At 71.0% G+C, this 57,671-nt stretch carries 47 protein-coding genes (1 of these 47 running past the window's edge); 27 read left to right on the top strand and 20 right to left on the bottom strand.

Annotated features, from left to right (window positions below; all coding sequences use genetic code 11):
- Positions 1–629: the 5' portion of a Gfo/Idh/MocA family protein gene (locus ACWED2_RS29250; RefSeq protein WP_449693706.1), read on the bottom strand. It extends 355 nt beyond the left edge of the window; 629 of the gene's 984 nt are visible here — the first part of the coding sequence; it begins with the start codon at positions 627–629; the stop codon falls past the left edge of the window.
- 98 nt (positions 630–727) lie between these two features.
- On the opposite strand from ACWED2_RS29250, the gene ACWED2_RS29245 reads away from it, so the two are divergent.
- The 6 genes from ACWED2_RS29245 to ACWED2_RS29220 are packed head-to-tail and all read left to right on the top strand — an operon-like array spanning position 728 to position 6,881.
- Positions 728–1,675 carry an ABC transporter substrate-binding protein gene (locus ACWED2_RS29245; RefSeq protein WP_449693705.1) on the top strand — a complete coding sequence of 316 codons (948 nt, stop codon included), beginning with the start codon at positions 728–730 and terminating at the stop codon, positions 1,673–1,675.
- A 1-nt stretch (position 1,676) separates the two neighbouring features.
- A complete protein-coding gene (locus ACWED2_RS29240; RefSeq protein ID WP_449693778.1) occupies positions 1,677–2,555 on the top strand; it encodes an amino acid ABC transporter permease in 879 nt (292 codons plus the stop codon).
- Positions 2,548–3,315 (top strand): amino acid ABC transporter ATP-binding protein, encoded by a 768-nt coding sequence (locus tag ACWED2_RS29235; RefSeq protein WP_449693704.1) that lies wholly within the window; start codon positions 2,548–2,550, stop codon positions 3,313–3,315. The genes ACWED2_RS29240 and ACWED2_RS29235 overlap by 8 nt, the downstream gene beginning before the upstream one ends.
- Positions 3,312–5,030 carry an aminotransferase class V-fold PLP-dependent enzyme gene (locus tag ACWED2_RS29230; RefSeq protein WP_449693703.1) on the top strand — a complete coding sequence of 573 codons (1,719 nt, stop codon included), beginning with the start codon at positions 3,312–3,314 and terminating at the stop codon, positions 5,028–5,030. Before ACWED2_RS29235 ends, ACWED2_RS29230 begins: the two co-directional genes overlap by 4 nt.
- A gap of 53 nt (positions 5,031–5,083) precedes the next feature.
- Positions 5,084–5,461: an effector-associated constant component EACC1 gene (locus tag ACWED2_RS29225; protein WP_449693702.1), complete on the top strand. Its 378-nt coding sequence runs from the start codon at positions 5,084–5,086 to the stop codon at positions 5,459–5,461.
- The gene (locus tag ACWED2_RS29220; protein ID WP_449693701.1) at positions 5,454–6,881 is read left to right on the top strand and encodes a caspase, EACC1-associated type; all 1,428 of its coding nucleotides are present in this window, start codon (positions 5,454–5,456) and stop codon (positions 6,879–6,881) included. The genes ACWED2_RS29225 and ACWED2_RS29220 overlap by 8 nt, the downstream gene beginning before the upstream one ends.
- On the opposite strand, the gene ACWED2_RS29215 is transcribed toward ACWED2_RS29220, so the two are convergent.
- Positions 6,869–8,041: a macrolide family glycosyltransferase gene (locus tag ACWED2_RS29215; protein ID WP_449693700.1), complete on the bottom strand. Its 1,173-nt coding sequence runs from the start codon at positions 8,039–8,041 to the stop codon at positions 6,869–6,871. The two genes, ACWED2_RS29220 and ACWED2_RS29215, sit on opposite strands and share 13 nt — an antisense overlap.
- A 300-nt stretch (positions 8,042–8,341) precedes the next feature.
- On the opposite strand from ACWED2_RS29215, the gene ACWED2_RS29210 reads away from it, so the two are divergent.
- The 6 genes from ACWED2_RS29210 to ACWED2_RS29185 all read left to right on the top strand — a co-directional run bounded on the left by ACWED2_RS29210 (position 8,342) and on the right by ACWED2_RS29185 (position 13,969).
- Positions 8,342–9,889, top strand: coding sequence for an alpha/beta hydrolase (locus tag ACWED2_RS29210; protein ID WP_449693777.1), 1,548 nt, complete (start codon positions 8,342–8,344; stop codon positions 9,887–9,889).
- 163 nt (positions 9,890–10,052) lie between these two features.
- Positions 10,053–10,952: an ABC transporter ATP-binding protein gene (locus ACWED2_RS29205; RefSeq protein WP_449693699.1), complete on the top strand. Its 900-nt coding sequence runs from the start codon at positions 10,053–10,055 to the stop codon at positions 10,950–10,952.
- The gene (locus ACWED2_RS29200; protein ID WP_449693698.1) at positions 10,949–11,680 is read left to right on the top strand and encodes an ABC transporter permease; all 732 of its coding nucleotides are present in this window, start codon (positions 10,949–10,951) and stop codon (positions 11,678–11,680) included. Before ACWED2_RS29205 ends, ACWED2_RS29200 begins: the two co-directional genes overlap by 4 nt.
- A gap of 45 nt (positions 11,681–11,725) precedes the next feature.
- Entirely contained in the window at positions 11,726–12,349 is a 624-nt protein-coding gene (locus ACWED2_RS29195; RefSeq protein ID WP_449693697.1) for a hypothetical protein, read from the top strand.
- The gene (locus ACWED2_RS29190) at positions 12,346–12,657 is read left to right on the top strand and encodes a transcriptional regulator (protein ID WP_449693696.1); all 312 of its coding nucleotides are present in this window, start codon (positions 12,346–12,348) and stop codon (positions 12,655–12,657) included. The genes ACWED2_RS29195 and ACWED2_RS29190 overlap by 4 nt, the downstream gene beginning before the upstream one ends.
- 1 nt (position 12,658) lies before the next feature.
- Positions 12,659–13,969 carry a DNA polymerase IV gene (locus tag ACWED2_RS29185; RefSeq protein ID WP_449693695.1) on the top strand — a complete coding sequence of 437 codons (1,311 nt, stop codon included), beginning with the start codon at positions 12,659–12,661 and terminating at the stop codon, positions 13,967–13,969.
- Positions 13,970–14,014: 45 nt separating this feature from the next.
- On the opposite strand, the gene ACWED2_RS29180 is transcribed toward ACWED2_RS29185, so the two are convergent.
- From ACWED2_RS29180 to ACWED2_RS29160, 5 genes are all read right to left on the bottom strand, one after another.
- Complete coding sequence (locus tag ACWED2_RS29180) at positions 14,015–15,091, bottom strand: glycoside hydrolase family 88 protein (protein ID WP_449693694.1); 1,077 nt, start codon at positions 15,089–15,091, stop codon at positions 14,015–14,017.
- Between the two features lie 81 nt (positions 15,092–15,172).
- Positions 15,173–15,814, bottom strand: coding sequence for a FadR/GntR family transcriptional regulator (locus tag ACWED2_RS29175; protein WP_449693693.1), 642 nt, complete (start codon positions 15,812–15,814; stop codon positions 15,173–15,175).
- Positions 15,815–15,816: 2 nt separating this feature from the next.
- Complete coding sequence (locus ACWED2_RS29170; RefSeq protein WP_310976038.1) at positions 15,817–16,842, bottom strand: ABC transporter permease; 1,026 nt, start codon at positions 16,840–16,842, stop codon at positions 15,817–15,819.
- Between the two features lie 64 nt (positions 16,843–16,906).
- Positions 16,907–18,445 (bottom strand): sugar ABC transporter ATP-binding protein, encoded by a 1,539-nt coding sequence (locus ACWED2_RS29165; RefSeq protein ID WP_449693692.1) that lies wholly within the window; start codon positions 18,443–18,445, stop codon positions 16,907–16,909.
- A gap of 72 nt (positions 18,446–18,517) precedes the next feature.
- Positions 18,518–19,492, bottom strand: coding sequence for a substrate-binding domain-containing protein (locus ACWED2_RS29160; RefSeq protein ID WP_449693691.1), 975 nt, complete (start codon positions 19,490–19,492; stop codon positions 18,518–18,520).
- A gap of 368 nt (positions 19,493–19,860) precedes the next feature.
- On the opposite strand from ACWED2_RS29160, the gene ACWED2_RS29155 reads away from it, so the two are divergent.
- The gene (locus tag ACWED2_RS29155) at positions 19,861–20,991 is read left to right on the top strand and encodes a CapA family protein (protein WP_449693690.1); all 1,131 of its coding nucleotides are present in this window, start codon (positions 19,861–19,863) and stop codon (positions 20,989–20,991) included.
- Positions 20,992–21,089: 98 nt separating this feature from the next.
- On the opposite strand, the gene ACWED2_RS29150 is transcribed toward ACWED2_RS29155, so the two are convergent.
- The 3 genes from ACWED2_RS29150 to ACWED2_RS29140 are packed head-to-tail and all read right to left on the bottom strand — an operon-like array spanning position 21,090 to position 24,903.
- On the bottom strand, positions 21,090–22,109 hold the full coding sequence (locus ACWED2_RS29150; protein ID WP_449693689.1) for a family 2 encapsulin nanocompartment cargo protein polyprenyl transferase: 1,020 nt from the start codon (positions 22,107–22,109) through the stop codon (positions 21,090–21,092).
- Positions 22,109–23,497, bottom strand: a complete 1,389-nt coding sequence (locus ACWED2_RS29145) for a family 2B encapsulin nanocompartment shell protein (protein ID WP_449693688.1) — start codon at positions 23,495–23,497, stop codon at positions 22,109–22,111. Before ACWED2_RS29145 ends, ACWED2_RS29150 begins: the two co-directional genes overlap by 1 nt.
- Positions 23,494–24,903 (bottom strand): family 2B encapsulin nanocompartment shell protein, encoded by a 1,410-nt coding sequence (locus ACWED2_RS29140; protein WP_449693687.1) that lies wholly within the window; start codon positions 24,901–24,903, stop codon positions 23,494–23,496. The genes ACWED2_RS29145 and ACWED2_RS29140 overlap by 4 nt, the downstream gene beginning before the upstream one ends.
- Before the next feature lie 471 nt (positions 24,904–25,374).
- Here ACWED2_RS29140 and ACWED2_RS29135 point away from each other — a divergent pair, with 471 nt between their 5' ends.
- Positions 25,375–26,136 (top strand): bestrophin-like domain, encoded by a 762-nt coding sequence (locus ACWED2_RS29135; RefSeq protein ID WP_449693686.1) that lies wholly within the window; start codon positions 25,375–25,377, stop codon positions 26,134–26,136.
- Positions 26,133–27,398 (top strand): DUF6923 family protein, encoded by a 1,266-nt coding sequence (locus ACWED2_RS29130; RefSeq protein WP_449693685.1) that lies wholly within the window; start codon positions 26,133–26,135, stop codon positions 27,396–27,398. Before ACWED2_RS29135 ends, ACWED2_RS29130 begins: the two co-directional genes overlap by 4 nt.
- A gap of 7 nt (positions 27,399–27,405) precedes the next feature.
- On the opposite strand, the gene ACWED2_RS29125 is transcribed toward ACWED2_RS29130, so the two are convergent.
- The 5 genes from ACWED2_RS29125 to ACWED2_RS29105 all read right to left on the bottom strand — a co-directional run bounded on the left by ACWED2_RS29125 (position 27,406) and on the right by ACWED2_RS29105 (position 35,328).
- Positions 27,406–28,428: an autoinducer 2 ABC transporter substrate-binding protein gene (locus ACWED2_RS29125; RefSeq protein ID WP_449693776.1), complete on the bottom strand. Its 1,023-nt coding sequence runs from the start codon at positions 28,426–28,428 to the stop codon at positions 27,406–27,408.
- Between the two features lie 216 nt (positions 28,429–28,644).
- On the bottom strand, positions 28,645–29,880 hold the full coding sequence (locus tag ACWED2_RS29120; RefSeq protein WP_449693684.1) for a glycoside hydrolase family 88 protein: 1,236 nt from the start codon (positions 29,878–29,880) through the stop codon (positions 28,645–28,647).
- Between the two features lie 220 nt (positions 29,881–30,100).
- Positions 30,101–31,327 (bottom strand): hypothetical protein, encoded by a 1,227-nt coding sequence (locus tag ACWED2_RS29115; protein ID WP_449693683.1) that lies wholly within the window; start codon positions 31,325–31,327, stop codon positions 30,101–30,103.
- Between the two features lie 99 nt (positions 31,328–31,426).
- Entirely contained in the window at positions 31,427–32,374 is a 948-nt protein-coding gene (locus ACWED2_RS29110; RefSeq protein WP_449693682.1) for a pentapeptide repeat-containing protein, read from the bottom strand.
- Positions 32,375–32,391: 17 nt separating this feature from the next.
- Positions 32,392–35,328 carry an AfsR/SARP family transcriptional regulator gene (locus ACWED2_RS29105; RefSeq protein WP_449693681.1) on the bottom strand — a complete coding sequence of 979 codons (2,937 nt, stop codon included), beginning with the start codon at positions 35,326–35,328 and terminating at the stop codon, positions 32,392–32,394.
- Positions 35,329–35,440: 112 nt separating this feature from the next.
- On the opposite strand from ACWED2_RS29105, the gene ACWED2_RS29100 reads away from it, so the two are divergent.
- From ACWED2_RS29100 to ACWED2_RS29090, 3 genes are all read left to right on the top strand, one after another.
- Complete coding sequence (locus tag ACWED2_RS29100; protein WP_449693680.1) at positions 35,441–36,097, top strand: SH3 domain-containing protein; 657 nt, start codon at positions 35,441–35,443, stop codon at positions 36,095–36,097.
- A 27-nt stretch (positions 36,098–36,124) separates the two neighbouring features.
- A complete protein-coding gene (locus tag ACWED2_RS29095; RefSeq protein ID WP_449693679.1) occupies positions 36,125–37,696 on the top strand; it encodes an alkaline phosphatase D family protein in 1,572 nt (523 codons plus the stop codon).
- Positions 37,697–37,957: 261 nt separating this feature from the next.
- Positions 37,958–39,439 (top strand): glycoside hydrolase family 28 protein, encoded by a 1,482-nt coding sequence (locus tag ACWED2_RS29090; RefSeq protein ID WP_449693678.1) that lies wholly within the window; start codon positions 37,958–37,960, stop codon positions 39,437–39,439.
- Positions 39,440–39,642: 203 nt separating this feature from the next.
- Here the strand turns inward: ACWED2_RS29090 and ACWED2_RS29085 are convergent, their stop codons facing one another.
- Positions 39,643–40,830, bottom strand: coding sequence for a glycoside hydrolase family 88/105 protein (locus ACWED2_RS29085; RefSeq protein ID WP_449693677.1), 1,188 nt, complete (start codon positions 40,828–40,830; stop codon positions 39,643–39,645).
- A gap of 355 nt (positions 40,831–41,185) precedes the next feature.
- Between ACWED2_RS29085 and ACWED2_RS29080 the strand changes: the two genes are divergently transcribed.
- A complete protein-coding gene (locus ACWED2_RS29080; RefSeq protein WP_449693676.1) occupies positions 41,186–42,958 on the top strand; it encodes an alpha-L-fucosidase in 1,773 nt (590 codons plus the stop codon).
- Between the two features lie 49 nt (positions 42,959–43,007).
- Here the strand turns inward: ACWED2_RS29080 and ACWED2_RS29075 are convergent, their stop codons facing one another.
- Positions 43,008–44,243, bottom strand: a complete 1,236-nt coding sequence (locus tag ACWED2_RS29075) for an MGH1-like glycoside hydrolase domain-containing protein (RefSeq protein WP_449693675.1) — start codon at positions 44,241–44,243, stop codon at positions 43,008–43,010.
- 58 nt (positions 44,244–44,301) lie between these two features.
- Between ACWED2_RS29075 and ACWED2_RS29070 the strand changes: the two genes are divergently transcribed.
- Both ACWED2_RS29070 and ACWED2_RS29065 read left to right on the top strand, forming a co-directional pair.
- Positions 44,302–45,438: an ROK family protein gene (locus tag ACWED2_RS29070; protein WP_449693674.1), complete on the top strand. Its 1,137-nt coding sequence runs from the start codon at positions 44,302–44,304 to the stop codon at positions 45,436–45,438.
- A gap of 366 nt (positions 45,439–45,804) precedes the next feature.
- Positions 45,805–47,739 (top strand): S53 family peptidase, encoded by a 1,935-nt coding sequence (locus ACWED2_RS29065; RefSeq protein WP_449693673.1) that lies wholly within the window; start codon positions 45,805–45,807, stop codon positions 47,737–47,739.
- A gap of 46 nt (positions 47,740–47,785) precedes the next feature.
- Here ACWED2_RS29065 and ACWED2_RS29060 read toward each other — a convergent pair whose 3' ends face one another.
- Positions 47,786–49,330 (bottom strand): sensor histidine kinase, encoded by a 1,545-nt coding sequence (locus ACWED2_RS29060; protein WP_449693775.1) that lies wholly within the window; start codon positions 49,328–49,330, stop codon positions 47,786–47,788.
- Positions 49,331–49,488: 158 nt separating this feature from the next.
- On the opposite strand from ACWED2_RS29060, the gene ACWED2_RS29055 reads away from it, so the two are divergent.
- From ACWED2_RS29055 to ACWED2_RS29045, 3 genes are read left to right on the top strand one after another with little or no spacing between them, the layout of a single operon-like run.
- A complete protein-coding gene (locus ACWED2_RS29055) occupies positions 49,489–50,856 on the top strand; it encodes a purine-cytosine permease family protein (protein ID WP_449693672.1) in 1,368 nt (455 codons plus the stop codon).
- Between the two features lie 44 nt (positions 50,857–50,900).
- Positions 50,901–51,602, top strand: coding sequence for an SDR family NAD(P)-dependent oxidoreductase (locus ACWED2_RS29050; protein ID WP_449693671.1), 702 nt, complete (start codon positions 50,901–50,903; stop codon positions 51,600–51,602).
- 2 nt (positions 51,603–51,604) lie between these two features.
- Positions 51,605–52,612: an S-adenosylmethionine:tRNA ribosyltransferase-isomerase gene (locus ACWED2_RS29045; RefSeq protein ID WP_449693774.1), complete on the top strand. Its 1,008-nt coding sequence runs from the start codon at positions 51,605–51,607 to the stop codon at positions 52,610–52,612.
- Positions 52,613–53,750: 1,138 nt separating this feature from the next.
- Here the strand turns inward: ACWED2_RS29045 and ACWED2_RS29040 are convergent.
- The gene (locus ACWED2_RS29040) at positions 53,751–53,867 is read right to left on the bottom strand and encodes a helix-turn-helix domain-containing protein (RefSeq protein WP_449693670.1); all 117 of its coding nucleotides are present in this window, start codon (positions 53,865–53,867) and stop codon (positions 53,751–53,753) included.
- Between the two features lie 394 nt (positions 53,868–54,261).
- Positions 54,262–54,642 (bottom strand): hypothetical protein, encoded by a 381-nt coding sequence (locus ACWED2_RS29035; protein ID WP_449693669.1) that lies wholly within the window; start codon positions 54,640–54,642, stop codon positions 54,262–54,264.
- 209 nt (positions 54,643–54,851) lie between these two features.
- Between ACWED2_RS29035 and ACWED2_RS29030 the strand changes: the two genes are divergently transcribed.
- The 3 genes from ACWED2_RS29030 to ACWED2_RS29020 are packed head-to-tail and all read left to right on the top strand — an operon-like array spanning position 54,852 to position 57,580.
- Entirely contained in the window at positions 54,852–55,904 is a 1,053-nt protein-coding gene (locus ACWED2_RS29030) for an ABC transporter substrate-binding protein (protein WP_449693668.1), read from the top strand.
- Positions 55,905–55,917: 13 nt separating this feature from the next.
- A complete protein-coding gene (locus tag ACWED2_RS29025; RefSeq protein ID WP_449693667.1) occupies positions 55,918–56,709 on the top strand; it encodes an ABC transporter ATP-binding protein in 792 nt (263 codons plus the stop codon).
- On the top strand, positions 56,696–57,580 hold the full coding sequence (locus tag ACWED2_RS29020; RefSeq protein ID WP_449693666.1) for an ABC transporter permease: 885 nt from the start codon (positions 56,696–56,698) through the stop codon (positions 57,578–57,580). Before ACWED2_RS29025 ends, ACWED2_RS29020 begins: the two co-directional genes overlap by 14 nt.
- The last annotated feature ends 91 nt before the right edge of the window (positions 57,581–57,671 follow it).

Below are 57,671 nucleotides of genomic sequence, written 5' to 3'. Positions count from 1 at the left end.
GCGCGGTCCACCCGGGGCGATCGCAGCTTCGCCGAAGCCGACACCACCGAGGGCGTCTCGCCGCCGAAGATGCGGGCCATGTGGACCGCGTAGCAGCCCGCGTCCATCGTTGCGCCGCCCGCCAAGCCGTAGTCGTAGCGGATGTCCGAGAACTTCGGCAGCGGGAAGCACAACGCGGTTTCGACCCGCTGCACCGGGCCCAGCTCGCCCGACGCCACGATCTCCTCCACCCGCAGCGACAGGGGGTGGTAGCGGTAGTGGAACGCCTCCATCACCACGCGGTCCGACTCGGCGGCCAGCGCGGCGACCTCCCGGGCTTCCGCCGCGTTCGCCGTGAACGGCTTCTCGCACAGGACGTGCTTCCCCGCCGCCAGTGCCGCCCGCGTCCAGCGTCCGTGGAGGCCGTTCGGGAGCGGGTTGTACACCGCGTCGATGTCCGGATCCGCCAGGAGGCCCTCGTAAGAGGCGTGCACCGTGGGGATCCCGTGCCTGGTCGCAAACGCTTGCGCGCGCTCGGGTGAGCGGGCCGCGACGGCGGTGACCGAGACCGAGGCGTTCGAAGCGGCGGGCTTGACCAGGGCCGCCGGGGCGATGCGAGCCGCCCCCAGGATGCCGATCCGCAGGCTCATGTGCGCGAAGTTAGCAGCAAAGCCAGACTTCAACAGCCAGTTGACCTCTTCAACACGGAGTTGTAGCGTCTCGGCCAGCCGAACAATGGAGGTCCGTTATGTCCCGTTCTCGTGCCGTGCAGGCGGTGCTGCTCGCGAGCGTTGCCGTCTTGGTGACGGCCTGTGGTGGCGGTCCGGACGGCGCGGGCGGGACGTCGCAGGCCGCCGGGGCGCCCGCCTCCGGCATCCCGGACACCGCCGCCATCGTGCAAGGTGTGCAGAAGGACGCCCAGCTCAACGCCGCTTTGCCGGACACCGTCAAGCAGGCCGGCCTGCACCTGGCGTCGAACCTGCAGTCCGCGCCCAACAACTTCTACGCCGCGGACGGCAAGACCCCGATCGGCTACGAGGTCGATCTGGCCAAGGCCATCGCCGCCAAGCTCGGCGTGACCGTCACCCACCAGGACATGGCGTTCGGCTCGCTCATCACCAGCCTCCAGTCCGGCCGCATCGACCTCACCATGGCCGGCATGAACGACACCAAGGCCCGCCAGGCGCAGATCGACTTCGTCGACTACTTCACCTCGGGCATCACGATCATGATCCGCAAGGGCAACCCCGACGGCATCACCGGCCCGGACACCCTGTGCGGCAAGAAGGTCGCCGTCGTGCAGGGCACCAGCCACCAGAAGTTCGCCGCCGGGCAGAGCACGAAGTGCACGCAGGCCGGCCGGCCCGCGGTCGACGTCACCGCGACCGACAGCGACAACCAGAACCAGAACCAGCTGCGCACCGGCCGCGTCCAGGCGATCCTCAACGACCTGCCCAGCGCGGTCTACATCTCCCGGACGGCGGGCGACGGCAAGTTCTTCGAGGTCGTCCCCGGCGAGCCGATCGACGGCGGCCCGTACGGCATCGGCGTCAACAAGGCCAACACGGCGCTGCGCGACTCCGTGCAGAAGGCGCTGCAGGCCCTGATCGCCGACGGCACCTACGGCAAGATCCTGCAGGCCTGGGGCGTCGAGCAGGGCGCGATCAAGGAGGCCGCGGTCAATGGTGGATCGTGAGGTGGCGGCTGCTGAGCCCCTGCCGATCGTCCGGCTCCGCCACTGGGGCCGGTGGGTCGCCGCCGCGATCATCATCGCGCTGCTCGTGCTGCTGGGGATCGCCCTCGGCAACGCGCAGATCGAGTGGAACCAGGTCCCGGACTTCGTCTTCTACAAGGTGATGGCGACCGGCCTGCTCAACACCGTCGTCCTCGCCGTGCTGTCGCAGGCCGTCGCGATCGTGCTCGGCATCGTCATCGCCCTGCTGCGCCGCGGCGCCAACCCGGTCGCGCGGTGGTTCGCCGCCGGCTACATCTGGATCTTCCGCGGGCTTCCGGTGCTGCTGCAGATCCTGCTCTGGTACAACCTGGCGCTCGTCTTCCCGGTCATCGAAATCCCGTTCCTGGTCCACGAGCAGACGAATGTGCTGATCAGCGCGTTCACCGCCGCATTCCTCGGCTTGGCGCTCAACGAAAGCGCGTACATGGCCGAGATCGTCCGGGCCGGGCTGAACAGCGTCGACAGCGGGCAGACCGAGGCCGCGAAGTCGATCGGCATGACACCGGCGGCGACGCTGCGCCGGGTCGTGCTGCCCCAGGCCATGCGCGTGATCATCCCGCCGACCGGCAACGACTTCATCAACATGCTCAAGGGCACGTCGATGGCGTCGGTGATCGGCGTGACCGAGCTGATCCACGCGGCCAACAACATCTCGTCCAACAACCTGCTGGTGATGGAGACGCTGCTGGCCGCGGCCGTCTGGTACATGGTCGTGGTGACCGTCGCCGGGGTCGGCCAGCACTACCTGGAACGCGCGTTCGGGCAGGCCGACCGCGGGCCGCTCGCCCGCGCGGGCAAGGCCCTGCGTGGCGTGCCGCTGGTGAGGAGTGCCCGTGTCTGAGCCGTTGCTGCGTGCCGTCGGCGTCCGGAAGTCCTACGGCCACACCGAAGTCCTCGGCGGGATCGACCTGGAAGTCCACAAGGGACAGGTCGTCTGCCTGCTCGGCCCGTCCGGCGCCGGGAAGAGCACGTTCCTGCGCTGCATCAACCACCTGGAGACCATCGACGCCGGCCAGATCTGGGTCGACGGCGAGGCCATCGGCTTCCGGCAGCGCGGCGGCAAGCTCTACGAGCTGCGCGAACGCGAGGTCGCCCGGCAACGCCGTGACATCGGCATGGTGTTCCAGCGCTTCAACCTCTTCGCGCACCGGACCGCGCTGGAGAACGTCGTCGAAGGCCCGATCCGGGTGCTGGGCGTCAAACCGGACGACGCCCGCAAGCAGGGCCTCGAGCTCCTGGACCGGGTGGGACTGGCGCACCGGGCGGACGCCTACCCGGCGCAGCTGTCCGGCGGGCAGCAGCAGCGCGTGGCGATCGCCCGGTCGCTGGCGATGAAACCGAAGCTGATGCTGTTCGACGAGCCGACGTCGGCGCTTGACCCGGAGCTGGTCGGCGAGGTCCTGGAAGTCATGAGTACGTTGGCGGGGGAGGGGATGACGATGGTCGTCGTGACGCACGAGATGAGCTTCGCCGCGGAGGCCGCCGACGAGGTGGTGTTCCTGGCCGACGGCGCCGTCGTCGAGACCGGGCCGCCGTCGGAGGTGCTGAGCACGCCGAAGCACGACCGCACCCGGCAGTTCCTGGCGAGGATCCTCGCGTGAGGAGGATTTCGCCCCGGTACCTGCTCCAGTTCGACGAGCCCGCCGGCTACCTCGACTTCGCCCGCTTCGGCCCGCCGTCGCACGCGGTGCTCGACACGACGGCCGCCCTGCTCCACCAAGCCACCACGGCCGGGCCATCCACAGTGGACGAGCTGATGCGGCAGGAGATCCGGGCCAAGGCCGCGGCCGCCCGGCTGTCCGGCTCGGACACCGACCACACCGTGCTGCTGCCGCACACCAGCCTCGGCCTGTTCCAGGCCGCGTTCCACAGCGCCGGCGAGGTGCTCGTGCCGGCGTCGGAATTCCCGGCCAACACCTACCCGTGGGCTCGTGCCGAACAAGCCGGGCGCCTCCGTGTCCGCCGTCTGACCAGCGGTTATGTCACCCCGGAGCGAGTCGCCGATGCGTTGACGCCGGAGATCACGACGGTCAGCGTCAGTGCCGTCGACTTCCGCACCGGCTACCGCGCCGACCTGGCCGCGTTGCGCGAAGTCGTCGGCGACCGGCTGCTGGTCGTCGACGGCATCCAGGGTTTCGGCGTGGTCGACGAGCCGTGGGAGGCCGCCGACGTCCTGGTCGTCGGCGGGCAGAAGTGGCTGCGCGCGGGCTGGGGGACCGGCTTCGCGGTGCTGTCCGACCGTGCGCTGGACCGGATGGATCCGGTGCTGTCGGGCTGGACCGGCGCGCGCGACCCGGGCCTGTTCGACGACGAGATCCACCCGCCGGACGCCACCGCCCAGTCCTGGTCGATCTCCAACCTCAGCCCGATCACCTCCGGCGCGTTCGCCGAGGCCCTGGAGCTGGTCGAAGAGGCGAGTGTCGGCGCCATCGCGGCGCGGATCGCCGAGCGGCTGGCCTCCTTCGAAGAGGTCCTGGCGTCCTGCGGCGCCGAAGTCGTCTCGGCGGTCGAGCGCCGCGCCGGCATCCTGGCGTTCACGCTGCCCGGCCACCCGGCGGAGCAGGTCGGGGCGGCGCTGGCCAACGCCGGGATCGCGGCGACCGTGCGCCCCGAGCACGTCCGGCTGTCGCCGCACGCGTCGACGCCCGCGGCCGCGGCGGACCTGCTCCGGGAGGCGCTGGAGACGTTGACGGCGCCCAGGGAGCCGCTGGTCGTCCCGGTCGCGGGCGCGACGACGCACGACGTGCTCACCGCGCTGGTCCCGGCCATCCCGGGGCTGGCCGCGATGCTCGGCCCGGGCAACGAAGTGCTGCTGCACGACCTGAGCCGGCTGCCGGACTCGATCATCGCCATCGCCGGCGACCTCACCGGCCGCAGCGTCGGCGGCCCGATGACCGACCTGCTGCTCGGCCTGGTCCGCCGCGGCACCACCCAGGACCTGACTAACTACCGCACGCACGGCCCGGACGGCCGCCCGATCCGCTCCTCGACGCTGTTCCTGCGTGACGCCGACGGGGTCGCGGTCGGCTGCCTGTGCGTCAACAGCGTCGAGGAGGCCGCTTCCGCGGGGAGCAACGGGGAGCCGGAGACTTTCCCACCGGACGTCGACAGCCTGCAGCGGTTCCTCGTGGACCGGGCGGTGACGAAGGCCGGCATCCCGGTGGACCTGATGAAGAAGCGGCACAAGGCCGCGGTGGTGCGGGAGCTCGACGAAGCCGGTTATTTCCTCATCAAGGACGCGGTCGACCACCTGGCCGGGCGCCTCGACGTCACCCGCTACACGATCTACAACTACCTCAACGAAATCCGCGCCTGACGCTGCCCGAACGGACCTTGTCGATTCGGCCGTTCGGGCGCACGATGGCGCACATGACCGATGCGGACACCCGGGCCCTGGTCCGGCTCGAAGCGGACGGCGAGGCGGACGCCGAAGAGTTCGACCTGCTCGCCCGCCGCCTGCGCGCCGAACTGGGCGGGCTGGACGTGGACGTGCTGCCGGTCCCGGCCGAGCTCCCGCCGGGCGCGAAGGCGGCCGACCCGGTGACGATCGGCTCGCTGATGGTGGCGTTCAGCGCGGCCGGCGGCGTGTTCCCCGGCCTCGTCGAGACGCTGCGCGAGTGGCTGGGCCGCCAGGCGGGCAAGCACAAGATCAAGGTGACGATCGACGGCGACAGCGTCGAGCTGGAGCGGGCGACGTCGGCTGAGCGGCAGCAGCTGATCGACGCCTTCGTCCGGCGCCATGGCTAGCCGGCACGCGCTGCTGATCGCGACCGAGACGTACGCCGACCCGGCACTGCGGCGGCTGACCGCACCGGGCGGCGACGCGCGCGAGCTGGCCGCGGTCCTGTCCGACCCGGCGATCGCGGGCTTCGAGGTGACGACGCTGGTCGATCAGCCCCACCACGTGGTGGGCGAGGCGATCGGCGAGTTCTACCGGGGCAGGCGTCGCGACGAGCTGACGCTGCTGTACTTCACCGGCCACGGCGTCAAGGACGACGGCGGCAGCCTGTACCTGGCGATGGCCAACACCCGCCGCGACAGCCTGATGTTCACGGCGCTGGCGGCGGAGCTGGTCGACCGCGCGATGGCGGGCTGCCCGTCGCGGCAGAAGGTGCTGGTGCTGGACTGCTGTTACAGCGGCGCGTTCCCGGCGGGCAAGCTGGCGAAGGCGGGGACGGACGTGCACACGCTGGAGCGGTTCCAGGGCCGCGGCCGGGCGGTGCTGACGGCCTCGGACGCGACGCAGTATTCGTTCGAAGGCGACGCGGTGGTGGGTTCGGCGGCCCGCTCGGTGTTCACCCGGCACCTGGTGGCGGGCCTGCGCGACGGAAGCGCGGACCTCGACGGCGACGGCGACGTGACGGTGGACGAGCTGTACAGCTACGTCCACGAGCGCGTGGTGGCGGAAATGCCCCGGCAGCGGCCGAAGCACCAGTCCGATGTGGAGGGACGCATCGTGCTGGCGCGGAACCCGCGGTGGGAGCTGCCGGAGTACCTGCGGCACGGCTTGGCGAGCCCGATCGCTTCGGACCGGATGAACGCGCTGGAGGGGCTGAAGCGGCTGAACCGGGTGGGCAACGACCTGGTCCGGACGCGGACGGCGGAGGAGATCCACCGCCTGGTGGAGGACGACAGCCGCACGGTGTCGGCGGCAGCGGCCGCCTGGGTGGCCGCCGCGGACGCCCCGGAACGAAGGGGCGAACCGGCGCCGGTGGTGGAGCCGGCGAAGGCGGCGGGGCCGGTGCCCGATTTCGGGCCGCGGTCGCCGGTTGCGGGGCGGCCTTTCGTGCCCCCGGTGGCCGAGCCGGCCGAGCGATCGGTGCCCGTGGTGGAGGCGGCGGGGCCGGTGCCCGATTTCGGGCCGCGGTCGCCGGTCGCGGGGCGGCCTTCCGTGCTCCCGGTGGCCGAGCCGGCCCAGCGGCCGGTGCCCGTCCCGCCGCCGAGACGCCCGCCGACTCCCGCCGAGCTGTCCTCGACCGTGGTCGAACCTTCGCGATTCGTGCGAACCGCGAAGTTCGACTTCCTCGTCGCCGGCCTGCTGATGGCCCTGGTAGCGGTCCTCGCCGCGAGCGGGGTGATGACCGTCGTGGTCATGGTCCCGATCGCGGTGCTCTTCTGGTTCTTCGTCGGGAAGGGAGTCTTCCGGCTGGTCCGTCAGTCCAAATAGGACTCCACGGTGTCCGCGGCGAAGGAGACCCCGCCGTGGCCACGGATCTCCGCCTTCAGCTCCGCCAGCCGCGCGGCCACCGAAGCCGACGAGGACACCTCGTCCACCGCCTCCCGCAGCGATGAAACCGTCACCGAGTCCGCGGGCAGGTGCCGCCCCACGCCGAGCGCCTCGAGCTGGGCCGCGTTCCCGAACTGGTCCGCCGCCTGCGGGATCGCCACGGTCGGCACCCCGAACCACAACGCTTCCGTCGCCCCGCCCATCCCCGCGTGGGTGATGAACGCCGAGGCCGCATCGAGCACCGCCAGCTGCGGCACGCTCTCGTGCACCTCCACCGATTCCGGCAGCGGGCCCAGATCCGACGGCGAGACGTGCTTCCCCAGCGCGATCACCACGTGCCAGTCCGCGGCGAACGCCGAAACACAGGCCCGGTACACCGGGAGCTGGTCGTTGTACGCCGTCCCGAACGACACGAGCAGCACCGGGCAGCCCGGCGACGGTGGCGTCCACGACCGGTCGGCCAGCCGCGCCGGGTCCAGGCACGGCCCGACGAACCGCACGTGCGGACCCACCCGGTCCGCGTTCGGCTGCATCGCGCGCGGGATCAGCGAAAGGATCCGCTCCGGGTGCCCGAGCCACCGCCAGGGATCGGCCGACACACCGTGGGAAGACAGCCACCCCGACAACGTGGCCGCATAGTCCACACCGGACGGTGACGCCTTGATCGGCGCCATCACCTCGGCCATGTCCTCGTCGTAGCCCTCCCACGCCACCAGCGTCGGCGACAGCTGCACCGCGGGCACGCCGTACCGCAACCCCAGCAGCGGCGCACCCAGCCCGCCGATGTCGTACAGCATGAGATCGGGCCGGTCGGCGTCGAACCGCGCCGTCAGGAGGGGGTGGATGGCGATGGCTTCGTCGAGGAAGACGCGCATGGCTTCGGCCGGCTCCTCCGGCCACACGGCCGCCTCGCCGAGCGGGAAGATCGTCGGGTGCTCGACGACGTCGGCGCCGGTCGGGGCGACCAGCGAAGCCAGCGGTGAGCCGACGACGTAGGACACCCGGTGCCCGCGGCGGACCAGCTCGGCGAGCACGCCCAGCGACGGGTAGACGTGGCTCGGCGCGGTGCAGCCGACCATGACGATGTGTTTGCGCAGCATGGTGCTCCTTCAAGCGGGAAAGACCAGACGGCGCGTAGGTGAAGGGGCTCACCCGGTAGGCGGGGAGCCCGGCGGTCACGCCGTCTCAGACGAGGCGGAGCCGGCTGAAGGAGATCATGGAACGACCGTACGGGATCCCGGAAAGTCCGCGCCACCCGATTTCCGCCTTTCGTAGGGCGTTGGCGCGCAGCCGTCCCCGCCGTACCCCTTGCCGGGCATAGGGTTTCCCCGCCCGAACACGCAGTGAAAAGGGAGAAACCAGTGAGACGTGCCGCTCTTTCGAGGAGCACTGTCGCCGCGGTGGCCGCCGTCGCGGTGGCGTCCGCGCTCGTGGCCGCCCCGGCCGCGAACGCCGCACCCGCGGGGCAGGCGTCGATCGCCTGGGGACCGTGCACCGATCCCACGCTGGTCGCCGCCGGCGCCGAATGCGGCTACCTCAGCGTGCCGCTCGACTACCGCAAGCCGGACGGCGAAAAGATCCAGCTCGCCGTCGACCGCGTCAAGCACAAGGTCCCCGACGCGCAGTACCAGGGCGTCATGCTGACCAACCCCGGTGGCCCCGGCGGTTCCGGCCTGCTGCTGGCCACCCGCGGGCCCAGGGTCCCCAACCACGCCGGTGACGCCTACGACTGGATCGGCTTCGACCCGCGCGGCGTCGGTGCCAGCAAGCCCGCGCTGAGCTGCGAGCCGGACTACATGGACTACAACCGGCCGCAGTACGTGCCGTTCACCCCGCAGCTGGAGCGGACCTGGCTCGACCGGGCCAAGGGCTACGCCGACGCCTGCGCGAAGAACAACTCGCGCGCGCTGCTGGAGAACATGAAGACGACCGACACGGTCAAGGACATGGACTCCATCCGCCAGGCACTCGGCCAGAAGCAGCTGAACTTCTACGGCTACTCCTACGGCACCTACCTCGGCCAGGTGTACGGCTCGCTGTACCCGCGGAACGTCCGCCGGATGGTGCTCGACTCGACGGTCGACCCGCGCGGCGTCTGGTACGGCGACAACCTCGACCAGGACCTCGCCTTCGACCGGAACATCCTGATCTGGTTCGGCTGGCTCGCGCAGCACGACGACGTCTACCACCTCGGCAAGACCCAGGCCGCGGTGCAGCGCGTGGTCGACGAGCAGCTGCTCAAAGCGTCCTTCACGCCGGCCGGCGGGGTGATCGGGCCGGACGAGATCCTCGACGTCATCCAGCAGGCCAGCTACTACCAGCTGCGGTGGACGCTGCTGGGCGACGCGCTGTCCCGGTTCGTCAACAAGGGTGACTGGCAGAACTGGAAGTCGCTCTTCGAGGCCTTCGGCGGCCGCGGCGACGACAACAGCTACGCGGTATACCTCGCCGTGCAGTGCACCGACGTCCAGTGGCCGCAGAGCTGGAACCAGTGGCGGCGCGACAACTGGCAGACCTTCGCGAAGGCGCCGTACTTCACCTGGCAGAACGCCTGGTTCAACGCACCCTGCGTGTACTGGCCCGCCAAGGCCGGCAAGCCCGCCAAGATCGACGGCCGGGGCGTGCCGAGCGTGCTGATGATCGACGAGACGCTCGACGCGGCGACGCCGTTCGAAGGCAGCCTCGAGGTCCGCAGCCGGTTCCCGGGTGCCTCGCTGATCGCGGAGCCGGGCGGCACGAGCCACGCGATCACCCCGCGCGGCAACGCCTGTGTCGACACCAAGATCGCGGACTACCTGGCGACGGGCGCGCTCCCGGCCCGCAAGCCGGGTCGCACCGCCGACGTCGAGTGCGCCCCGCTGCCGCTGCCGACGCCGCCGGCACCGACGGCCGCCAAGGCCGACACCGCCGCGACGCCGGACCTCCTCGCCGGTCGGTTCGCCGGCTGACCTGCGGAAACCCTCGAAACGGGGTGCCGGGCCCAGTGCCCGGCACCCCGTTTTTCTTCGGGCTCAGCGTGCTTTCCGAGGCCGGGGGCTTTGAATCCTCGTGGACTTTGTGTTACAAAGTGAGCAGCAACTTTGCGGTTCAAAGTCACGAAAGGAGGACGCCATGACTGGGGGACCGGCGTTCGCGCTCCACGGCCTCACCAAGCGGTTCGGGCAGGTCACGGCGGTCGGCGGGGTGTCCGTCGAGGTCGCGCGCGGCGAGGTCGTCGCGCTGCTCGGGCCGAACGGCGCGGGCAAGTCGACCACCGTCGACATGCTGCTCGGCCTGACCAAGCCGGACGCGGGGGAGGTCACCGTCGCGGGCAGCAGCCCGCGCGAAGCCGTCGACCGCGGGCTCGTCGGCGCGATGATGCAGAACGGCGCGCTGCTGGCGGACGCCACGGTCGGCGAGCTCGTCGGCCTGGTCGTCTCGACGCACCGGAAGCCGCTGCCCGCCGCGGAGGTGGTCGCCCGGGCCGGCCTGGAACACCTCGTGAAACGCCGCTGCGGCAAGCTGTCCGGCGGGGAACGCCAGCGCGTCCGGTTCGCGCTCGCCCTGGCCGGCGACCCGCAGCTGCTCGTGCTCGACGAGCCCACCGCGGCGATGGACGTCGACGGCAGGCGCGCGTTCTGGGCGGCCATCCGCGAGTTCGCCGCAGGCGGCCGGACGGTGCTGTTCGCGACGCACTACCTCGCCGAGGCCGAGGACTACGCCGACCGCGTCGTGCTGATGCGCCACGGCGTCGTCGTCGCCGACGGCCCGGTCGCCGAGGTCCGGGCCGCGGTGTCCGGCCGGGTCCTCAAGGCCGTCGTGCCCGGCGCGACCGACGCCGACCTCGCGCACCTGCCGGGCGTCACGGGCGTGCAGCTGCGCGGCGGCCGCGCCGAGCTGGCCTGCGCCGACTCCGACACGGCCCTCCGTGCCCTCCTCGCGGCGCACCCGGCCGCGTCCGACATCGAAATCACCGCGCTGGGCCTCGAAGAGGCCTTCCTGGCGCTGACCGCCGAGGAGGCTGCCGCGTGAACACGACGTACCTGAGCCTGGAGATCAAGCGGATCGTCCGGAGCCCGCAGTTCACCATCTTCACCATCGGCATGCCGGTGGCGATGTACCTGCTCTTCGGGGCCATCTGGGGAGACGTGGTCCTGGACAACGGCCTGCGCTCGAGCACGCAGACGATGATCGGCATGGCCGCGTACGGCGCCAGCGGCGGCGCCCTGTTCACCGGCACCCGGGTGGCCCAGGAACGCACCGACGGCTGGCAGCGGCAGCTGAGGCTCACCCCGATGCGCGGCCCCGGCTACCTCGTCGTCAAGGTGGCGTCGGCGATGGCCGTCGCCCTGCCGGTGATCCTGGTGATCTTCTTCGTCGGCTTCCTGCGTGGCGAGCCGCTCACCATGGCCCAGTGGGGCGGGCAGCTGGTCCTCCTGTGGGCGGCCACGCTCCCGTTCGCCGTCCTCGGCTTGGCCATCGGCCTGTTCGGCAAGGGCGACACCGTCGGCGCGGTCACCGGCGCCCTGATGATGCCCCTCGGCCTGCTCGGCGGTCTGTGGATGCCCCTGGAGTTCCTGCCCGGCTGGATGACGACGCTGGCGCACTTCGTGCCGACCTACTGGCTGCGCCGGGTCGGCCTCGACCCGCTGACCCACACCTCCGGGACGTGGGTCGCGACGATCGTGCTGGCGGGCTGGCTGGTCGTCCCGGCCCTGATCGTGATGCGCCGGTTCCGGCTGGACACGGCACGGCTCTAGATGCGTGTTAGCTTCCGTGCAGGTGTACGGAGGAGGGCGAACCAGGTGGAAGACGAGCCGATGTCGGCCGAGCAATCGCTGAACCTGATCGCCCAGCAGAACCGGCGGACCCGCCGGGAGCTCGGCGGGGGCCCGGCGCGGATGCTCGCGGCCTGGGCCCTCGCCTGGATCGTCGGCTGGGGCTTCACGTACGTGACCGTGCAGCCGGGTGTCGCGATCCCCGGCTGGGTCGCCGGCGGCATCGTCGTCCCGCTGCTGTTCCTCGGCGCCATGGCCTACACGACCTACACCAGCATCCGGTCCGGCCGCGGCATCCGTGGGCCGTCCCGCACGATCGGCGCGATGTACGGCTACGGCTGGGCGCTGTCCTCGATCGGGCTGATGGTCGTCGACCTGCGGATCACGCAGTTCCAGGCGCTGTCGCCGGACCAGGTGTCGCTGCTGTGGTCGGGCACCTGGCTGCTGCTCACCGGCGTGATGTACCTGGCGGGCGGCATGGTGTGGCAGGACAAGCTCATGTACGGCCTCGGCGCGTGGATGATCGTCTCGGCCGCGGTGAGCGTGCTCGTGGGCTACCCGCACAACTTCCTCGTGCTCACCGTCTGCGGCGGCGGCGGGTTCCTGCTCGGCGCGATCGTCTACTTCGTCCGCGAGAAGACCGGCCGATGAGCGAACTGCCCCAGCTCGACCCGGTCATCCACGCCCAGGCGCGGTTGCGGGTGACGGTCGCGCTCGCCGGGCTGCGCCCCGGCGACCAGATCACCTTCCCGCGGCTGCAGCAGCTCCTCGAAATGACGGCCGGCAACCTCTCGACGCACCTGCGCAAGCTCGAGGACGCCGAGTACGTCGAGATCACCAAGGCCTACGAGCACCGCACGCCGGTCACCCTGGTCCGGCTCACCGCCCGGGGCCGCGCCGCGTTCGAGGACTACACCAAGGCGCTCCACCAGCTGCTGGACGCCACCGGCGGGGTCTGACGTGGCCCGCTGGGTCATCCACCTCGACCTGGACGCCTTCTACGCGTCGGCCGAGCAGCTCACCCGCCCGACGCTGGCCGGGCGCCCGGTGCTCGTCGGCGGGACCGGGCCCCGCGGGGTCGTCGCCGGCGCGAGCTACGAGTCGCGGGCGTTCGGCATCCGCTCGGCGATGCCGATGGCCCAGGCGCGGCGGCTGCTGCCGGCGAACGGCGTGATCGTGCCGCCGCGGTTCCGCGTGTACGAGCGGCTCAGCCAGGAGGTCTTCGCGGTCGTCACCGAGGTCGCGCCGGTGCTGGAGAAGATCTCCCTCGACGAAGCCTTCGCCGAACCGCCTTCGCTCGTCGACGCGTCTTTCGACGAGGTCACTTCGTTCTGTGCCGCGTTGCGGGCCCGGATCCGGGCGGAAACCGGCCTGGTGGCGTCGATCGGGGCGGGCAACGGCAAGCAGATCGCGAAGATCGCCTCCGACGAGGCCAAGCCGGACGGCCTGCTGGTCGTCCCGCAGGGCACCGAACGCGAGTTCCTCGCGCCGCTGCCGGTGCGCGCCCTGTGGGGCATCGGCCCGGTCGCCGAGGGGAAGCTGCGGTTCATCGGCGTCCAGACGCTCGGGCAGCTGGCGGCACTGTCCGAACAGGACGCCGTGGCGACGCTCGGCGGCGTGGTCGGCCGCGACCTGCGGCGGCTGGCGACCGGCGCCGACGACCGCCCGGTGGCCGGCCGCGCCGAAACCAAGCAGGTCAGCGCCGAGACGACGTTCGACACCGACATCAAGGACCTGGCCACGCTGCGGGCGGAGGTCCGCCGGATCGCGGTGGGCGCGCACCGGCGCCTGCTCAAGGCCGGCCGCGTGGCGCGGACGGTGGTGATCAAGCTGCGGCACACCGACATGCACACGGTGACCCGCTCGGAGACGATCTCGGCGCCCACGGACGATCTCGCCGAGCTGTCGGCGACCGCGGAGCGGCTCCTGATCGACCCGGCCGAGTTCGGCGGCATCCGGCTCGCGGGGGTCGCCTACAGCGGGCTTTCGGTGCCGCACCAGGACGCGCTGTTCACCCTGGCCACGCCTGCTCCGGCGCCGGTCGTGGTGTCTTCCGCCCCGGCGCCGGTGCCCGCAGCGCCGCCTTCGGAGTGGCGCCAGGGCGACGACGTGGTCCACGAAGAGTTCGGCACGGGCTGGGTCCAGGGCGCGGGCCACGGCCGGGTGACGGTGCGCTTCGAGCGCCGGTCCTCCGGCCCCGGCATCGCGCGCACCTTCCCTCAGTCGGACCCGGCCCTGACCCGTGGCGACCCCGGCGACTGCCTAAGCTGAAGTGCCGCACTGTGGGGACATTTCGGCCTGGGCGCTGAAGAGGCACTACTCGGCCGAGCAGCCTTGCAGCTTGGCCACCTGCTGGCCCGCCAGCAGGAACGCGCCCACGCCGTAAGCCGCGGTGTCGGTCGCGTGGGCCGTCGCGGGGCGGTCGCCCACCGGCTGGACGTACCCCACCAGGCCGCTGGGCTGCAGTGCCTTCGTGGACAGCGCCGTCCACGCTTTGTCGACCACCGGGCGGAAGCGGGCGGCGTCGAGGATCCCCGCGTTGAGGCCCCAGCCGAGGCCGAAGGCGAAGAACGCCGTGCCGCTGGACTCCGGGCCGCCGTGGTCCCGCGGGTTCAGCAGGTCGGCGTTCCAGAAGCCGTCACGGCGTTGCGTCCGCGCCAGCGAGACAGCCATTTTCTGGTACACGCGCAGGTACTCCGGCCGCCGCGGGTCGTCGGTGGGCAGGACCTGCAGCACCTTCGTCAACGCCGCCAGTGCCCAGCCGTTGCCGCGTGACCAGAACACGCCGGAGCCCTTGAACCGCGCGTCGCGGTACCACAGGCCGGTGAACTCGTTGAACAGCTTGCGTTCCGAAGAACGGAAGAGCTGGTCCATTGCGTCCAAGTAGGACGGATCGTGGTCGATCAGGCTCATCCGCGCGAACGACGGCATCGCCATGTTCAGCGCGTCGACGTAGTTCCAGTAGTCGCGGTGGCCCGCCTGCACGGACGCCACCTCGTCGCTGATCCGCGTGCGAATCGAATCCAGGGGGATCTCCGGGTGGAAGTAGGTGTACAGGTCGAGGTACGCCTCGCCGGCCGCCTGGTTGTCCGGGAAGAACGGCCGTTTCGGGTCCTCGGGCAGCAGGTACTTGTTGGCCTGCGCCCACGGGTAGGTCTTGTGGTTGGACTGCCCGGTGGTCCGGACCAGGGCCAGGTTGCCGACGTGGAACGTCGCGTTCTGCCAGTCCGGCGCGTCGAGGTTGGTCCCGTTGGCCACCCAGTAGTTGCCCGCGGACACCATTTCGTCGGAGATCGTGCAGGGTGCGGCGGCCGCCGCCGGGGCGGTCAGGAGACCGCCTGCCACCGCCGCGGCCGCGAGCACGCCGAAACCACGAATTCCCGGGAAACGCATGAAAGCGTCCTCCTCAACACTCATGGCGGCGGGCATCCGCAGCGAGTGAAGCGCGTGCCGGTAACCGTGTCAAGGTACCGATCACCGGTACGCCGCAACGGTTTCCAGTAGCCGGCGGCACGCGGACTCGGCGCCGTCGGCGTTCTTCGCCAGCACCAGCGTCAGCACCCGGGAATGCGCGACGAGGGTGTCCTCCGGCTCGCCCTGGGCCCGCAGCGCCGCCACCACCGGCACCTGCAGCTGCGAGATCAGCGTGTTCCCCGCCGCGCGGACCAGCGCCGCGTGGAACTGCGCGTCGGCCGCCCGGAAGGCCGCCGTGTCTTCGGCGTCGGCCATCAGCGCGTAGGCCGCTGCCATCGCCGAAAGCTCGTCGGGACGCCGGTGCCGCGCCGCCATCCGCGCCGCCTGCGGCTCGATGGCCAGCCGCAGTTCCAGCAGCTCGCGCAGGTGCTCCTGGCCGCCGGGACCGCCGACGCGCCAGGCGATGACGTCCGGGTCGATCGCGTCCCACGCCTCGGGCGGCAGCGTCCACGTCCCGACCCGCGGCCGCGCGGTGACCATGCCCTTGGACTCGAGCACGCGCAGGGCCTCGCGGACCACCGTGCGGGACGCGGAAAACCGGCGGCCGAGCTCCTCGGGGACGAGCGGCTGCCCGTCCCCGAGGGCGCCTTCGACGATGAGCCGGCCCAGTTCGTCGACGATGCGGGCGTGGAGGTTCCGCACCGCTACTCGGGCAGGCCGACGCGCCGTTCCCCGCTGCGCAGCTGCTGCAGCACGACCGCGATCACCAGCAGGGCGCCGTGGGCGACGTTCTGCCAGAACGGGTTGATGCCCAGCCCGGACATGCCGTTGTCGAGCACGCCCAGGATGACCACGGCGAGCACGGTGGAGATGATCGACCCGCGGCCGCCCTTGAGCATCGTGCCGCCGAGCGCGGCGCCGGTGACCGCCTGCAGTTCGAGGCCTTCCGAACCGGACGTCGGCTGGCCGGAGCCGGTGCGCGCGGTGATCAGCACGCCCGCGATCGCCGCGACCACGCCGACGAGGGCGTACACGCCGATGATGTACCGGTTGATGTTGATGCCGGCCAGCCGCGCGGCGGTGTCGTTGCCGCCGATGGCGTAGACGTTGCGGCCGATGTCGGTGTACTTGAGCAGGAAGTGCAGCAGCGCCGCGACGATCAGGAACACCCACACCAGCGACGGCAGGCCCGCGATCGCGCCCTTGGCCAGGAAGATGAACAGGTCGTCGCCGCCGGTGTAGCCCTGCGCCTTGCCGTCGGAGATGACCTGGGCGATGCCCTTGTAGGTGGCGAGCATGGCCAGCGTCGCGACCACCGGGTTGACCCGGCCGAAGATGATGATCATGCCGTTGACCAGGCCGCAGAGGATGCCGACGCCGACCGCGGCGAGGATGCCGACCTCGGCGTTGCCGGTCGAGGTGAACACCATCGCCGAGATCACCGACGCCAGCCCGGCCATCGAGCCGACCGAGATGTCCAGCGCGCCCAGGATGATCACCAGCGTCTGCACCAGGGCGAGCAGCCCCATGATGGTGATCGCGCTGCCGATCAGCAGCAGGTTGTTGGTGCGGAAGAAGTTCTCGTTCAGCACGCTCAGCAGGATCACCAGCGCGATCAGCGTGATGATCAGGCTGGAGTTCTGCACGCCGATGCCGGTCAGCACGCGCCGTGCGGCGGACGGCTGAGGCGCGGCGGCGGGCGCCGAAGTTTCCTTGGTGGGGGTACTCATGCGCCGACCTCGCTGACGCTCGGCGCGGCTACAGCTGTGTCATTCGATTCGTTCGCAAGCTCACTCATGCGCCGATCTCCTGGGCTTCTTCCACGGCTGGTTCGGTTTCGGGGATGGCGAGGGTCAGCACGGCTTCCTCGGTCGCTTCCTCGCGGCCGAGTTCGCCCGCGAGACGTCCGGCGCGCATGACGAGGATGCGGTCGGCCAGCGTCAGCACCTCGGGCAGGTCGGATGAGATGACCAGCAGCGCGATGCCTTCGGCGGCGAGGCCGTCGATGATCCGGTAGATCTCGGCCTTCGCGCCGACGTCGACCCCGCGCGTCGGCTCGTCGAGGATCAGCAGCTTCGGCCGCCGCGCGAGCCAGCGCGCGAGAACGGCCTTCTGCTGGTTGCCGCCGGAGAGCTTGCGGACCTCCTGTTCCATCGACGGCGTCCGCACGCGAAGCTCGCGTACGTACTCCTCGACGAGCGCGCGTTCCTTCGCCCGCTTCACGACCCGGAAGCGGCGAAGCCGGTCGAGGACGGCGATGGAGACGTTGTCGCGGACGGACCGCTGCATGAGCAACGCGTCCGTCTTGCGCTCTTCGGGCGCGAAGCCGATGCCGGCTTTGACGGCGTCACCCGGGTTGTGCGCGCGCAGCCGCTTGCCGCCGAGCTCCACCGTCCCGGACCGGATCGGCAGGTCGCCGACGATCGCGCGGGCCAGCTCGGAGCGGCCGGCGCCGACCAGCCCGGCCAGGCAGACGACCTCGCCCGCGCGGACCTGCAGCGAGATGCCGGTGACGTCGTCGGTCGTGACGTCGTCCAGCTTCAGGACCACGTCCCCGGTGTCCTGGGTGACGCGGCGTTCGAGCGCCGAGAGGTCACGGCCGATCATCATCCGGACCAGGGCGGCCTCGTCGGTCTCCGCGGCCTGCTGGACACCGACGAGCTTCCCGTCGCGCAGCACGGCGACCCGGTCGGCGAGCTGGAAGATCTCCTTCATCCGGTGCGAGACGTAGACGACCGCGACGCCGCTGTCGCGCAGCCGCCCGATCAGCCGGAACAGCGCCTCGACTTCGTGTTCCGACAGCGACGACGTCGGCTCGTCGAACGCGATCACCCGCGGCGGCGTGGCCGCGGTGAGCACCCGCAGGATCTCGACGAGCTGGCGCTGCGCGGGGGACAGCGCGGCGCCGAGGGTCGCCGGGTTGAGGACGCCTTCGAAGCCGTACTCGACCAGCGCGTCGCGCGTGGCCTTGGTGAGCGTGCGGCGGCTGAACACCCGGGCCTTCGCGGGCAGTTCGCCGACGAAGACGTTCTCCGCCACCGAAACGTGCGGGATGATCTCGGGTTCCTGGTAGATCACCCGGACCCCGGCGGCCATCGCCGCGCGCGGGGTGTCGAAGGTGACTTCGGTGCCGTCCAGGAGCAGCCGGCCGTCGTCCGGGCCCTGGTCGCCGGACAGCACGCGCAGGAGCGTCGACTTCCCGGCGCCGTTTTCGCCCATCAGGGCCAGGACTTCGCCGGAGCGGAACTCCAGTGAGACGCCGTCGAGGGCGGTGACACCGGAGAAGCGCTTGCCGATGCCCTCGACGGCGAGCGCGGGAGGAGAGCTGGACATGGTCGCCTTCCGTACGGCGGTCGTGAGTGGTAATTCGGGTTAGAACCCGAATTACCACTCACGAGGGGGCGGTCAGGTGCAGTTGACGCCGGCCTGCTTGTAGTTGTCCTTGTTGACGATCGTGGTCTTGGCGATCGTCTCGGCGGGCAGTTCCTTGCCGTTCTTCACCTTGTCGACCAGCACCTGGATCGCCGAGCGGCCGACCTCGGCGCCGGAGATGTAGAGCGCGGCCTTGTTGCCGGTGTCCTTGCCGGCGGCCCAGTCCTTGCAGTCGAGGTAGGCGCCGAGCCCGACGCCGATGATGTTGTTCGCCGCCACACCCGAGTTGGCGAGCGCGGTCACGACGCCGGTCTCGTTCTCGTCGTTGCAGCCCCAGACGACCCAGTGCTTGACGCCCGGGTTGGAGCCGATCACCGCGCCGGAGCGGTTCTGCGCGTCGACGGGCGAGTTGTCGGTGCCGACGTCGATCACCTGCACGTCCGCGCCCGCGGCCTTCGAGAACGCCGTCTTCGCGGCGTTGACGCGGTCGGTGCAGACGGTCAGGTCCTGCTTGAACGCGCTGATGATCTTCGTGTCGGCGGCCGCCCAGCCCGCCGCCTTGAACAGCTTCCCGGCCTCGGTGCCGACCGAGTCGCCCATCTGGCTGCCGTTGAAGCCGACGAACGGGGCCTTCGCGCCGGTGCCGTCCTTGATGACGTCGTCCGAGGCGATCAGCGGGATGCCCGCGCTCTTGGCCTTGTCGATCACCTGCGGGCCGATCGCCTGGTCCGGGACGACGATGGCGACGCCGTTGGCGCCCTGCGCGACCGCGGCGTCCAGTTCGGTGATCGCCTTGTTGGCGTCCTGGCCGAGGTTGACCACCTTGAGCTCGACGCCGAGCTCCTTCGCCTTCTCCTGCGCGCCCTGGGCCTGCTCGACGAAGTACTGCTGGTCACCCTGTTTCTGCAGGTAGTACAGGGTGATCTTGCCGTTGGCCGGTGCCTGCTGCTGCGGCGCCGCGGTCTCTTTGCCCGAAGAGCAGGAGGCCAGCAGTGCGCCGGAAATCAAACAACAACCAACAAGGCTCCAGGTACGCAGCCTGTGCGAGTGTGGGGACATCGTTGCTCCCAAGGAGGCCGGGGTCGAGCGGCGCGTCGCGGCACCGCGGAGTGACTCGTATTACAAAACACCCGTTCGTGCAGCGTCAAGGCGCAGTTAGCGGAGCGAGACCTACTGTGCGTAGTTGCATCGTGGCAAGCGCGAGCTTCAATTATCGTATTTTTTCCGGCCTGTCCTGCGCGTTGTCCGGTTTTGTCCTGTGCGAATGTTCTGATCGGTGTTGTCGACTGTGGTGGAAGTTTCAAGCACGGACCCGGAGGGTGTCGCTGCCCGATTCGCCCGGCTGGCAGGATGGCCGGACCACGTTAGGGGGACCGATGACGAAGCACCGCGTCGCCGCGCTCGCCGGGGTTGCTCTCCTGGCGGCCGCTTGCAGCAGCCCGCCGCGGCAAGGGCCGGCGCCGACGCCCTTTCCCGAGGCGGCCGCGTCGTCCGCGAGCGCCGCCGCCCCCGAGGGATCGTTCAGCGTCGTCGCCACCGGGGACGTCCTGATCCACCCGGCGCTGACCGAGCAGGCCGAGGCCGACGGCGGCGGGAAGATCGACTACCGGCCGCTGCTGGCCGGGATCAAGCCGCTGATCTCCGGTGCCGACCTCGGGATCTGCCACCTCGAGACGCCACTGGCGCCGGAAGGCGGGCCGTACAGCGGTTATCCGTCGTTCAGCGCGCCGCCGGAGATCGCCGACGCGATCAAGGACACCGGCTACGACACCTGCTCGACGTCGTCCAACCACACGATCGACCAGGGCGCCGAGGGCGTCACCCGCACCCTGGACAAGCTCGACGCCATCGGCGTCAAGCACACCGGCTCGGCCCGGTCGGCGGCCGAGGCCGCGAAGCCGCTGATCCTCGACGTGCACGGCGTCAAGGTCGCCCAGGTGTCGTACGCGTTCGGCTTCAACGGCATCAAGGTGCCGGCCGGGAAACCGTGGCTGGCCAACCAGATCGACGTCGACGACGTGCTGGCTGCGGCGAAGAAGGCTCGCCAAGCCGGCGCGCAGGTGGTGATCGCCAGCCTGCACTGGGGCGTGGAGTACCAGCACGACCCGACGGCCGAGCAGCGGTCGCAGGCCAAGAAGATCCTGGCGTCGGACGACGTCGACCTGATCGTCGGCCACCACGCCCACGTGGTCCAGCCGTTCGAGAAGATCGGCGGCAAGTGGGTGGCCTACGGGCTCGGCAACAGCGTCGCCCGCCACTCCGAGCCCAAGGGCGACACGGAGGAAGGCGCGGCGGCCCGCTTCCGCTTCGTCCGCGACGGCGACCGCTGGAAGGTCGACAAGGCCGAGTACATCCCCACCCTGATCCGCCTGGAAGCCCCGATCCGCCTGATCGACTTGTCGACATCCCCGTCGTCCCCGCAGGTCACCAAGGCCCTCCAGGACACGGACAAGAACATCCTGAGCCTGAACGCCGACAAATCCGGCCTCACCCGCCCCGGCAAGTAACCCGCAACTCGCGTGATCACAGCCGGACCTCGCGTGATTGAAGCCGGATCTCGCGAGTTACGGCTTCAATCACGCGAGTCGGCGTTTCGATCACGGGGTCAGTGGGTGCGGGTGGTGATGAGGCGGGCCAGCGAGGTGAGTTCGGCGGTGGCGCGGGAGGGTGGGCCGGTGGCGGTGAGGTCTCGCAAGGCCTTGGCGAGCAACGCGTCCGCCTGGGCCTGGCTCCACTGGCGGCCGCCCGCGGCCTCGACGAGGGAAGCCGCGTGGGCCAGCTCGGTCCGGTCCAGTGGCTCGCGGCGGGCGTAGAGCGTGGCGAGGCCGGCGCCGGCGGCGGTGCCCGAGCACAGCGCCGTCACCACCGGCAGGGACTTCTTGCGGTTCTGGAGGTCCGAGTACACCGGCTTGCCGGTGACGGCCGGGTCGCCCCAGATGCCGAGCAGGTCGTCGATGTGCTGGAACGCCAGGCCGACCGCGCGGCCGAACGCGCCGAAGCGGTCCGTGCCGGCCGGCCCGCACGCCGCCCCGAGCGTGCAGGCCGCCCCCAGCAGGGCCGCCGTCTTGCCTTCCGCCATCCGGACGCACTCGCCCGGGGTGACGTCGTCGCGTTGCTCGAAGTCCAGGTCCTGGGCCTGGCCTTCGAGCAGGGCCAGCGTCGCCGCCGACAGCACCCTCGCGTTCGCCGCCCCGCTCGGCGCCAGCACCTCGAACGCCAGGCTCAGCAAGGCGTCCCCGGCCAGCACCGCCGGCCCGGTGCCGAACACCGTCCACGCCGTCGCGCGGTGCCGCCGGGTCGTGTCGCCGTCCATGACGTCGTCGTGCAGCAGCGAGAAGTTGTGCACCAGCTCGACCGCGACGGCGGCGGGCACGGCGTCGGCCGCCTCCCCGCCCGCGGCTTCCGCGCACAGCAGCACCAACGCCGGCCGCAGCGCCTTGCCGCCGTCGGTGGCCGACGGCCGCCCCGCGGCGTCCTGCCAGCCGAAGTGGTAGGCCGCGACCCGCCGCATCGCCTCCGGCGGCCGCCCGGCGGCCGCCCGCAACGCCGGGTCGACGAGCCCCTTGCTCCACGCGAGGACGTCGGCGAGCGGACGGGCCGCGGTGCGCGTGTTCATCGTCGTCATCAGTGGCCGATCTGGACGTCGTCGAGCGCGCCGAGCGCGTCCGGGACGAGGACCGCGGCGGAGTGGTACGCGCTGACGAGGTACGACGTCACCGCGCGGTCGCCGGTGCCCATGAACCGGACGTTGAGGCCGGGCTGGTATTCGTCGGGCAGTGACCGGGGCCGGAGGCCGATGACGCCGGCGTCGTCTTCGCCGGTGCGCATGGCGAGGATGGACGTCGTGCCCGCCGCGGACACCGGGAGCTTGTCGCACGGCAGGATCGGCACCCCGCGCCAGGCGGTGACGCGCTTGCCGTCCAGGACGACGGTGTCGGGGTAGATGCGCCGGCTGGTGCATTCCCGCCCGAACGCGGCGATCGCCTGCGGGTGCGCGAGGAAGAACCGGGTCTTGCGGCGGCGGCAGAGCAGGTCGTCGAGGTCGAGCGGGGTCGGCGGCCCGGTGCGGGTGGTGATCCGCTGTTTGAGGTCGGCGTTGTGGAGCAGCCCGAAGTCGGTGTTGTTGACCAGCTCGTGTTCCTGGCGTTCCCGCAAGGCTTCCACGGTCAGCCGCAGCTGTTGTTCGAGCTGGTTCATCGGCTGGTTGTAGAGGTCGGCGACGCGGTTGTGCACCCGCAGCACCGTTTGGGCGACGGCGAGGTCGTACTCGCGCGGCGAGGGGTCGTAATCGACGTAGGTGCCGGGCAGGAGGGGCTCGCCGTCGTGGCCGGCGGCGAGGTCGATGGCGGCTTCGCCCTTGGTGTTCTGCGGTTTCCGCGGCCGGGCCAGCGCTTCGGCGACGTGCGTCCGGAGGGCTTCCGACCGGCCGTTGAGCAGCGCGTAGGCGGCGGCGGGCAGGACGAGTGCGACGACGCGCGTGGCGGCCCGGGCGGTGAAGGTCCACGGGCCCGGATCGGGGCCGAGGAGCTCCTCGCCGAAGTGGTCGCCGTCGGTGGCGGTCCCCACGTGCAGGTCGTCGCCGTAGGGGCCGGTGCGGTGGCGGGTGACCTTGCCGTGGGCGAGGAGGAACAGGGTGTCCAACGGCGTTCCGGCGGTGAAGAGGGTGTCTCCTGGCTCGTATTCGCGTTGCTCGAACGCCTCCGCCAGCGCACCCAACGCCGTCTCGTCGCCGAAGTCCCGCAGCAGCGCCAGCTCGGTCAGCTCGGCGGGCACCACCTGGACCCGGGCGCCGGTGCTGAAGAAGGAGACCTTGCCGTCGCCCAGGGTGTAGGTCAGCCGCCGGTTGACCCGGTAGGAACCGGCCGGAACCTCGACCCACGGCAGCTGGGACAGCAGCCAGCGGGTGGTGATGCCGCGCATCTGCGGCAGCGTCTTGGTCGTGGTGGTCAGCGTCCGCGCCGCGGTGACGCTCAGCGAGAGCTGCACCGACGTCGTTTCCTCGGTGACGGTCACGGCGTTTCCCGGCCGATCTCGGCGCTTTCGAGGATGGCGAGGGCGTCGGGGACGAGGACGGCGGCGGAGTAGTAGGCGGAGACGAGGTAGGAGATGAGGGCTTGGTCGTTGATGCCCATGAAGCGGACGTTGAGTCCCGGCTGGTATTCGTCCGGCAGGCCGGTTTGGTGCAGCCCCACGACGCCTTGGGTTTGTTCGCCGGTGCGCATGAGGAGGATGGAGCTGGTGCGGGTGTCGGTGACGGGGATTTTGTTGCAGGGGAGGATGGGGATGCCGCGCCAGGAGGGGACTTGGTGGCCGCCCAGGTCGACGCTGGTGGGGTAGAGGCCGGCTTTGGTGCATTCGCGGCCGAAGGCGGCGATGGTGGTGGGGTGGGCGAGGAAGAAGGCGGGGTCTTTCCAGACGAGGGTGAGGAGGGCGTCGAGGTCGTCGGGGGTGGGTGGGCCGGTGCGGGTGGGGATGCGCTGGGCGAAGTCGGCGTTGTGGAGGAGTCCGAAGTCGGGGTTGTTGATCAGTTCGTGTTCCTGGCGTTCCCGCAGGGCTTCGACGGTGAGGCGGAGTTGTTGTTCGATCTGGTTCATGGGTTGGTTGTAGAGGTCGGCGACGCGGGAGTGGACGCGCAGGACGGTTTGGGCGACGGAGAGTTCGTATTCGCGGGGGTGGGCTTCGTAGTCGACGAAGGTGGCGGGGAGGAGGGGTTCGCCGTCGTGGCCGGAGGCGAGGGAGATTTCGGCTTCGCCGTGGTCGTTGCTGGCGGTGGCGCCGCGGGCCCGGTAGTCCGCCAGATGCGCTTGCAGCGTCTCGGATCGGGTGAGGATGTCGTCGAAGGCGGCGCGCGGCAAGGTGAGGACGGTGCAGGTGGTGACGGCTTTGGCGGTGTATTCCCAGATGCCGTCGCTGTCGAGGAGGGCGTGGTCGCCGAAGTGGTCGCCGTCGGCGAGGGTGCCCAGGACGACCTGGTCGCCGTAGGCGCCGGTGCCGATTTTGGTGATCTTGCCGTGGGCGAGGAGGTAGACCTGGTCGGCGGGGGAGCCGAATTCGACGAGGGCGTCGCCGGGGGCGTATTCGTGTTGGGTGAAGCGGTCGGCGAGTTCGGTGAGGACGTCTTCGTCGGTGTAGCCGCGGAGGGGGGCGAGTTCGCCGAGTTCTGGGGGGATGACGCGGACTTGGGTGCCGGTGGTGGTGAAGGTGACGCGTCCGTCGCCGACGGCGTAACTCAACCGCCGGTTGACTCGGTAGGCGCCGCCGGAGACTTCGACCCAGGGCAGGAGTTTGAGCAGCCAGCGGGAGGAGATGCCCTGCATCTGCGGGACGGACTTGGTCGTGGTGGCCAGGGTCCGGGCCGCGGCCCGTCCCAGGCTCGACGGCGCCTGCTGCTCGGATTCCACCGGGTCGGTGACAGTCACAACGAGGACCACCCAATCATTCGCGTTCGGCACGTGCCCGCCCAGCCGGCACGCCGGTCATGACCTGCTATTTGCTGATATGCGCGCGGTTTCGTGGCGCCGCGAAATCAACATAGCAACCGCCTCGGGTCGCACAATGACACGATCGGGTCACCGGGTTAATGACGCCCGCGCTCCTTGATCATTTTCCGATGATGTTCGACAGGCCTGGTCACGGGCTGTCTGCAAACGTCACTCGGTCGTGAGTTTCCCTGCTCGGCAGCGCGGTCCGCCGTCGCCCTGCGGTACGACGTGATCGCCGGTACCCCGTCGAGGCTGCGCCGAATCGGCGACTTTTGCGCTTCTTGTGCCGCCACCAGGATGAATTCGGCCCCCTCTGTTGTCCGCTCGGAAATGGGTGGCTAACTTGAGCGGTCTCGGCCCCGGAATGCCGGGCAGCGCTTCCCGCGCTCCGCGGGTGAAAGGACCCGGATGAACATCTTCGTGGCCGGCAGTCTCTGGGTGACCGGCGCGGCCGTGGTGGCGGGCGTGATCGCGTACCTGGTGCGCCGCTTCGGCTGGGACGAGGGCCGTCCCGACAACAACGACGCGGCGGGCCAGGTGTTCACCATCGTCGGCGGGCTGCACGCCGTCCTGGTCGCCTTCGTCCTGATCTCGCTGTACGACTCGGTGAGCGAAGCGGGCCAGAACGCGCAGGCCGAGGCCGACAGCCTCGTCGCGGCCACCTGGGCGGCCGACGCGCTGCCGGCCGAGACGAAGGACCGGGTGCACCAGCTCGCCGCCGCGTACGCCCGGACGGTCGAGGAGCAGGAGTGGCCCCGCCTGGCCGACGGCGGCCCGGTGCCCACCACCGGCGCGACGCAGCTCGACCAGATGCGCCAGGCGGTGGCGGCCGCGCCCGCCGACGACGACTGGCTGCTGGACCGCAAGACCGAGGCCAGCGACCAGCTCTGGTCGGTCTACCAGGCCCGTGAGCAGCGGCTGGCCCACTCGGGCGACGGGGTCGGCGCCGTCGTCTGGTTCGCCCTCGTCCTCGGCAGCGTGATCACCGCGATCCTGCTGCCCAACCTGTTCGGCGGCACCCGGCTCGCCGCGCACATCATCATCGTGTCCACCCTGGCCGGCACGATCACGTTGCTGCTGTTCGCCATCTACCAGCTGCAGAACCCGTTCAGCGGCGGCGCGAAGGTGGCACCGGAGGCGTTCGTCTCGGCACTGGAAAGGCTGGTTTGACCGGCACGCGGGCCCGCTGGGCGGCGATGCTCGGGGCGGCCGTGGCGGTTTCGGCCCTGCTGGCGGCGACGGGCTGGCTCGCCCCGCCGTCGGCGAAGCGGCCCGCCCGGGAGCCGGGCGGCTGCACGATCCTGCAGGCGGAGAACCAACGCGACGGCGCACCGACGACGTTGCGGCTGCTCTCCCTGCCCGGCGGGGTGACGAAGCGGGTCAGCCAGGCCGGGTACTGGATCAACGCGATGGGCTACTCGAGCGCGCAGGACGTCGTCTACGGCGTCGCCGACGGCACCCGCGCCGGCCGGTACGACCACGGCGCGCACGCGGTCCGGATCGACGCCGACGGCGTGGTCACCGACCTCGGCGTGATCGGCCGCGCGGGGGCGCGGCACCCGGTGTGGAGCCTGGTCACCGGGGCCACCGCGGGCGCGATCGACGGCGACCGCTGGTACGTCCGGCAGGGCAGCGATCTGTACACAGTGGACATCGACCCGGGCGGCCAGGATTACCTGCGGGTGGTGCACCGGACGGCGCTGCGGCCGGTGTCGCTCGCCGTCGGCGTCGACGACTTCGCCTTCGACCCGGCGGACGGGCTCCTCCACGGCGTCTCGACGACCTCGCGCGGGGACGGCTCCGTGGTCACCCTCGACCCGTCGAGCGGGAAGGTCGCGGTGGTGCCCGGGCTCCGGTTCCCCGAGGGCGGGGCGTACGGGTCGGTGGTGCTCGCGCCCGGCGCGATCTACGCCACGGCCAACCACGACGGGCAGCGCAGCGTCACCTATCGCCTGCCGCGTGACGGCTCGGGCCCGGCCACCGAGGTCGCGGCCGGGCCCCCGCTGGTGAGCGGCGACGCGGCCGGGTGCCTCGGCGAGGCGCCCCCACCGCCCCCGACCTCCTCGTCGCCACCGCCCACGACACCCCAGGAGCCGTCGCCGCCGCCCCGGACCGAGCCGCCTGCCACGCAGGCGCCGGAGCCGCCACCGCCGCCGCAGCCGCCGCCGGTGGAGCAGCCCGCCGTCGTGCCGCCGTCGCCGCTGCCGTCCCCCACGCCGTCGCCGGTGGTGGTCACGCCGCCGCCCGCCACCTCCGAGCCGCCACCGCCGCCGCCGACGACGTCATCCCACGGGCGGCCGACGAAGAAGGCCGAGGTGGTGGCCGCGGACACCGGCAAGCGGACCGAAGAGAAGCGCCGCTGGGGGCTGACCGCGCTGATCCTCGTGCTGGGCGGCGGCGCGGCGGTCGCGCACGTGCGCCGGCACCGGTGAGGCGGAGTCAGTACTTGAACTGGTCGACGTTGTCGGCCGTGATGAGCAGGGGGTCGCCCAGCAGGACGGTCTTCGTGGCCGTGTCGTACTTCACCGCCGGCAGCTCCAGGCTCACCTTGTTGACGGCCTGGAGCGGCTTGCCGTCGGCGATCTGTTTCGCCGTCCACGCGGTCAGGTAGCCCAGCGACTCGACGTTCCACAGCACCGACTGCGAGCACGCGCCCTTGAGCAGGAACGGCTTGATGGCCTGCGGCGTCCCGACGCCGACGGTGAACACCCGGCCGATCTTCTGCTCGTCGTCGACGGCCTTCGCGACGCCGGGCGCGGACGTCGTGCACTCGCCGATCAGCCCGGTCAGGCCGGGGTGGCTGGTCATGAGCTGCTTGGCGATGGCCGTCGCGGCGGCCACGTCTTCGCCCGCGTACACGGTGTCGACGAGCTCGGCCTTCGGGTAGTGCGCGGCCGCGTACTCCTTCTGCACCGCGATCCACGAGTTGAGGTTCGCCGCGGCCGGGCCGCAGGAGACGATCGCGTACTGGCCGGTGCCGCCGGTCTTCGCCATCAGCGCGTCGACGAGCGCGGTACCGATGCCCTGCGCGCTGGCCTGGTTGACGAACACCTCGCGCTGCGTGCCCGGGGCGTCGGTGTCCGAGGTGAGCACGTGGATGCCCTTGGCCCTGGCCTCGGCGATCACGCCCGCGAGCGCGGCCGGGTCGTTGGGGGCCACGACGATGACGTCGACCTTCTTCGCGATCAGGTCGCGCATGATGGTCACCTGGGCGGCCGGGTCGACGGTCGCCGGGCCGGTCGAATGCCACGCCACGCCCAGCTGCTTCGCCGCCTCGAGGCCGCCGTTGTCCATCGCTTCGAAGTACGGGATGTCGCGGACCTTGGGCACGAACTCGATCCGGGTCGGCGGCGGGGCGGGCGCGCTGCCCAGCTGGTCCGAGCAGCCTCCGAGCGTGAGCGCCGCGACCGCCGTCACCGTCGCGACCAGCCGGAAGGTTTTCGTCGGCCCTCGCATCTCCACCCGTTCCTCAGGAAATTCGATCGGTTCGATGGGTCTGCGCATGGTGGAGACCAAGGGCGAACGTAGGGCCCCGGGTAACTGTGGTCAACGGGATGTGCGCAAAGGGTTACGGAAGTGAGTTCTGCCCTGGGGGAAACCTCCTGGTCAACCGCTTCGGCTACGCTGAGTGACAACAGGACAGCGCGTTGGGGGAGGTGGCGGCCTCCCCGGAGGCCGCTACACGCTCGAAAGGTCGATCGCGCGGTCCACCTTGCGCCGGTCGAGCACCCGCAGGATGCCTTCCAGCAGGTAGTAGTCGGCGTAGGGCAGCGAGACCTCGACGCCGTCTTCGTTCGGCCGGTTGCGGGTGCAGCGCGCGACGCTCGCCTCGGCGCGGGCGGACTTCGTCGTCAGGCACGTCCGCGACACCGCGGTGAGGATCCGCAGCGCGCTTTCGCGGTACTGCGGGCGGTGCGTGAGCTCCGCCAGGTCGAGCAGCCCGCACGCCATGATCACCCCGGCGGAGGCGTCCTTGACGTCGTTCGGCGCCTGCGGGGCCAGGTAGTCCCACACCGGCACGTGGTCGGGCGTCAGCCGGGACAGTGCGAAGTCCGCCAGCCGCCGGGCCGTGGCCAGGAACTCCGGGTCCCCGGTGCGCCGGTGGATGGTGGTGAACCCGTAGACGCCCCAGGCCTGCCCGCGCGACCAGCACGACGCCGGGCTGTAGCCCTGCACGGTGTTCGGCCCGATCGGCGCCCCGGTGACCGGGTCGAAGTCGAACACGTGCGGTGTCGACCCGTCGGGGCGCAGGAAGTTCCGCTGCGCCGTCTTCGCGTGCGCGACGGCGATCTCGAGGTACTTCGGGTCCTGCGTCTGCGCACCGGCGAACGCGAGCAGGTCGAGGTTCATCATCGTGTCCATGATGACGCGGCCGGCGTTCTTCGGGTCGTCCAGCGCACCCCAGGCGCGGATGAACCGACCCGCCGGGTTGTACCGCTTGATCAGCGACGACGCGGCCTGCACCGCGCCCGCTTTCCACTTCTCGTCGCCGGTGAGCCGCCAGGCGGTCACCCACGAGGGGTAGAAGAGGAACCCGAGGTCGTGCGTGCCCGTGTCGTTCTGGCGCGGCGCGAGTTTTTCGGCGGAAGCCAGTGCGAGGCTCTTGAATTGTTCCTCGCCGCTGTGCAGCCAGGCCAGCCACAACTGGCCGGGCCAGAATCCGCCGACCCAGTCGCCGTTCTGCGAATAGGTCCATTTCTCGAACTTCGTGCCGACCGGAAATGCGGTGACGCCGGGGGCCACCGCGCGGAGCTTGGCCACCGCGTAATCGGCCGCTTGGCGGAGCGTCCGGGTGACCGAGGCCAGGTCGGGGCGGTCGGGGGTGGCCGCGGCGGCGGCCGTTGACGTGCTGGCGCCCACCGCTACCGCGGCACCGGCCGCGGTGGTCAGCAGGGTTCTCCGGGAAACGCTCACAGGTGCCCGCCATTCCGTGAATTCGGGGGAGGAGAGTGCCCGGAATTTTTGCACGCCCGGCGGGCCGTTGTACACCCGGCGGAAGCCTGTTCACGTTTGTGAAAAGTGTGCCGGTGAGCGGAATGGTACGGAAAAAGGGCGAAGGCCCGGCGGGGGACACCGGGCCTTCGCCGTTGTCGCGGGTGAGGGCAGTCAACCACGCGACGATCGGGGACGTTCGTCAGCAGTGCGGGGCGACGGGGTCGTCCGAGCCGGTCTGGAGGTAGGTGTCCGAGACGTAGTTGTTCGGGCCGATCCGGTCCCAGATGTTGCTGGTGCCGAACTTGCCGGTGACCGTGTCACCTTCGACGTAGCACTCGATGTTCACCTTGGCGTAGTTCGCCGCGAGGCCCTTGACGGCGGCCGACGTGCTGGCGCTCGCCCGGACGTTCATCGGGTCGCCCGCGGTGCTGACGACGCCGGTCTTGTCGGAGCCGGTCCACAGGTAGGTGACGTTGACGTTGCCGTTGTCCGACATGCCGAGCCCGTCGTAGAAGACGCCGTCGGCGAGGTCGATGCCGGCCGGGTTGCCGACCTTGTAGCCGAGGTCGTCCTTACCGCCGTTGTACCCGTTGTGGTAGGCGGCGTACGCCTCCGGCTGGCCCTGCGGGAGGTCCTTGTACTCGTAGCGCACCGAGGCCGGGTTCCAGTAGTCGTCCTTGGTGTTCCACGGGCCGACGTCCCACACCGGGGCGTACTCGCAGCGGCTGCCGTCGGTCTTGCAGACGCGCACGGTGTAGGTGCCGGTGCCCTTGCTCGACAGGGCGCGCCCGGACGGCAGTGCGACGAAGTGGTCGCGGCTGGTGATGACGTGGCCGTTGGCGGTCGTGTGCCCGGTCAGGCCTTCGCGGGTGGCGTAGATCTTGTAGGTCAACGCGGTCGAGGCGGCCAGCGCGTTGGTCTGCGGGACGCTGTCGGCGCTGAGGGCGACGCTCTTGACCGTGGGCGCCGCGCCGTCGGTGGTGCTGTGCAGGCTGATCCGCACCTGCACCTCGCTCACCGTGCTCTTCAGCGCGGTGCCCGCGGGCGTCCACTCGGTCCAGTCGTTCACGCCGGTCCGGCCGCGGACGTCGACGTCGACCGAAGTGCCCTTGGGCGTGTCGAGGTTCAGCTCCGCGCTGACGCGGTTGGCCGGCGAGCCGAGCTTGTGCTCCGCGGTGGTCAGGCTGCCCTCGCTGCCGGCGAACACCCGGGCGGTTCGGTGCCACGCGGCGTCGGCCAGGGTGAGCGTGCCACCCGCGCCGGTGACGTTGACGTCGTTGCTGTCCACAGTGGACAGGTCGGCGGTCCAGTTCGTGTTGGCGGCGGGCGCCGTGGCGGCCTGGGCGGGGGCTCCGGCCAGCGCCGTCACCGCCCCGGCGGCCAGAACCGCCGCGGTCACGCGGCCGGCTTTCATGATCCGGATCATCCCCGGTTCTCCTCTCGCACCTGTTGTTTCGAAGGTGGCGAAAGACTGACCGGGCGGCGTACATGATCCGTACAAGCAGCTTGTGCGCGCCGGGCAAGGTTAGGCGCCGGGCAGCAGAAGTCCTGGTGGCGGCGTCTCCCACGGATCGAACACCGGCGGCGTGGTGTAGTCGTCGGGGCCGACCCGGGAGAGGTCGACCTCACCGCCGGTGAACTTGGCCCCGCGGAAGGACACTTCGCCGCCTTCGAAGGCGGCGCCCTCGAACCGGACGCGGCCGCCGCTGAACTCGGCGTTGTCGAAGGTCACCCGGGCGCCGGGGCTGAACGTCGCACCGCCGAACCAGACTTCGCCGCCGCTGACGTGCATCCCGTCGAACGAAGTCCAGCCGGCGGGGAACCGGGCCAGGCTGAACAGCAGCCGGCCGCCGGTCACCTCGATGTCCGCGAAGTCCGCGGAGCGGAGGATGACCCGGAGGAGGTTGAACTCGTGGCCCTGCCAGCCGACCGGCGCGCCCGGGCGGAGGTGGTCGCTGATCACGCTCGTGATCGAGAAGCGGACTTCGGTTTCCTCGTCGTGGTACCACGGCGAATCCACCGCCGGCTCGTACGGCATGCGCAGGTACGCGCACAGCACGTCGATGCACACCTGGCGTTGCGCGGCCCACTCGTCGGCGAGGCTCGCCAAGGCGTACACCCCGGCGAGCCGGACGGTCGTCTTCTCGTGGCCGATCTGGGCGCACGCGGTGGCGAAGCGCTCGTTCAGGACCTTGACGTGCTCGCGTGCTTCGGCCGCCTCGCCGATGCGTTGTTTGCGGTAGGCGACGACGAGCGCCACCACCCCGCCGACGCCCGCCACGACCGACAACGCGATCTTGATGACGTTCAGCCGGGTGTCCGGGCCGGGCGCGGCCGGCAGGCCCAGCGCCAGCCAGAGGAGCGTGTTCGCGGCCGCGAACACGCCGAGCCCGATCAGGACCACCACGAAGAGGTGTCTCCCGATCGGCCACAGCCCCGCGGCCCGGGCGCGCCGGGAGTTCGTCGAAGTCACGGCGAGGCCCTCGGTGGTCAGGCCGAAGCGATGTGCGGCCGCTCCTCCGTGACGGCCGCCGCCGGCTCCTTCGGCCGGGTGGACAGCTCGCGCCAGATGGCCAGCGCCCGCTCCGAGTAGTCCCGCGACCGCTCCGGCTGCGACAGCGCCCGGTGCAGTTCCCCGAGCAGCTGCGACACCTCGGCCTCCGACCGCCGGTCCCCGTTGCGGCGGTGCACCGCCAGCGAGTTCACCAGCAGTAGCTGCGCGTGCGCGAAGTCCCCGCTGTGCAGGCACAGCTCACCCAGGTTCTGGTTCGCGTACCCCACGCAGTGGTCGTCGCCGAGGTCGGTGAAGATCGCGATCGCCCGGTCGACGTGCTCGCGGGCCGCCGCCAGGTGGCCCTGGTGCTGGTACAGCAGCCCCAGCCGCTTGAGCGCGTGGGCCTCGCGGTGGCGGTCGCCGATCGAGGCCGACTGCTCCAGGGCGTCCGTGAACCAGCGCTTCGCCGCCGCGTAGCAGCCTCGGGACATCCACACCGCGCCCGCGCCGAGGCGGGCCACCGCTTCGCCGTTCGGGTCGTCCGCCTCCTCGAACAGCCGCAACGCCTCGTGGCAGTGGTCGAGGGCCAGGTCGTCCTCGCCCTCGATGCGGAGGATCGTCGAGAGCCCGGTCAGGGCGACGGCGACACCCTGCGCGTCACCGGCCGCGTCGAACAGCTTCTTCGACTCCTCGAACGCCACCCGCGCCTCGGCGTACTCGTCCTGGTAGAGCAGGTACTGCCCGAGGTTGCGCTGGACGATCGCCTCGGCCCGCGCCGAGCCCGCCCGGCGGGCCGCCGCCAAGGCGACCAGGTGGGTGCTGTGCCAGTCGTCCTGCGGGCCCCGCAGGTCGAAGTACGGCGTCAGCGCCGAAGCCAGCTGCCAGGCCAGGTCGTCGAACCGGTGCTGGGCGGCCAGCGAAACCGCCGCGACGGTCGTGTGCCGCTCGGCCGCGAACCAGGCCGCCGGGTCTTCGGGCAGGACACCTTCGGGCACGCCGGGGCGCGGCAGCTCGTCGTCGCAGTACGCCCCGAAGAAGTGCAGCGGCATCCGGCGCGCCGCCTCGAGCGCGAGCCCCAGGTAGCCCTCCAGCACCCGTCGCAGGCCGGCGCGGGTCTTCGCCGCGTCACTCCGCTCGGCGAGCTCCACCGCGTACACGCGCAGCAGGTCGTGCAGCCGGTAGCGCGGCTGCCCGGCCGAGTCGGAGCCGACGAGCTCGACGAGGTGGCCGTCGACCAGCACGTCGAGCACTTCGTCGGCATCGCGGCGGCCCAGGACGGCCGCGACCGCCCACGCCGGGAACTGGACCGGTCCGAGCAGGCCCAGCCCGCGGAACGCCGTCGCCGCCGACATCGGCAGCAGGTCGTACGACAGCGTGACGCTCGCGCGGACGGCGAGATCGCCCACGCGCAGCTCGTCGAGCCGGCGGCGCTCGTCGCCCAGCCGGTCGGCCAGCAGCCGCAGCGTCCAGCCCGGCCGGTGCGTCAGCTTCGCGCCGGCCACCCGGATCGCCAGCGGCAGGTGCCCGCACTGGCGCAGGATCGCCGCGGCGCTCTCCGGCTCCGCGGCGACGCGCTCGGCGCCGACGATGCCCTGCAGCAGCCGTGCGGCCTCGGCCTCGGGCAGCAGGTCGACGTCCACCGGCTTCGCGCCGTCGAGCCCGGGCAGCCGGATCCGGCTGGTCACCAGCACCGCGCAGGCCCCGGCGCCGGGCAGCAGCGGCCGCACCTGGGCTTCGCTGCCGGCGTCGTCGAGCACGACGCACATCCGCCGCCCGGCCAGCCGCGACCGCAGCAGCGCCGACCGCTCGGCCAGCTCGCGCGGCAGGCCGGCGTCGGGGATGCCCAGCGTGCGCAGCAGCTCGGCGAGCACGCTCATCGGTGCCCGCGGTGACGAGGACGTACCGGCCAGGTCGACGTGCAGCTGGCCGTCGGGGAACTCGTCGCGGACCGCGTGCGCGACCCGGACGGCGACCGCCGACTTGCCGACGCCCGGCGCGCCCGACAGCACGACCACGGCGGGCGTGCCGGAGCCCGCCCGCTCCTGCAGCAGGGTGACGACGTCGCGGATCAGCGTGTCGCGGCCGGTGAAGTCCGGCAGGTCCAGGGGGAGCTGGCAGACCGGGGCGATGTCGGCGGCCCGGCCCGGGAGGAGGTTCTCCGGCACGAGGGTCGCGCGCAGCTCGCGCAGCCGGGCCCCCGGTTCGGCGTCGAGCTCGTCGCGCAGGACCCGCTCGGCCGACTCGTACGCCTCGATCGCGTCGCCGGTCCGGCCGGCCGCGCGCAGGGCGACGATCAGCTGCGCCCAGAGCTCTTCGCGCAGCGGGTGCTCGGTGACCAGGCCGCGCAGCTCGGCGATGGCTTCGCCGGAGCGGCCGAGGCCGATGCGCGCGCGGAGCCGCTGTTCCTGCACCGACAGCCGCAGTTCGGCGAGCCGGGCGACGGTCGCGCCCCAGCTGTGGTCGTGCGGGAGGCCTTCGAGGACTTCGCCGCGCCACAGCGCGTCGGCCTTGTCGAGGAGTTTGAGGGCGCTCTCGGCTTCGCCGCCGTCGAGCGCTTCCTGTGCTTCGCCGGCCAAGGCGGCGAAGGCGAGGTGGTCCAGTTCGTCCGGCGACGCGGTCAGCAGGTAGCCGGAGGCCCGGCTGCTGATCCGCTCGCCCAGGTCGGGATGGATTTCCGCGAACCGTCTTCGCAGCGAATGCACGTACGTGCGGATGTTCGCCGCGGCCGACCGCGGCGCCGACTCCGGCCACAGCACTTCCACCAGCACGTCGGTCGAGACGACGACGTTCGGCTGCAGGGCCAGCGCGGCCAGCAGCAGCCGGGGCTTCGGGCCGCCGAGGGCGATCACCCGCCCGGCGGCGGTGACCTCCAGCGGACCGAGGACGCGGATGGTAAGCGAGGTGGTCTCAACCTGCCCGATGAGTTCCCCCATGTCCCGGACTCTAGGACCCGTCCGGCGCAGGGGATAGATCCATTCGGAGTGTCTGAGCACACACGGGCGCGCTTTGTACGGAACGTGTACGGCCGGGAGCGACGCTGCGGCCATGAAGCGATCGAAACTCCGGCGTATCGCCGGTTCCGGCCTGGTACTGGCCGCGGTCGGCGCGCTCCTGACCGGCGGCGCGATCGAGGCGTCCGCGGCGGCGAGCGGAACCGTGAAGACCGCGGGCGACCCCCTCAACGTCCGCCGGGCACCCACCGCGAGTGCCACGGCCGTCAGGACCGTCGCCAACGGCGCCACCGTCACCATCGACTGCCAGATCAACGGCGCGTCGGTGACCGGCACCTACGGCACGAGCACGTTGTGGGACTACGTGCCCGCGCTCGGCGGGTACATCTCGGACACCTACGTCTTCACCAACTCCGACACGCGGATCGCGCCCGACTGCGGCGTCGGCTCGGGCAGCGGCCAGTGCGCCGACGCCTGCGCGGGCGAGGCGCAGTACCGCGCGTCCGACTCCCACTTCCTGGTCTACGACATGAAATCCGACGGCTACTCCGCCGTGGTCGCCTACTGGCTCAAGGGCGGCGCCGGGCCGTTCTACGTCTGGAACTCCGGCGGCGAGGGCACGAAGGTCGACAAGGCCGTCCCGGTCCCGCGCGGCACCTGGCTCTTCTACAAGGTGTGCGTCGCCAACTACACGACCGCCAAGCCGGCGCTGCTGTCCTGCAGCGACGGCATCACCGACTACGCGGCCTGAGGCCCGGTCACGAGAAAGGGCTTTCCCATGGGTCAGGTCAACCGGCGCAAGGTGCTGCTCGGCGGGCTCGCCGCGGTCACCGCCACCGCGGCTTCGGCGGCGCTGCCGTCGTGGGCGAACGCCCGCACCACGGCCGCCGCTCCCCCCATCCGCGATCCGTTCCAGCTCGGCATCGCCTCCGGCGATCCGCTTCCCGACAGCGTCGTGTTGTGGACGAGACTCGCCCCCTCGCCGCTCAACCCGGACGGCTTCGGCGGCATGCCGGACGCCACGTACGCGGTCGACTGGGAGATCGCGAACGACGAGGCGTTCAGTTCGGTCGTGCAGCGCGGCTCGGTGAACGCCGTCAGCGCGTCCGGGCACAGCGTCCACATCGAACCGACCGGGCTCGAGCCGGCGCGCGAGTACTTCTACCGGTTCAAGAGCTCCGGTTACCTCTCGCCGGTCGGCCGGACGCGCACCGCGCCCGCCGCCGGTGCCGCGGTCAACCAGCTCAAGTACTGCTTCAGCTCCTGCCAGCACTGGGAGGAGGGCTACTACCACGCGTACAAGGGCATCGTGGCCGACGACCCGGACCTGGTGCTGTTCCTCGGCGACTACATCTACGAGAAGGAGTCGGGCCGCACCGCGAAGGAGCGCAACCCGCGCACCCACGCCTTCACCGAGGACGTCACGACGCTGGCGCACTACCGCGCCCGCCACGCCCAGCACAAGACCGACGCCGACCTGCAGGCCGCGCACGCGATCGCACCCTGGATCGTCGTGTTCGACGACCACGAGGTCATGAACAACTGGAACGGCACCACCTCGCCCGCCCCGGCCGCGCGCAAGGCCGCCGGGTTCCAGGCCTTCTACGAGAACACCCCGATCCGCTCGACGGCCAAGCCGAACGGCTCGTCGATCCAGCTGTACCGGCAGCTGATGTGGGGCAACCTGGCCCGGTTCCACATGCTCGACACCCGCCAGTACCGCAGCGCCCAGGTGCCCGACCCCGCCGGCGACGCCGGTCCGGACTGCGGGGAGATGCGCAACACGTCCCGCAGCATCCTCGGCGCCACGGAGGAGGCGTGGCTGCTCAAGCAGTTCGAGTCGCACCCGGCGACGTGGGACTTCCTCGGCCAGCAGGTCTTCTTCGCCACGCGTGACTCCGACGGCAACAAGGCCACCTGCGAGAGCAACGACTCCTGGCAGGGCTACGAGGCTTCCCGGAACCGGATCCAGCAGGGCTGGGTCGACCGCAAGGTCGCCAACCCGGTGGTGCTGACCGGCGACGTCCACCGGCACTGGGCCGCCGACCTGCGGACGGACTACTTCAACCACAGCTCCCCGATCATCGGCTCCGAGCTGGTCACGACGTCGGTCACGAGCAACAGCGACACCGCCTCGCCGCCCGACGCGGCCTGGAGCGCGAACAACCCGCACGTCAAGTACTGCAAGGGCGAGCGCGGGTACGTCCGCGTCACGACCACGCCGTCGCAGCTGCGGGCGGACTTCATGACGACGTCGGACACCAGCGTCTACGACCCGGCGTCGGTGGTCATCAAGAACGACCGCAGCTACGTGGTGCAGGCGGGCAAGGCGGGCCTCCAGCAGGTCTGAAGCCACGCTGCGTGACGGCCGATCATGGCGGATTCACGTCGTGGACCATGAAAAACGCACGGGGCACCCGGGCCCCGCGAAGGTAGAATCCGGGAATCCTGAATGGACACCGGGACCCGCCGATCACGGGGACCCGCGCCCGACTGGGGGTGGCGCGGGTCCCCAGGCCCGTCGATCTTGACATTCCGTTCGCCGCACTCGTAATCTGGGTGTTCCGCCGTCGTGCCGAATTTTTCGATTCCATGACAAGGCGGTTCCACGGTGAAAAAACTCTTGCTGATCACCTTCGCGGTGGCCGGGCTGGCGGTGGCCGGCGCCGGTGTTTCCGCTGCCGCGCCCGGCGGCGTGTACGACGTGAAGGACTACGGCGCCAAGGGAAACGGGTCGGCCAACGACTCCGCCGCCATCGACAAGGCGATCACCGCGGCGAACGCGGCGGGCGGCGGCACCGTCCGGTTCGGCTCCGGCACCTACAAGTCGGCGAACACCGTCCACCTCAAGAGCAACGTCACGATCCAGCTCGACGCGGGGGCGACGATCACCGGGTCGAGCGCGGACACCTACGACAAGCCCGAGTCGAACCAGTGGGACGACTACCAGGACTACGGCCACAGCCACTTCCACAACGCGATGTTCTACGGCGACAAGCTCACGAACATCGGCTTCACCGGCGCCGGCACGATCGACGGCGGCGGCAACCTCATCACCGGCAACCCGAAGTCCGGCGAGGCCGACAAGATCCTGTCCATCACCCGGTGTGACGGCCTGACGCTGTCCGGCGTCAAGCTGCGCCGCGGCGGGCACTTCGCGGCGCTGATCAACGGCTGCACGAACGTCGTCTCGGATCACCTGACCATCGACACGGCGAGCGACCGCGACGGCTGGAACATCATCAGCACCACGAACGTCACGATCACCAACGCGAACATCGCGGCCAACGACGACGCCTTGGTGTTCAAGAGCGACTACGCACTCGGCGCGAAACTGCCGAACGGGAACGTCACGGTGAACAACGCGAAACTTTCGGCGCAGTGCTGCAACGCGCTGATGTTCGGGTCCGAGACGTGCGGTGACTTCACCGGCTACCAGTTCTCGGACATCACGATCACCGGCGCGCACAAATCCGGCATCGGCATCGTCTCCATGGACGGCGCGAAGATCTCCGACGTGCACTACCGCAACATCACGATGTCGGGCACGTACTCGCCGATCATGATGAAGATCGGCACGCGCAAGCGCTGCGGCAACAACCCCGGCGTCGGGTCGATCAGCAACATCACGCTGGACAACGTCACCGGCACGCACACCGGCAGCAACTTCAGCCCGACGATCTGGGGCGCGGACAGCGGCCACCGCGTCTCCGACGTCACGTTCACCGGCGTGAAGCTGAACGTGCCCGGCGGCAACGGCACCATGGGCACCGGCGTCCCGGACAACAAGGCGACGGACTACAACCCGAAGAGCATCGGCACCCGCCCGTCCTACGGCTGGTACCTGCACTACGCGGCCGGCATCAAGTTCGTGAACAGCTCGGTGGAGTTCGCCAAGGACGACGGCCGCCCGGCGAGCATCGTGAACAACAGCTCGGACATCACGTTCGACCACTTCACCGCGGAGAAGGGCTCGAAGAGCCCGTTCGACGTCGGCTTCCAGTCGGTGACCGGCTACTGCGTCAAGGACTCGGCGACCACCTCGGGCTCCGCCCTCCGCCTCGACACCTCAAGCTCCACCTCGAACTGCTGACCCACCCGGCCGAGGCCCCTTCCCGCGCGCGGGAAGGGGCCTTCGCCGTACCCAGACGGTCGGCTTGCGTACCTGGACAGTCGGCTTGCGTACCCAGGCGGTCGGCTCGCCGGCCGACCCTTCAGGTACGCAAGCCGACCCTTCAGGTACGACGAAGGGGCCCCGGCCGGTTGGCCGGGGCCCCTTCTGCGGCGTCGCGGTGGTCAGTGCGAGTACTGCTCGTTCATGATCAGGAAGGCGCCGAGGCCGTGGAAGTCGTTGGTCTTGCGGGCCCGGGCGTAGTAGTAGGAGAGGTCGCCGACGTTGGTGCCTTCGCAGATGTCGGTGATGTTCGTCAGGCCGTCCGAGCCGAGCGACACCTTCTTCAGCACGCCGGCGTACCCCTTGTCCGCCACCGCCTGGTAGGACGCCGGCAGGTAGCCGCGCTGGACGCCGCGGGCCATCGTGAACGTGTACATCGACGACGCCGACGTCTCCAGCCAGTTCTTCGAGTCGCCGCCGCGGTCGACCACCTGGTACCAGCGGCCCGTCTTCGCGTCCTGGTAGCGCTGGTAGCCCGAGGCCAGGAACTGCACGACCTCGATCAGCGCGGCCCGCCGCGGGTGGTCGGCCGGCAGCACCTCGAGGATGTCGATGGTGGCCATGCCGAACCAGCCGATCGCGCGGGCCCAGTGGTACTTCGAGTGGTGCCCGGACCCGGACGCCCACGACTCGGAGCCGTCCTCGTCGTAGGCGTGGTACAGCAGGCCCTTCGCCGGTTCGCGCAGGTGGCTGAAGTACACGACGATGTTCTTCGCGGCTTCCTCGAAGCAGTAGTCGGCGTCGCCGAAGGCCGCGCCGTACAGGGCGAGGAACGGCTGGGCCATGTAGACGCCGTCGCCCCACAGCTGGCCGACCTTGCTGGTGGCGTGGAACATGCCGCCGTCGGACGTCCGGGGGTAGGACGGGAACCGCTTGCGCAGCTGGTCGGCCGCCGTCTTGTACTTCTTGCGGCCCGTCTCCCCGTAGAGCAGCGGCAGCATCTGGCACGAACGCATCGAGTCCAGGTTGTTGAAGCTGTTGGAGATGCCGCTGTCGGTGATGAACCGGTCGTACCAGGCGACGATGTAGTCGAGGTACTTCTTCTCGCCGGTGCGCTTGTAGAAGAGGTACTGCCCGTAGAGGTACAGGCCCAGGGTGTAGCCCCAGCCGCCGATCTTGTCGGGTGTGTAGCGCTTCATCGTCGAGTCGATCACCGCGCGCGACCAGTCGGGTGGCGGCGCCGTGCCGCCGATCGGGGGGAACTGGTCCGCCGCCCGGGCCAGGGGGCCCGCCGCGGCGAGCGCGCCCAGGGCGCCGAGGGTGCCGGCCAGGACCGCGCGCCGGGTCGGGCGAAGGGGGTGTTCGGACATCGTCGTCCCTTTCGTACGCTGCTGGCCCCGCGACGCGGTGGATGGGTGGCCGGGATGCCGATCCGCCGTCCGTCGGCATCCCGACCAGCTCTGGGGGGCGCGGCGTGCTGCCCGTGTCGCCGGAGCGATGGTCTGGAGAGCGAAAGCGCTTCCGGGGAAAACATCTACTCGCCTCCGGGACACCGAGTCAAGAGAGATCGGATCTCTTGCGTCATATATCAGATATTTAACCCGAACGGCGGCAGCGTGGATGTACCGGCCAGCGAAACTTCGCGGAAAGGTCGGATCTAAGGCTTGACCAGGCGTTCCTGCCAGGAGTACACCACCGGGTGGACCAGACCACTGGAGGTCGTTCATGGCACACAGGTTCCTCCGCCGGGTGCTCGTCGCGTGCGCGGCGATGCTGGCGGTGTCCGGGCTCGTCGCCGCGCCCGCTTCGGCGGACCTGCAGAAGCCCTCGCAGCAGTGGCTGCGCGACAGCCAAGCCGGGCTGTTCCTGCACTGGGGCATGCGCACGTCACCCGGCTACACCAGTTGCAGCGCCTGGGAGAAGGCGATCACCGACGGCGGGTGGAGTCCCGGCTACTGGGTCACCGAGGCCGAGAAGCTGCACGCGTCGTACCTCGTGCTCGCCTCGTTCCACAGCCGGCTCGGCTACTCGCGGGCCTGGCCGTCCAAGATCCCCGGCAGCTGCAGCACGAAGCGTGACTTCCTCGGCGAGCTGATCGCCGCGGCGAAGGCCCGCGGGCTCAAGGTCATCCTCTACATGACCAACGACGCCCAGTGGCACGACGAGGGCGGCCACGAGTGGCTCGACTCCGCCGGCTACTCGAAGTACAAGGGCAAGGACGTCGACCTCGACAGCCAGGCCGGCTTCGGCCAGTTCAGCTACGACAACTTCTTCGAGGTCATGAAGAACTACCCCGACCTCGGCGGCTTCTGGATCGACAACGACAACGCCTACTGGGAGTCGCACGACCTGTACCAGCAGATCTACCAGCAGCGCCCCGACTACCTGCTCAGCAACAACAACGAAGACACGCCGATCATGGACACGATCAGCAACGAGCAGAAGACCGGCATGACGCCGTCGTACGACTACCCGCAGGCGACGTACACCGCGATGCCCCGGCTCACCGAGGCGTGCTTCAAGCTCCCCGACAGCGGCTCGTGGTGGTACGGCGGGTCCAATTCGGCGGTCAACAAGATGCTCAACATCGGCCGGTACATCACCAACTCGGGCTCGTCGATCAAGTCGCTGATGGCCGAGACGGCGATGGTGAACGGCAAGTTCCCGTCGAACCAGGAAGCGTTCAACAACTTCGCGAAGACCTATCTCGACGCGATCTGGGAGTCGCTCGGCGGCACGGAAGGCGCCGGGTACATGTACGGCGGCATGCAGCCGGGCTTCTGGAACGACGGCGCCCACGGCGTCATCACCATCAAGGGCGAAACGCAGTACGTGCACGTGCTGACCAAGCCGTCGGGGAGCACGCTCAAGATCCGCGACAACGGCTACCGCGTCCGCCGCGTGACGAACCTGCGCACCGGCGCGGCGATCTCGTTCAGCCAGGGGAGCGGCAGCCTGACGCTGACCGGGCTGTCGGGCTGGGACACCTACGACACGGTGTTCAAGGTCGAGACGGCGGAGCGCACGGGTACCTACGACCCGAAGACCGTGACGCTCAAGGCGAGCGCGTCGGCGAGCGGCCACAGTGGACAGGCGGCGAGCGACGGCAGCTACCTGACCTACTTCGACAACAACAAGACCCTCCCGGTCAACCTCGACTACGACCTCGGTTCGGCGAAGAAGGTCCAGTACCTCGGGATCAACCAGCGCGAGGACTCGGTCAGCTACGCCCGGTCGGACTCCGAGCAGTCGGCGCGGATCAAGGCGTACAAGGTGTTCGTGTCGAGTGACGGCAAGGACTGGGGCAGCGCGGTGAAGTCCGGCACGCTGCCGAGCCACCGCGGCGTCCAGTTCGTCGACCTCTCCGCGGTGACGTCCCGGTACGTGCGGCTCCAGGTGACGAGCACGTACGCGGCGTCGAGCGACAGCTCGCGCTACAAGCGGCTGAGGATCGACGAAACCTGGGTGGGCTCGGACTACGCGACCGCGGCGGGCTGAGTGGCCGGACCGCCCAGCCGTCCCCGAACGCGGCTGGGCGGCCCGTTCCTCAGTGCCGCTCGGCCAGCAGGTCCACGGTCAGCGCCGCGGTCCAGCTGAAGGAGCGGGTGCCGTGTCCGGCTGCGGTCACCGGGTCGACGTACTCGGCGAAGCCGGTCGCGCACGCGGTCTCGACGAGGTCTTCGCGCAGCCGGGCGGCGAGCACGTGCTCGCCGTGGCGCAGCAAGCCGTGGCGGACCAGCCAGCCGACGTTGAACCACGACGGCCCGCGCCAGTACCGGCCCGGGTCGAAGTCCGGCGCGGTCAGGTCGTAGCTCGGCACGCCGTGCACCCGGCCGAGCCGGAAGCGCGGGCCGGTCGCGGTCGCCACCAGGGCCGGGGCGACCGCCAGGTCCGGCAGCAGCAGCGGCAGCAGGCCGGCGCACGTGTACTCGGGGGCCGGCGCGCCGGTGCGGACGTCCCTGGCGAAGAACCAGCCGGCGGCGCTGTCCCACAGCGTGTCCTGCAACGCCTTCGTGACGCGGGCCGCGGCCTCGCGGTGGGCGGCGGCGGCCGTGGGCAGCCGGAGGATCTCGGCGATCTCGGCCAGCGCCAGTTCGGCGTCGGCCAGCAGGGCGTTGAAGCCGGGGTCCTCGACGACGAAGTCCCCGAAGTCCCGGTAGCCGCTGTCTCGATAATCCGTGGCCAGCCGGACGTACCGGCCGTAGTCCTCGTCGCTCGGCCGGTCGGCGGCCGCGCCGTGCTCCAGGTCGCGGCGGACGAACCCGGTCGACGGCGTGACGTGCGAAAGCGGGCCGTCCCACGCCGGGCTGTTGTCCATGCCCGACTCCCACGGGTGCACGATCGCCGCGAGGCCGCGCCCGCCCGCGTCGCGCCCGGTCCGCAGGTACTCGTGCCAGGCCCGCAGCTTCGGGTAGAGCGTGGCGAGGAACACCGGGTCGGGTTCGGCTTCGTGCACCGCCAGCGCGGCCCGGGCGTGGATCGGCGGCTGGACCAGCCCCGACGTCCGCCCGGCCTGCCAGAAGGCCGGGCCGGGGAAGTACGCCTCGGACGGGGTGTCAGGATTGAACAGGATGTGGGGGACGCGGCCGTCGCGCCACTGCGCGGAGAACAGCGTCAGCAGCTCGCGCCGGGCCCGTGCCGGCGACAGGTGCCGGAGGCCGAACGCGATGAAGGCGGAGTCCCAGCTCCACTGGTGCGGGTAGAGCCCGCGTGAGGGCACGGTCGACGAGCCGAGCCAGTTGCCCGCGAGGACCTCGGCAGCACGCCCCCATGTTACGTTCATGTGTCCAACATATCTCCTACTTATGTCTTGTCAATGGACAAAAGTCGAAGGGAGCCGGATGGCGACCGCCGGCGAGCTGTTGCAGCTGGTCAGGACCGGGCAGGCGACCACGCGGAAGGCCCTGCAGGTGCGCAGCGGGCTGTCCCGCTCGACGCTGACCATGCGCCTGGAACGGCTCCAGGCCGCGGGACTGCTCGCCGAGGGTGACCAGGAGGACTCCACGGGTGGCCGTCCGGCGCGGCAGCTGCGCTTCGACGAGCGGCACGCGGTCGTCCTCGCGGCGAGCATCGACACGACCCACGCCGAGGCGGCCGTCACCGATCTGGCCGGGCGGGTCCTGGCCCGCCGGTCGGGCGCGCTGCGGGTCGCCGACGGCCCGGAGCCGGTGCTCGACCGGATCGGGGAGTGGTTCGGCTCGCTGGTGGCCGAGGCGGGCCGGCCGGTGTGCGGTGTCGGGGTCTCCGTGCCGGGTCCGGTGGAGCCCGGCCGCGCCCGGGTCAAGCAGCCGCCGATCATGCCGGGCTGGGACGGCTACCCGATCGACGCCCACCTCGGCGCGCGCTTCGGCGCCCCGGTGCTGGTCGACAACGACGCGAACCTGATGGCGCTGGGCGAGCACCGGGCCCGCCACCCGGATTCGGCCGCGCTGGTCGTGGTGAAGGTGTCCACCGGCATCGGCGCCGGCCTGGTCCTCGGCGGCGAGGTGTACCGCGGGATCGACGGCGGCGCGGGCGACATCGGCCACATCCGGCTCCCGGAGCACCCGCGGGCCCAGTGCCTGTGCGGGTCCCACGGCTGCCTGGCGGCGGTGGCCGGCGGCGGGGCGCTGGCGGCGCGGTTGACGGAGCTGGGCCTGCCGACGGAGTCGGGTTCGGGGGTCCGCGACCGCATCGCGGCGGGCGAGCCGGCCGCGGTCCGGCTCGCCGAGGTGGCGGGCCGCCAGGTGGGCGAGGTGCTGGCGACGCTGGTGTGCGTGGTCAACCCGGGCGTGGTGGTGGTCGCCGGGGACCTGGCCGAGCCGCACTTCGTGGCCGGCCTCCGTGAGGTGCTGTACCGGCGGGCGCTGCCGCGGGTGACGCAGAACCTGCGCGTGGAAATCGGCGGCCGCGGCGAAGGAATGGCCGTGGCCGGCGCGGTGGCGATGGTCGTCGACGCGGTGTTCGCGCCCGCGGAGGTGGACCGGCGCCTGGCGTGACGGCCGAACTGCCGCCACCACCCCCGGTCTTTCGGGGGTTCGGGTGGCGGAGCCCCCGCCCCGGGGCGAAGCCCCGGATGTCACAGACTGTCCCGAGTGGACGGAGCGACCGACTTTAGTAGGTGGCGGGCGGCCGCCGGGCGTGGTCCGCGGTACCGGTGCGAACCGGACCAACCGTGCATCCAATACCATTCCTCGCGTTTTCGCCGCGACAAATCGGATTTCCGTACCACGGTTCACGGCCGGCGAATTCCCGGCCAGATAACGGTTCCGCAGGCACTTCCGCGCGACCGGAACGCCGATCTAGTCTCACCCGGTGTTCCAAGGCCCATTTTCTGGGGGCCGCATTCGAAGAGGGAGATTTCTGTGCGAAGAAGCTCCACCCTGCTCCTTTCGCTCGCGGTGGTGGGTGGCCTGACCGGCACCCTGCCGGCGACGGCGTCCGCGCAGGGGCGTCAGGACATCCCGCAGTCGCACCCGTTGTGGGCGAACGCGCAGGCGAAGGTCGCCGACACGGCGCCCGCCGCGAAGCTGAGCTTCCGCGTTTACCTCAACCAGCGCGACAACGCCGGCGCCGAGGCGCTGGCCCAGGCCGTGTCCGACCCGGACAGCGCCACCTACCGCCAGTTCCTGACCCCCGACCAGGTCCGCGACCGGTTCGCGGCCAGTGACGCGACGGTGAACGCCGTCAAGGCGTGGCTGACCGGCAACGGCTTCAGCATCGGCGAAATCCCGTCGAACAAGGCGTACGTCGAAGCCACCGGCACCGCGGCCCAGACGGAGAACGCGTTCGCCGTCGACCTCGGCAAGTACCGGGTCAAGGGCCAGACGCTGCGCGCCGCCGACAAGAACCTGTCGGTGCCCGCGAACCTCGCCGGTGACGTGCTCGGCGTCGTCGGTGTCGACCAGGCCACCAACCTGTTCAAGCCGGACCACGCGACCGGCTCCGGCACGCCGTCGGACGTCGCGCCCGGGCCCGGGTTCCGCAACGCGCCGCCGTGCAGCGCCTACTACGGCGAGAAGATCGACACCACCGATCCCGCCTACAACGGCAAGCAGCTGCCCTACGCGCCCTGCGGCTACACCCCGGCCCAGCTGCGGTCGGCCTACGGTGTCGACAAGGTCGGCGCGGACGGCAAGGGCACCACGATCGCCATCGTGGACGCGTTCGCCTCGCCGACCATCTACTCGGACGCGAGCACGTACGCCCGGAAGAACGACCCGGCGCACCCGCTCAAGCAGAGCCAGTTCAAGCAGCACGTCTTCCCGGCGAACCCGGTCCTCGAGCCGCCGGACCAGTGCGACGCGGCCGGCTGGTACGGCGAGGAGACCCTCGACGTCGAGGCCGCCCACGGTCTCGCGCCGGGTGCGGACATCCTGTACGTCGGTGGCGAGTCCTGCGAGGACAACGCCCTCGACGTGGCGCTGAACTACGTGATCGCCGGCCACAAGGCCGACATCGTGTCGAACTCCTACGGCGACACCGGCGAGGACATCCCGGCCGACGAGGTCAAGGTGTTCAACCAGATCTCGCTGCAGGCGGTCCTCGAGGGCATCGGCGTCTACTTCTCCTCGGGCGACAACGGTGACGAGGTCGCGCGCCTCGGCACGCCGTCGCCGGACTTCTCCGCCTCGGCGCCGTGGATCACCGCGGTCGGCGGCACGTCCATCGCCATCGGCAAGGACGGCAAGAAGATCTTCGAGACCGGCTGGGAGACCAGCAAGTCGACGCTGACCAACGGGGTCTACGGCCCGGCCAACTACACCAGCGGTTCCGGCGGTGGCACGAGCCGGCTGTTCGCGCAGCCGTTCTACCAGAAGGGTGTCGTGCCGGACGCGCTGGCGAAGAAGAACCAGACCGGCGGCAACAAGGGCCGGGTCGTGCCGGACATCTCCGCGGTCGGCGACCCGAACACCGGCTTCCTGGTCGGCCAGACGCAGACCTTCCCGGAGGGCGCGCACTACGACCAGTACCGGATCGGCGGCACGAGCCTCGCGTCGCCGGTGTTCGCCGGCATCATGGCGGTGGCCGACAGCTTCGACCACTTCCACCACGGCTTCATCAACCCGGTGATCTACAAGCTGACGTCCCGCACGCCGGCGATCACCGACGTGAAGCACGTGGACGGCCAGGCCGTGGCCCGCGTCGACTACGCGAACTCGGTCGACGCCTCGGGCGGCCTGCTCCGCTCGGCGCGGAACCTGGACTACCAGGGCCTGACCATCCACACCGCCCCCGGCTACGACGACGTGACCGGCCTCGGCACGCCCAACGGGCTGCTGTTCCTGCTGCTCGTCTAGCTCGGAAGTTCCCGTGAAGGCCACGCCGGTGCCCCCGGCGTGGCCTTCACGGCGTTCCGGTGGCTCTGGTGGCTCCGGTGGCGAGGGGGATGACCGCGGTCACCGTGGTGCCCCCGGTCCCGCCGGCGACCTCGAGCTCGCCGCCCAGTGCCTGCACCCGGTCGCGCAGCCCGGCCAGCCCCGTCCCGCCCTCGGCGTCCGCGCCGCCGACGCCCGCGTCCGTCACCTCCACCCGCAGCTCGGCGCCCGCCACCTCGATCCGCACGTCGGCGCGGTCGGTCCGGGCGTGCTTCAGCGCGTTCGTCAGCGCTTCCGACGCCACGAAGTACGCCGTCGCCTCCACCGCCGCGTCGAAGCGGGGGACCGTGCCGACCGTCAGCGCCACCTCCATCGGGATCCGGTCGGCCAGCGACCGGACCGCCGCGACCAGGCCCGCTTCGGTGAGGATCGCCGGGCGGATGCCGCGGGCCAGCTCCCGCAGTTCGGTGATCGCCGTCTGCAGCTCGTCGACCGCGCCGGTGAGCAGGGCGCGGATCTCCGGCGGCAGCTCGGCCCCGGAGCGGCGGCCGGCCATCCGCAGCAGCAGCACGACGCTGACCAGCCGCTGCTGGGCGCCGTCGTGCAGGTCGCGCTCGAGCCGGCGGCGTTCCTCGTCGCCGGCCGCGACCAGCCGGGCCCGCGACGCGCGCACCTCGGCCAGCCGCTGCTCCAGCTCGGCGGTGAGCCGCTGGTTGTCCAGCACCAGCCCGGCGGCCGCGTTGAGCGCGTCGATCGACCGGCTGTCCTTCCACACCTCGTCGTCCTGCACGAGCGCGGCCAGCCCGGTGCCGTCGCGTTCCAGCAGCAGCCGGATCATCTCGGCGTTGCCGACCCGGGCCCGCATCACCCCGGCCAGGAACGCCAGCGGCCACAGGCAGAACAGGATCCGGTACGCCATCAGCAGCGGCTCGGACAGCGGCTGCCCGTCGCCGAGCGCCGTGCCCGCCCCCGACGTGACCGCCCCGGCCAGCGCGATGACCACCACCGGCGACAGCAGCCGCCGCTGCGGCAGCCGCCCGGTCAGCCACCGGTAGAGCAGCACGACGATCACCCCGGCGCTGATCGCCGTCGCGGCGAGCCCGAGAGCGCGGCCCACCACGGGGCCCGCCTGCGAGTCGGCCGCGACGGCCAGCAGGTCGCGCTGGTCGTCGTCGGTCAGCAGGCCGACCACGCCGATGCCGAGCACCACGACGTAGGCCGCGGCCACCAGCAGCCGCTCCCACCGCGAGCGGAGCCGCCCGTGCGGGAACGCGAGCACCAGGTGGGCGATCACCGGGCTGGACGCGGCGCGCAGCGGGACGGCGATCGTGTACAGCACGGGGTTGTGCGTGAACTGCAGGTCTTCGAGGAACAGGGCGACGCCGGCGAGGGCGATGAGCACCCCGATCGGGTTGGCCGGGCGGCGCACGTGCGCGACCGCGCCCGCGAGCAGGAAGAGGAACCCGGTCGTGGTGCTGAGCGCGGTGTCGAGCGCCGAGTGGGTGCCTTCGCCGGCTTTGAGCGTCAGCGCGACGACGCCGAGCGCGCACCCGGCGGCCAGCAGGCCGGTCATCGCCGACGTCCGCGGGTGCTGCACTTCGCGACCCTCCCGATGGGTCTTGGCGGTTGTGTGAAGCAGTCCGGCAACGGCTAACCGTGATTCGTCCGTTCGGGCCGTCGCGTTACACCACGCGGCTGCGCTTTAGGGTGATCGTGACAGGAGGCAGGGACATGAGCGGACGCGGTCTGGGCGCCGAGGTCTTCGGCGGGCGGATGCCGGCCGGCGGGCGGGACCTGGCGATCGAAACCCACGGCATCAAGCCGGTGCCCGCGGACAACCGGTTCGGCCGCCCGTGGCGGCTGTTCAGCGTGTGGTTCGCGCCGAACCTGACGATGACGGCGGTGTTCACCGGCACCCTGGCGGCAACGCTCGGCCTAGGCTTCTGGACGGGCCTGGCCGCGATGCTCGCCGGCACCGTGCTCGGGTCGCTGCCGGTGGCGTACCTGTCGACGTGGGGCCCGCGCACCGGCACCGGCCAGCTGCCGCTGGCCCGGCTGCCGTTCGGCGGCGGCGTCGTGCTGCCCGGCCTGGTGCAGTGGCTCGGCTCGATCGCCTGGGACGCGCTGGTCGGCCTGTTCGGCGGCGAGGCCCTCTCCGAGCTGACCGGGCTGCCGTTCTGGGCGGCGGTGCTGATCGTGCTGGTGCTGCAGTGCGCGCTCGGCGTGTTCGGCTACGCGCTGATCCACCGCGTGCAGGCCGTGATGAGCGTGCTGCTGGTGCTGGCGTTCGCCGCGCTCACCGTGAAGGTCCTTTCCGGACACCCGATCGCCGTCGCCGACACCGCTTCCGGTGCCGATCTGGCCGGCGGGGTCGTCCTGTTCACGACGATCACGTTGTCGCTGGCGATCTCCTGGGCGCCCTACGCGTCGGACTTCAGCCGGTACCTGCCCGTTGCCGCTTCCTCGCGGGCGGTCTTCCGGGCGACGCTGCTCGGGCTGGTCGTCTCGTACGCGATCGGCGAAGGCCTCGGCCTCGCGCTGGGGTCTTCCCTGGGCGACCAGACGGCGGCGGGCGTCGCCCACCTGCTCGGCGGCGGGTTCCTGGGCGCGCTGGCGCTGGCCGTGATCGCGCTGGCGGCGGTGTCGTCGAACGCGATGAACGACTACAGCGGCTCGCTCGCGCTGCAGACGGTCGGCGTCCGGCTGCGGCGCCCGGTGTCGGCGGTGGTCGTCACGGTGCTGGCGTTCGCGCTGATCCTGTGGATGCACAGCGGCGACCTCTCGGCGAAGTTCGAGAACGTGCTGCTGTTCGTCTCGTACTGGATCCCGCCGTTCCTCGGCGTGGTGGTCCCGGACTGGCTCGCCCGCACCCGCGGCGGCCGGAGCGTGGACGTCCTGGAGTCGGTCTCCGTGCGGCCCTGGGCGGCGGTGGTGGCCTTCGTCGTGGGGTTCGGTGCCGCGGTGCCGTTCATGAACACGTCCCTCTACACGGGACCGGTCGCCGCGGCCCTGCACGGCGCGGATCTCGCCTACTACGTCGGGCTGGTCGTTTCGCTGGCAGCGTACTTGCCGCTCCGCGGCCGCATTGACCTCAAGTAATGTAGAGGTTTCACGATGGTGTGGTACCCCTCGAAGGAGGAACCATGCCCACCGCACTCGTCACCGGCGCTTCGGCCGGACTGGGCCGCGCGCTCGCGGCCGCCCTGGTGCGTCGCAAGTGGACGGTGATCGGCGACGCCCGTGACGCGGCCGCGCTGTCCGCCGCCGCCCGTGAGGACGGCTTCACGGCCATCCCCGGCGACGTCACCGACCCGGCCCACCGCGCCGCGCTCGCCGACGCCTGCCCTTCGCTCGACCTGCTCGTCAACAACGCCGGCTCGCTCGGCGTCAGCCCGCTGCCGCCGCTGGCGCGCTATCCCCTGGCGGCGCTGGAGGACGTCTACCGCGTCAACGTTTTCGCGCCGCTCGCCCTGACGCAGCTCCTGCTGCCGGCCGTCGTGATCAACGTCAGCTCCGACGCCGCTGTCGAGGCGTACGAGGGCTGGGGCGGCTACGGCTCGGCGAAGGCGGCCCTCGATCAGCTGACCGCCGTCCTGGGCGTGGAAAACCCGGACCGGTCGGTGTACGCGGTCGACCCGGGCGACCTGCGCACGGCCATGCACCAGCGCGCGTTCCCGGGCGAGGACATCTCGGACCGGCCGCTGCCGTCGTCCGCGGTCCCGGCGTTCTTGCGCTTGCTCGACGAGCGCCCGCCGAGCGGCCGCTACCGCGCGGCGGACCTGCTGTCCGCCCAGGCCCCCACCACCACCCTCAACGGAGGCGCCGCGCGCCCGGAGTCGTCATGAGCATGAGCGTCCGGTTCGAGCTGCCGGAGGAGCTGTCGGCCTCGGCGCCGCCGGAGGCCCGCGGCCTGCGCCGCGACGAGGTCCGCCTGCTGGTCGCGTCGCCGTCGGGGGTCCACCACACGGCGTTCAGCTCGCTCGGTGCGCACCTGCGGCCGGGTGACCTGCTGGTGGTCAACACGTCGGGGACGCTCCCCGCGGCGGTCGACGCGGACCGGGACGGCCGCCCGATCGTGGTCCATTTCGCGACCTCGCTCGACGACGGCGCCTGGGTCGTGGAGCTGCGCACCCCGGGAGGTCCGTTGCTCGACGGCCGCCCGGGGGAGCGCCTCGCGCTGGCCGGCGACGCGACGCTGACGCTGCTGGCCCCGCTGGTCCCGGGAGCGGCCCGGTTGTGGCGGGCGTCTTCGTCGGTCGACGTGCTGTCGTTGCTGGGGTCCGCCGGCCGGCCGATCCGCTACGGGTACGTCCCGCGGGCGTGGCCGCTGTCGGACTACCAGACGGTGTTCGCCCGCGAGCCGGGCAGCGCGGAGATGCCCTCGGCGGCCCGGCCGTTCACGCCGGAGCTGGTGACGCGGCTGGTGACGGACGGGGTGCTGTTCGTCCCGCTCCTGCTGCACACGGGGGTGTCGTCACCGGAGGCGGCGGAGCCACCTCAGGCGGAGAGGTACCGCGTACCCCCGACCACGGCGGCGCTGGTCTCGTGGGTCCGGGCTCGCGGGGGCCGGGTGATCGCGGTGGGCACGACGGCGGCCCGGGCACTGGAGTCGGCGGCCGCCGAAGGCGAGGTCCGCGCGGCGGAGGGCTGGACGAACCTGGTCCTGGGCCCGCAGCGGCCGGCGCGGGTGGTGGACGGGATCGTCACGGGGTTGCACGCCCCGGAGGCGTCCCACCTGTTGCTGCTGGAGGCGGTGGCCGGGACGGAGGTGGTCCGGAAGGCGTACGAGGCGGCGGTGGCGGAGCGCTACCTGTGGCACGAGTTCGGTGACGTGTCACTCCTGCTGCGCCGCTGATGGACTCGGGAGGCGGCCCGCCGGGAAAGCGGTTCCCACTCGCCCGGGCAGGGTCGTTGTGCAGGTCATGGTGGGGTTCGGAGCTGAGGGCTCGGGCGGTCCGAAGGCTCAGTGCCCCGGGTCTCTCCGGCCCACGGGCAGGTTGGTGCCCGCCATCTCGAAGCCGGAGGCGGTGCCCGCCACCCCGAAGCCGGGATTGTGACTACGGCCGGCAGTGCCGCGTCAAGGCGGGAAAGCGTGCCTTGACCCGGCGCTACCGGCCGTGTTGGGGCTTCGGATCGGGGCGGTGGGGAGGTCTGGGTGGCAGCCTGCCGCTCACGGCGGTCAGCCAGCCGCCCACGTCGGTGAGCCACCCTGAAAGGGCCCCGCCGCCGAGGGCTTCCGCCTCGCCGGTGCCGAGCGACTCACCACGCCGCCCCGCCGACCGGCGGCCAGCTCGTGCGCGGCATGCGGTTGATAGGTGCCATCGGGTTGCTGGTTGCGGGCTAGACGAGTAATGCGTAACTCGGTCGGCGGACATCCTGTTCATCTCCGAAGCGCGATGGCTGCGGTTGCTCGGCTGTTCCCGCTCGGGTGATTGGCAGACCCGCACCTCTCCGGGGGTGCTTCGTCGTTGCGGACCGGCGGCCGGCAACGCAAGCCGACCAACGGCGCAGGCCGTCCGGGCCAGCACGCGAACCGGCGGCCGGGAGCGCAAGCCGACCACGACGTCACCAGACCTCCCCCGCCCCTCATCCCAGCCTTCTCTTCAGTCGGCGGTCGGGTTGGTCAAGGCACGCTTTCCCGCCTTGACGAACCCGGGCGGCGACTGAAACTCCCACCGGAGGGGCGGGGGAGGTCGGACCCGCTCTGCCGCGGCTTAGAAGAAAAAGCATGTCCTCGCCGGACGGGCAGGCTCCGGGATGATCACAACTACCGCTGCCACCTCACCTTCTGGAGGTGGGCCGCGGGGTGGTCATCCCGTCGCCTGAACGAGGCCTATCACTTTGAGCCGGGCCCGCAAGCCTGCGTCGACTGGTCACGTCAGTCTGTTGGTTGCGGGCCCGGCTCAAAGTGATTTTCAGGCCTCAGGCGACGGGATGACCACCCAGCTCCGTCATTTGAGGGGGCATCACCCGGCCACTAACCGAGTTACGCATTACTCGTCTAGCTCCCGGCTGACCGTCGAGACCGGACGGCCCAGCTCGGACGCGATCGCCCGCAGCGAGACGCCGGGCCGGCGGACCCGGTCGGCGATCCGGATCCGCTCCTGCATGCTCAAGAACCGCGAGGACACCTCAGCCGGTGTCGCCGCAGCCTGGGCCGCCTCGGCCCGCCAGCGTCTCGCGGTCCGGTAGTTGACCCCCGACCCGCCGGGCCGCTTCCCTCGTGCCTGTCCCTGCGTCCACCAGGCCAAAGTAGGCCACCCGCTCCGCAGTCAACGGTCTGCCAGGCCGACCAGGACCGCGGGAAAGGCAGCCCGGGGCACGATCTCGATCTCGTCTGAGCACGAGGCAACTCCTGACCACTCAGGTGTTGCAACCACCCTAAAAGCCGCCCTCCCAGGGGGGCGTGCCCAAGTCCAGTCTACCGGCCCCCACCGACGAAACCGCCGCGAACAGCGGGTTGTCCACACCCCCGCCGACATGTGGGCAACCCGCCCGAAACCCCTACTGACCTGCCTCGACCCGGCGCCTCGACCGGATCAGCCCGGCGACGGCCACCGCGGCGATCCCCAGCCCGACCCCGCTGACGATCGACGCCACCAGGCTCGCCGTTCCGGTCGCCAGGCCGAACGCCCCGCCCAGGTACACCGGGATGCAGATCGACACCGGCAGCCAGGTGCGCAACGCGAACGCCCGGTCCGACGCCACCCACAGCACCAGCGCCACGGCCGCGGCCGCGACGACCGGGATCGCCCACACCACCAAGCTCGTCAGCGCGTCCATCCCCAGTGACCTGAGCCACTCGAAGGACGCCTGGCCCAGCCCGATGAACAACACGACCAGCGCCACGCGGACGCCGGCGGCTCCCTGGCCCCTGCTCGTCATGTCTTCCTCCCGAATCCGTGGTCCACCCTGTACCACGTCCGGGTGACTCAAGCGGTTGCCCGCGGCCGCGACTTTCTCCGGAGCCTCTAGGCGCCGAGGCTGCCGATGTCAAGAAATCTCACCGGATGTCTCGGGATGCGGATGGCTATGCGCCTGAGTGGGTGACCGTGCGAACCTCCCCCCGGACACCGACGAAAGGCGATGCTGACGTGCGCACCTCCCGGAGAACTCTGGCCTCGGCGCTGGCCGCCCTGACCGTACTGGGCGCGCTCGCGGGCTGTTCGCGCGCCGACAGCAGCGCCGCGCCCGCCGCGAACCAGGGCGCCGCCGGCGAGGTCCGGGTCGGGTTCTTCCCGAACGTCACCCACGCGCCCGCGCTGATCGGTGTCAAGAAGGACTTCTTCAAGACCGAGCTCGGCTCCACCAAGCTCACCACCCAGACCTTCAACGCCGGCCCCGAAGAGGTCAACGCCCTGATCGGCGGCTCCCTCGACGTCGCCTTCATCGGCTCCGGCCCGGCGATCAACGCCTTCACCAAGTCGAAGGGCGCCATCCAGCTGGTCTCCGGCGCCGTCTCGGGCGGCGCGCAGCTGGTCGTCAAACCGGACATCACCGGCGTCGACGGGCTCAAGGGCAAGAACATCGCGACGCCGCAGCTGGCCAACACCCAGGACGTCGCGCTCAAGAAGTTCCTCGCCGAAAAGCAGCTGACCGACCAGGTCAAGATCACCAACCTCGAAAACCCGAAGACGCTCGACGCCTTCAAGAAGGGCGAGGTCGACGGCGGGTGGCTGCCCGAGCCGTGGGCGTCCCGGCTGGTCCTCGACGCCGGCGCGAAGGTCCTGGTCGACGAGAAGACGCTCTGGCCGGGCGGCCGCTTCCCGACCACCGTCGTCATCGTGCGCAGCGAGTTCCTGCAGCAGCACCCGGACACCGTCCGCGCGATCCTCAAGGGCGAGCTCGCCGCCATCGACTGGGCCAAGGCCAACCCGGCGGACGCGAAGACCGTGGTCAACGGCGCGCTCAAGGAGCTGGCCGGCAGTACCCTGAGCGCAGCGGTCCTGGACCGCGCCTTCTCCGGCATCGAGCTGACCACCGACCCCATCGCCGCCGAATTCCCCCAGCTCGCGCAGGACTCGGTGACGGCGGGCGTGGTCAAGTCGGCGGTCGCGCTGAAGGGCTTCGCGGACTTCGGCCCGCTGAACGAGGTGCTGAAGGCCAAGAACCTGCCCGCCGTCGACGCCCCCGAACTGATCAAGTGAGAGGCAGTCAGCGATGACCACGACCCTCCCCACCGGCCGCAGCAGCTTCACCGGCGCGACCGCGGTCCGGCTCGACGGCGTGCGCAAGACCTTCGGCACGGCAGGCCGCGCGGTCGTCGCGCTCGACGGCGTGGACCTGACGGTCGCGCCCGGCGAGTTCGTCTGCCTGCTCGGTGCGTCCGGCTGCGGCAAGAGCACGCTGCTGAACCTGGTCGCCGGGCTGGACGCGCCGTCGGCGGGGGAGATCACGCTGAACACCTCGCGGCCCGCGGTGATGTTCCAGGAGGCCGCGCTGATGCCGTGGCTGACCGCGGCCCGCAACGTCGAGCTGCCGCTGCGGCTGGCCGGGTTCGGCCGCGCCGAGCGCCGCGAAAAGGCCGCCGAGCTGCTGGACCTGGTCCGGCTGAACGGCGCGGGCGGCAAGCGGCCGCACGAGCTGTCCGGCGGGATGCGGCAGCGCGTCGCGCTGGCCCGCGCCCTGGCCGCGACGCTGCGCGTCGGCGGCGACCCGGAGCAGTCGCTGCTGCTGATGGACGAGCCGTTCGCCGCGCTCGACGCCATCACCCGCGACGTCCTGCAGGGCGAGCTGCTGCGCGTCTACCGCAGCACCGGCACGTCGGTGCTGTTCGTGACCCACGACGTGCGCGAGGCGGTCCGGCTCGGCCGGCGCGTGGTGCTGCTGTCGTCGCGGCCCGGCCGGGTCGTGCGCGAGTGGACGGACGTGCCGCTGGCCGACGCCGAGGAGCTGACCGAGGAAATCACCGGGCACCTGCGTGAGGTGATCAGCACCCATGCCGCAGCTTGACCGGTCCGCGGAGGCCGACCTGGACGCGGTCGGCGCCGGACTGGATTCGCTCGACGCCCCCGTCGGCGAACGTCGTCCCGGCTTCTGGAAGCGGTTCGCCTGGGGTTTCCTGCCGCCGGTGGGCGCGCTGGTCGTGCTGCTCGTCATCTGGCAGGTCCTCTGGGCGGCGGCCTTCTGGCCGGAGTCGCAGCTGCCGTCGCCGGCTTCGGTGTGGAACGAGTTCTGGGGCATCGTCGTCGACGGCAAGGTGTTCGGCTTCGTCTGGACGTCGGTGCACCGCGCCGCGCTCGGCTTCCTCGCCGGCGTCCTCATCGGTACCCCGCTCGGCCTGGTCGTGGCGAAGGTCCGCGTGGTCCGGGCGGCGATCGGCCCGCTGCTGACCGGCCTGCAGAGCCTCCCGTCGGTGGCCTGGGTCCCGGCGGCGATCCTGTGGTTCGGGATCAACGACGCGGCGATCTACTTCGTGGTGCTGCTGGGCTCGGTCCCGTCGATCGCGAACGGCCTGGTGTCCGGCATCGACCAGATCCCCCCGATCCTCCCGCGCGTCGGCCAGGTGATGGGCGCGAACCGGCTGTCGTCGGCCCGCCACATCCTGTTGCCGGCGGCGCTGCCGGGCTTCCTCGCCGGGTTGAAGCAGGGCTGGGCGTTCTCGTGGCGCTCGCTGATGGCGGCGGAGCTGATCGCGCTGTCCCCACAGCTCGGCGTCGGCCTCGGCGCGTACCTGAACCAGGGCTCGTCGTTCAACAGCATGGAGACGGTGATCGCGGCGATCTTCCTGATCCTGCTGGTCGGCGTGGGGATCGAGCTGCTGGTGTTCCGCCCGCTGGAGCGCGCGGTGCTGCGGGCCCGCGGGCTGACGTCGTCGCTCTAGTGTCCTGAGTCTGAATTTCGTGGCCAGCGTTTAGGATGCGGTGATGCCAAGCCCGACGCTGCCACCGTTGATGTTGAGCGATGAGGAACGC

The sequence above is a fragment of the Amycolatopsis sp. NPDC005003 genome (assembly GCF_053600695.1).
The sequence above is the reverse complement of the archived record's forward strand: the minus strand, read 5'-3'. Positions and strand labels throughout refer to the sequence as shown.

What these genes read in the sequence shown, in the direction of transcription:
- ACWED2_RS29245 (WP_449693705.1), top strand. Translation starts at nt 728, where the DNA reads ATGTCCCGTTCTCGTGCCGTGCAGGCGGTGCTGCTCGCGAGCGTTGCC.
- ACWED2_RS29225 (WP_449693702.1), top strand. Translation starts at nt 5,084, where the DNA reads ATGACCGATGCGGACACCCGGGCCCTGGTCCGGCTCGAAGCGGACGGC.
- ACWED2_RS29220 (WP_449693701.1), top strand. Translation starts at nt 5,454, where the DNA reads ATGGCTAGCCGGCACGCGCTGCTGATCGCGACCGAGACGTACGCCGAC.
- ACWED2_RS29215 (WP_449693700.1), bottom strand. Translation starts at nt 8,041, where the DNA reads ATGCTGCGCAAACACATCGTCATGGTCGGCTGCACCGCGCCGAGCCAC.
- ACWED2_RS29205 (WP_449693699.1), top strand. Translation starts at nt 10,053, where the DNA reads ATGACTGGGGGACCGGCGTTCGCGCTCCACGGCCTCACCAAGCGGTTC.
- ACWED2_RS29190 (WP_449693696.1), top strand. Translation starts at nt 12,346, where the DNA reads ATGAGCGAACTGCCCCAGCTCGACCCGGTCATCCACGCCCAGGCGCGG.
- ACWED2_RS29180 (WP_449693694.1), bottom strand. Translation starts at nt 15,091, where the DNA reads ATGCGTTTCCCGGGAATTCGTGGTTTCGGCGTGCTCGCGGCCGCGGCG.
- ACWED2_RS29170 (WP_310976038.1), bottom strand. Translation starts at nt 16,842, where the DNA reads ATGAGTACCCCCACCAAGGAAACTTCGGCGCCCGCCGCCGCGCCTCAG.
- ACWED2_RS29165 (WP_449693692.1), bottom strand. Translation starts at nt 18,445, where the DNA reads ATGTCCAGCTCTCCTCCCGCGCTCGCCGTCGAGGGCATCGGCAAGCGC.
- ACWED2_RS29155 (WP_449693690.1), top strand. Translation starts at nt 19,861, where the DNA reads ATGACGAAGCACCGCGTCGCCGCGCTCGCCGGGGTTGCTCTCCTGGCG.
- ACWED2_RS29150 (WP_449693689.1), bottom strand. Translation starts at nt 22,109, where the DNA reads ATGACGACGATGAACACGCGCACCGCGGCCCGTCCGCTCGCCGACGTC.
- ACWED2_RS29135 (WP_449693686.1), top strand. Translation starts at nt 25,375, where the DNA reads ATGAACATCTTCGTGGCCGGCAGTCTCTGGGTGACCGGCGCGGCCGTG.
- ACWED2_RS29115 (WP_449693683.1), bottom strand. Translation starts at nt 31,327, where the DNA reads ATGATCCGGATCATGAAAGCCGGCCGCGTGACCGCGGCGGTTCTGGCC.
- ACWED2_RS29105 (WP_449693681.1), bottom strand. Translation starts at nt 35,328, where the DNA reads ATGGGGGAACTCATCGGGCAGGTTGAGACCACCTCGCTTACCATCCGC.
- ACWED2_RS29100 (WP_449693680.1), top strand. Translation starts at nt 35,441, where the DNA reads ATGAAGCGATCGAAACTCCGGCGTATCGCCGGTTCCGGCCTGGTACTG.
- ACWED2_RS29095 (WP_449693679.1), top strand. Translation starts at nt 36,125, where the DNA reads ATGGGTCAGGTCAACCGGCGCAAGGTGCTGCTCGGCGGGCTCGCCGCG.
- ACWED2_RS29085 (WP_449693677.1), bottom strand. Translation starts at nt 40,830, where the DNA reads ATGTCCGAACACCCCCTTCGCCCGACCCGGCGCGCGGTCCTGGCCGGC.
- ACWED2_RS29080 (WP_449693676.1), top strand. Translation starts at nt 41,186, where the DNA reads ATGGCACACAGGTTCCTCCGCCGGGTGCTCGTCGCGTGCGCGGCGATG.
- ACWED2_RS29075 (WP_449693675.1), bottom strand. Translation starts at nt 44,243, where the DNA reads ATGAACGTAACATGGGGGCGTGCTGCCGAGGTCCTCGCGGGCAACTGG.
- ACWED2_RS29070 (WP_449693674.1), top strand. Translation starts at nt 44,302, where the DNA reads ATGGCGACCGCCGGCGAGCTGTTGCAGCTGGTCAGGACCGGGCAGGCG.
- ACWED2_RS29060 (WP_449693775.1), bottom strand. Translation starts at nt 49,330, where the DNA reads ATGACCGGCCTGCTGGCCGCCGGGTGCGCGCTCGGCGTCGTCGCGCTG.
- ACWED2_RS29055 (WP_449693672.1), top strand. Translation starts at nt 49,489, where the DNA reads ATGAGCGGACGCGGTCTGGGCGCCGAGGTCTTCGGCGGGCGGATGCCG.
- ACWED2_RS29050 (WP_449693671.1), top strand. Translation starts at nt 50,901, where the DNA reads ATGCCCACCGCACTCGTCACCGGCGCTTCGGCCGGACTGGGCCGCGCG.
- ACWED2_RS29045 (WP_449693774.1), top strand. Translation starts at nt 51,605, where the DNA reads ATGAGCGTCCGGTTCGAGCTGCCGGAGGAGCTGTCGGCCTCGGCGCCG.
- ACWED2_RS29040 (WP_449693670.1), bottom strand. Translation starts at nt 53,867, where the DNA reads ATGCAGGAGCGGATCCGGATCGCCGACCGGGTCCGCCGGCCCGGCGTC.
- ACWED2_RS29035 (WP_449693669.1), bottom strand. Translation starts at nt 54,642, where the DNA reads ATGACGAGCAGGGGCCAGGGAGCCGCCGGCGTCCGCGTGGCGCTGGTC.
- ACWED2_RS29025 (WP_449693667.1), top strand. Translation starts at nt 55,918, where the DNA reads ATGACCACGACCCTCCCCACCGGCCGCAGCAGCTTCACCGGCGCGACC.
- ACWED2_RS29020 (WP_449693666.1), top strand. Translation starts at nt 56,696, where the DNA reads ATGCCGCAGCTTGACCGGTCCGCGGAGGCCGACCTGGACGCGGTCGGC.